Here is a 57,671-nt window from a genome sequence, read left to right on the forward strand (position 1 = left end):
GTAAATTATGAATTGCTACAGAGCCAGATTTCTTTAGCCGAAAATAAAGGTGCAATTTCTGAATTGCTCACTCAAATCTTTGCCAGAACAGACCAAGAAGAAGTAGGTTTGTTCGATGGTTTCTATGATGTTAAAAACAAATTGAGCAGAGTCGCAGACTTGTCTTTGCAGTTTTCTGAGCTCAATGCAAGATTAGAAGAAAACTATGTAGAGTTCAAAGATATTCTCTTTCAATTGCAAAATGAAGCCGAAAAGTTAGATGCAAATCCTGAAGATTTATTCGTTTTACAAGAGCAAAATGATAAAATCAATGCACTTTTTCTAAAGCACAAGGTTTCAGATATAGAAGATTTGTTGAAAATCAAAGAAGAACTTTCTTTAGAAAAAAATTCTTTTGAAGATATAGAACATAAAATTGCTCAATTAGAAAAAGAAATTGCTGAAGCTTCTCAATCTTTGCTTAAAAAAGCTGATATTTTATCTAAAAATAGAAAAAAAGTTGCTCCAATTTTTGTAGAAAAAGTAGAATCACTTTTACATCAATTGGGATTAGAAAAAGCTAAAGTAGAAGTGGAACTTTCTTCAACGAAAGAATTCGGTAAATTCGGAACGGAGAAAATCCAATTGCTATTTCAAGCGAATGCTGGATTTGCCTTGAAACCGATTGAAAATGCTATTTCTGGCGGTGAAAGAAGCAGAGTGATGCTTTCTATAAAAAAACTTATGGCAGAAAATGCAGAACTTCCTACGCTTATTTTAGACGAAATAGACACAGGTGTTTCTGGTAGAATTGCCGATGAAATGGGCAATGTAATGCAAGAAATGTCAGAAAATATGCAGTTGATAGTCATTACTCACCTTGCGCAAGTTGCGGCAAAAGGAAATGATAATTATAAAGTGCAAAAATCTGATATTGAAGGAAAAACCCAAACCAGAATTTTCCCACTTAATCAAGAAGAAAAACTTACAGAAATTGCGCAATTGCTTTCTGGAAGCAAGATTACAGATGCCGCTATTCTTCAGGCAAAAGAACTCATGCAATAAATTTTGTAACGAAAATATAGTTTTAGAAACTAATGATTGAAAAACGATTATGTTTCTAAAATTTCTACAACTTGAACTCAAAAGTTTTGTGAGAAGTCCGCAATTTGCTGCGGGAATCTTAATGAAAATAGGAATGCTGTTTATGTATGCATATTTGGCGCTTATTTTTGTAGGCGGCGCTTTTGGAGTGTATTTCGGAGCGAAAAAAGTAGGTTATGAACCGATTCAACTTTTCAGCCGAATTTTCTTAGTCTACATTGCCATCGATTTGTTGTTGAAATATTTTATGCAACAACTTCCTGCGGAAAACATCAAGCCATTTCTCACCATGAAAATTTCTAAAAATCAAGTGGCTGGTTACACTTTGGTGAAAATTTTAGTTTCATTTTTCAGTTGGGCGTTTTTACTTTTTGCGATTCCATTTGCAGCGCTTTTAATTTTTAAAGGAAATCTAAATTTAGTAACCGTTTTGCTTTATTTCGCAGCGTGTATTTCCATGGTTTTTATCAATACGTTTGTCAACACCATTATCAATAAAAGTGATAAGTTGATGTACAGCCTTTTTGGCTTGATGGCGATTATTGGCGGATTGCACTACTTTGAAATAATAGATGTTTTGGCGATTTCTCAGAGTATTTTCTACGGTTTGTACCAAAACATTTGGTTCTTTATTATTCCGATTGTTGTATTGTTGGTTTTGGCGATTTATACTTTTTCTTTCATCAAAAAGAATTTGTATTTGGACAGAGGTTTAGAAATGAAAAAAGCGGCAGGAAAAACCGAAAACATTGCTTTCCTCAATAAATATGGAACATTAGGAACTTTTATCAACAATGATATTCGATTGATTAAAAGAAGTAAAGCGGCAAGAAGTGCTTTAATTGGAGGGGTTTTATTCCTTTTTTACGGGTTACTTTTCTTTAGTAAAGGTTACAATACCAGTTTCATGCAAGTTTTTCTTGGAATTTTTGTAACAGGCGGTTTTAATTTTATGTTCGGGCAAAGAGTTCCAGCTTGGGACAGTTCTTATTATCCACTGATGATGACGCAAAATGTTCCTTACAAAGATTTTCTCAAAGCAAAATGGGCGCTTTTTGTGATTGCCATTTCGGTTTCTATGATTTTAGCAGTCGGTTATGCATTCATCAGTTGGGAGTTTTATTTTACCATTTTTGCGGCAGGTTTATATAATTTAGGAGTCAATTCTTACCTCACTTTATTGGCGGGAGCTTACAATAAAAAACCGATTGATTTAAACTCTGCTTCTAAAGGTTTCACCAGCGGACAAAACAATTTCAATATTAAAATTCTTGTTCTTTTATTGCCACAAATGGTTTTACCAATGGCTGTTTTCGGAGCGATGAAATATTTCTTCGGAATGACTCCGGCTGTAATGAGTTTAGGGATTTTAGGATTGATAGGGTTTCTACTTCGAGATAAAATTTTCAACCTCATTGTAAAAATCTACAGAACTGAAAAATATTCTACCATCGCGGCTTTTAAAAAAGGCAATTAATAATCTAAAATTTTAAAACAACTCATCATGATCAATATTCATAATATTTCTAAAATTTACGGAACCGCAAAAGTGCTTAACATACAAGAACTTACTATTCCCAAAGGCGAAACTTTCGGTTTGGTAGGAAATAACGGAGCAGGAAAAACCACGCTCTTTAGCTTGCTTTTAGATTTAATTGAGCCTAGTTCAGGAAGCATTCAAATTGATGGAATTCAAGTAAATAAGTCAGAAAATTGGAAAAATAAAGTTTCTGCATTTATAGATGACAGTTTCTTGATTGGTTATCTTACGCCAGAAGAATATTTTTATTTTTTGGGCGAACTGAGAGGTCAAAACAAAGCTTCTGTAGACGAATTTCTTAAGCAGTTCGAAGATTTATTTAATGGCGAAATTCTCAATGCCAGAAAATACGTCAGAGATTTATCAAAAGGAAATCAGAAAAAAGTAGGAATTGTAGGCGCTTTAATTGGCAATCCAGAAATCATTGTTTTAGATGAACCTTTCGCGAATTTGGATCCTTCTACACAGATTAAACTAAAGAATCTTATTAAAGTTCTTTCCCAAAATGCAGAAGTCACCTTCTTAATTTCTAGCCATGATTTGGCGCACACTACAGAAGTTTGCAACCGAATTGTAGCCATCAATAAAGGTGTAGTGGTAAAAGACATTTCTACCAATTCTGAGACCTTGAAAGAATTAGAAGAATATTTTGCCAGTCAAGTAAGTTTATAAACTAGCTTTTTTTTAAGAACCAACCCTTTCTGCGTTTTTTGTTTTTGCATAGAACGCAGAAAGGGTTTTTTGTTTTAATACTCGTAATATTATCTTTCCTCTATTTGATTTATTTCGTAAATTTACACTTCAATTTTGAAGATGAAAGAGAAGGTTTTTAACTTCAAAAATCGTAAATCAAAAATCGTAAATCAAATATAAAATGGACTTTATTTACCAAGATCCGTATCCAATTCTAAAGGATGACACTGTTTATAAAAAACTCACTTCAGATTACGTAAAAGTAGAACAATTAGGTGATAGAGAAATCTTAACCGTTGACCCAAAAGGTTTAGAACTTTTGGCGGAAAAAGCAATGGAAGATGTCTCTTTTATGCTTCGTTCTGAGCATTTGGCAAGTTTACGCAGAATTATAGATGATCCAGAAGCTACTGATAATGATAGATTTGTGGCTTATAATTTATTACAAAATGCAGCGGTTGCGGTAGAAGGTGCATTACCTTCTTGTCAAGATACAGGAACTGCAATTGTGGTAGCAAAAAAAGGAGAAAATGTTTACACAGGTGTAGATGATGGTGAATTTTTAAGCCGAGGAATTTTCAATACCTATAAAAATAGAAACTTAAGATATTCTCAGATTGTTCCTTTGAGCATGTTTGAAGAGAAAAATTCAGGTTCTAACCTTCCTGCACAAATTGATATTTATGCAAAAAAAGGAAATTATTACGAATTTTTATTCTTAACGAAAGGAGGTGGTTCTGCGAATAAAACTTTCTTATATCAAAAAACAAAATCTCTATTGAACGATAAATCTTTAGAAGAATTTATCCGTGAAAAAATTATGGATTTAGGAACTGCAGCTTGTCCGCCTTATCACTTAGCTTTAGTTATTGGTGGAACTTCTGCCGAAGCTAATTTAGCAGCGGTGAAAAAAGCATCAGCTAAATATTATGACAATCTTCCTACAGAAGGAAATATGGCTGGTCAAGCGTTCAGAGATTTAGAATGGGAAAAAAGAGTGCAAGAAATTTGTCAGGAATCTGCAATCGGGGCGCAATTTGGTGGAAAATACTTAACCCACGATGTTCGAGTTATCAGATTACCGAGACACGCAGCTTCTTGTCCTGTTGGAATGGGTGTTTCTTGTTCTGCAGACAGAAATATCAAAGGAAAAATTACCAAAGACGGAATTTTCTTAGAACAATTAGAAACCAATCCAGCGCAATATTTACCTGAAACAGCTCCACATTTAGAACCAGCTGTGGAAATAGATTTGAACAAACCAATGCCAGAAATTTTGGCGGAATTGTCTAAATATCCAATCAAAACTCGTTTAAAACTGAACGGAACACTGATTGTAGCAAGAGATATTGCTCATGCAAAAATCAAAGAATTATTAGATGCTGGAAAACCAATGCCAGAATATTTTAAAAATCACCCGATTTATTACGCAGGTCCTGCTAAAACTCCAGAAGGAATGCCAAGTGGAAGTTTCGGGCCTACAACTGCGGGAAGAATGGATGTTTATGTAGACGAATTCCAGAAAAATGGAGGAAGTATGATTATGCTTGCTAAAGGTAACAGGAGCAAAGATGTAACCAATGCTTGTGCAAAATACGGCGGTTTCTATCTAGGTTCTATTGGTGGACCTGCTGCAATTTTGGCGAAAGAAAATATTCTTTCGGTGGAAGTAGTGGATTTCCCAGAATTAGGAATGGAAGCGGTAAGAAAAATAGAAGTTAAAGATTTCCCTGCGTTTATCATTACAGATGATAAGGGCAATGATTTCTTTGCCGCTTTGGCTCATTAATGAAGAAAATGTAAATATTCGGTGTAGATTTAGCAGTATGCGACAAAATTCAATAAAAAAACTTTTGTCGATTAAAAAAATGTTATATTTTTGCCTAAAATAATAGAAATTATGTTTTTAGCAGGATTTTGGCCAGTTTATCAGTTCCTTTGGACCGTTTATTTTATCGTAATGTTCCTCATAGGATTTTGGTGTATTTTCATGTTCTTTGGAGTAGTGATTCCAATGTGGTTAACTGAAGGTTTAGCTGAATATTTCGGAAAAACTAAGAAATTTAACCCAGAAGACATCAGAAGAAAAACTCTTCTAGAGCAAGAAGGTGTAGAAGTTATCTACAACCAACCAAAAGGAGACGGGCCTTATTTACACGCTGGTCATCATTAATTGAGGTGACATTGCTTTTCTCCCTGAATTTGAGAAAAGTAATATCAAAGCAAAACAAAATATATTTAAAATCTGTTCAGTTTTCTGAGCAGATTTTTTTATTCCCTTCTTTTAGAGGGGTGTCAAATCTTTGATTTGACGGGGTGTTTCTTTAAGAGCAGGAAAATTTGAATTTTTTTGAAACTTCAGTCCAGATTTCCGCTGCAATCTTTTTTGTTCACATTTCGACTCCGCTCAATGAGACAAAAAAGGATTTTAGCTGCAAACCAAACGAAGTGGTTCGAAGAAGTCAATCGATTCTAATTTTCACTTTCAGTTATTCTTTAGAACAATAAAAATCGAAGAATTATCAGACTTTCAGCTTCCATTTTCTTAATATGTTTTTCATTTTATTACAGGTTCTTCCACTTGATTCTTTTTACTTTTGTCTTGGCTCTTTAAATTCCTTATCTTTGCACCCAAATAATTTTAGACTATGTCAAAAAGTTTAATCCCAAAACTTCAAGCAATTAAGCAACGTTATAACGAGGTTGCTGATTTAATTATACAACCAGATGTGATTACTGACCAAAAAAGATACGGTCAGCTCAATAAAGAATACAGCGATTTAGGAAAAATCGTGAAGGTTTTTGATGAGTATATGCAAGCTTTAAATACGATTGAAGAATCAGACGAAATCATCGCAGATGGTTCTGATAAAGATTTCGTAGAATTAGCTAAAATCGAAAAAAACGAAGCTTTAGAAAAAATCCCGGGCTTGGAAGAAGAATTGAAAGTGCTTCTAATTCCAAAAGATCCTGCAGATGATAAAAACATCATCCTAGAAATGCGCGCTGGAACTGGTGGTGACGAAGCTGCGATTTTTGTGGAAGATATGTACAGAATGTATTCTATGTACTTCAAAACCAAAGGTTGGAGACACGAAGTTACCGATTCTTCTGAAGCGTCTAAAGGTTACAAAGAACTTGTGATGAAAGTAGAAGGAGAAGGAGTTTATGGAATTATGAAATTTGAATCGGGTGTTCACCGTGTTCAGAGAGTTCCAGAAACGGAATCTCAAGGTAGAGTGCATACTTCGGCGATTACGATTGCGGTTTTACCAGAAGCGGAAGAAGTAGATGTAGAAATAAATCCTGCAGATATCGAGATGCAAACTTCTCGTTCTGGTGGAGCTGGTGGACAAAACGTAAACAAAGTAGAAACAAAAGTTCAGTTAACACACAAACCTTCAGGAATTGTGGTGGTTTGTCAACAAGCGCGTTCTCAGTTGGCAAACAGAGAGTTAGCTATGGAAATGCTTCGTGCGAAATTGTATGACATTAAATTACAAGAAGTGGTAGGAGATATTGCGGCACAACGTAAAACGATGGTTTCTACCGGTGACCGTTCTGCAAAAATTAAAACCTACAATTATCCTCAAGGTAGAGTTACCGACCACAGAATTAATAAATCTATCTACAATCTAGATGCTTATATGAATGGCGATATCCAAGAAATGATGGATGCCGTAATTATGGCAGAAAATGCGGAGAAAATGAAAGGACAAGAGGAAATTTAAAGAATTTCTGAAAATATATAAAAAAAGCTCCCGATTTTGGGAGCTTTTTTATTCTTTATTCAAGATGTCTTTTAAGTCTTTGCATTTCTGAATTGAAATTATCTTTAAAAATATTTACTTTAAAAAACTCTCGTTCATTGTTATTTTTAATTGCGTATTCAACAGCTGAAATAAAAATATCTTCAACTTTTTGGATTTTTGTTTTGTATAAGTTTTCGGAAATTATCCAACTTTCACAAGCAAACATGAGTAAATTAGTTATTTTGGTTTGTACTTTTGAATCAGATTCTTTGAAAAAAGTATTAATATACGGTTTCAATTTTTTTTCATCCTTTTTATTGTATCCCATTAGAAGAATTGATTTTTTTTCATATGGAAAAAAATTAATAAAAACTTCTGAAACTCTTTCCATGTCTTTTCCTTTTTCTACTCTATAGTTTATCATTTCTAATGTGGTTTCATAATTGTAGAAAGCTGATAAGCATATATCTATTTTATTCATTTCCCTAAATTGAAAAATAAAATTTTGAGTATTGTGAAAATAATCTTCCCATATATCAGCTTCATTTTGTTCCAAATCATTAATTCCTAATAATTGTTGATGCATAAATCCATATAATAATTTAAGGTTTAATTTTGAGGATTTGTCACTTTTCATCAAAAATTTTATTTGCTCAATAATAACTTGTTTACGATAAATCTCATTATACAGCGTTCTTAACGTAAATAATAGACAACTATGATAGTTGTTGAAATCAATTTTATTGTCCTCAATGATTTTGAATAGTTCTTTATCATGTGTCTTACAAAAACAATTAAAAGAAAATACTTTGTTTAATCCACTTTTTTCAAAATAGAATTTCTTATTAGAGAATTGATTTATTTTCTTTTCCCAAACGTGACCATTATGGGATATTTGATTTATTATACCATTTTTTTGTAAAATATGAGAGTTAATAGAGGTTTCATTGCAATTTGGATGATAACAGGTTTTAATCTTCTTTTTTGCTATTTTTTGACCTTCAATCCATAAATTTGAAATTTCTAATTCTGATAACATATTATGTTTTGGTTTAGACAAATAAATAAGTTTTTGTAATTTCTATTTTTGTTCTAAATTAAAAAAAAAACTAAATAAAGAAATTACGGAAAACCATAAACAAAAAAGTCGAGAAATTATCTCGACTTTTATTTTTGATTGTCTGGCAAAGGCAAATGGTATTTCCTGAAAATCTCTACTGCTTTTTGTACATCTTCCATATCAGCTGGTCGGCAATTTTCTAGAGGATAAGCTCTGCCAATTTCTTTCCATTTGTGTGCGCCCATTTGGTGAAATGGCAAAATATCTACGCGTTCTATATTTTTGAACTGAGAAACATATTTCGCCCAATTTTCTAAATCTTCGGCGTCATCTGTATAACCAGGAACTAGAACGTATCTTAGCCAAGTTGGTTTGTTGATTTCAGATAAATATTGCATAAACTGAAGCGTAGGTTCTAGCTCTACTTCTGTTAATTTTAGATATTTTTCAGGATTAATATGTTTAATGTCTAGAAGCACCAAATCTGTAATTTCTAAAACTTCTTTTATATCATCACTAAACAAATAACCATTGGTATCTACACAAGTATGAATGCCGTTTTCTTTACATTTTTTGAATAATTCCAGAACAAATTTGGCTTGCATCAAAGGTTCGCCACCCGAAACGGTAACGCCCCCAGATTTTATAAAACCTTTTACTTTTTCTATCTCGTGAAAGGCTTCTTCTACGGACATTTTGGTTTTCTCGCCTTTGTTCCAAGTATCAGCGTTATGACAATAGAGGCAACGCAAATGGCAACCTTGCAGAAAATAAACAAATCTAATTCCTGGGCCGTCTTTGGTGCCGAAAGTTTCGTATGAATGGATAAATCCGTGATTTGACATGAGTATATTTTTGTCTTTTTGTTTTTGATTTTATGAATCTAAATTATAAACCAAAGATAATGATTAATAACTCTAATTAAAAAACGCTTCGGCTCCGCTCAGCGTGACAACTTTAATAAAAACTGTAAATTTTCAGCATTGTCATGCTGAGCGGAGTCGAAGCATATTCTTAAAAAAAGAGTTAAGAAATTTCTTAACTCTTCTTCAAGATAATTGATGTTATATATAAATTAGAAACATTCTGTGATGGTTCTGTTGATGACATCTAATTGTTGTTCTTTAGTCAACTTGATGAAATTCACTGCGTAACCAGAAACTCTAATCGTTAATTGAGGATATTTTTCTGGATGCTGCATTGCGTCTTCTAACAATGAACGGTTGAAAACATTTACATTTAAGTGGTGACCTTTTTGGTTGAAATAACCGTCTAAAAGTCCAACTAAATTTCCTTGTTTTTCGTCTAAAGTTTTTCCTAAAGTTTCAGGCGTAATCGCAAAAGTGTAAGAAATACCATCTTGAGCGTGTTCGAAAGGTAATTTAGCAACAGAAGCGAGTGATGCTACTGCACCTTTTGTGTCTCTTCCGTGCATAGGATTTGCTCCAGGTCCGTAAGGTTCACCTTCTCTTCTTCCGTCTGGTGTATTTCCTGTTTTTTTACCGTAAACTACGTTTGAAGTAATGGTAAGAACAGATTGTGTAGGAATTGCATTTCTGTAAGTTTTTTGTTTTCTTACTTTATTCATGAAAATTTCTACAATTTCTGCTGCGATTTTATCAGTATTATCATCGTTATTTCCGTAAGGAACGTAAGGTTTTTCTACTACATAATCTACTGCGATTCCGTTTTCGTCTCTTATTACTCTTACTTTTCCGTATTTCATTGCTGCAAATGAGTCGGCAACGATAGAGATTCCTGCAATTCCACAAGCTTGAGTTCTGATAACATTTACATCGTGAAGTGCCATTTCATAAGCTTCGTAAGAATATTTATCGTGCATGTAGTGAATAATGTTCAATGCCTGAATGTAAGTTTCTGCTAACCAATCCATCATTTTATCAAACTTATTCCAAACATCATCGAAATCAAGATATTCGCCTTCTACTTTTGGCATTTCTGGAGTTACTTGAACTTTTGTTAATTCATCAATACCACCATTAATGGCATATAATAAAGCTTTAGGCAAATTAGCTCTCGCTCCGAAATATTGCATTTGTTTTCCTAAAGACATCGGAGAAACACAACAAGCGATTCCATAATCATCATTAAAGCAATCTCTCATTAAATCATCATTTTCATATTGAAGAGATGAAGTGTCGATAGAAACTTTAGCACAATATTTTTTCCAGTTTTCTGGTAATTTTTCGCTCCAAAGAACAGTTAAATTTGGTTCTGGAGATGCACCTAAATTGTATAAAGTGTGTAATAATCTGAAAGAGTTTTTGGTTACATAAGAACCGCCGTCTTTATTTAAACCACCAATTGATTCTGTTACCCAAACTGGATCACCAGAGAAAAGTGAATCGTATTCTGGAGTTCTTAAGAATCTGATGATTCTTAATTTCATTACGAAATGGTCAATCAATTCTTGAGCTTCAATTTCTGTAAGAACGCCTCTTTTAATATCTCTTTCAATGTAAATATCTAGGAAAGTAGAAACTCTACCAATAGACATTGCAGCACCGTTTTGGTCTTTAGTAGCTGCTAAATATGCGAAATATAACCATTGAATAGCTTCTTTAGCGTTGGTTGCAGGTTTAGAAATGTCAAAACCATAAGATTCTGCCATTTTTTTAAGTGCTTTCAATGCATTGATTTGCATAGTGATTTCTTCACGAAGTCTTACGATTTCTTCGTTCATACCATCACAATCCATATTTTCGAAATAATCTTGTCGGTCTTTAATTAAAAAGTCAACACCATATAAAGGAACTCTTCTGTAATCCCCAATAATTCTACCTCTTCCGTAAGCGTCTGGTAAACCGGTTACGATTCCAGAATTTCTAGCTTTTCTAATCGGTGAATTGTAAGCAGAGAAAACACCTTCATTATGAGTAACTCTATATTTAGTATAAATTTCTTTAGTTGCTTCGTCTAATTCATAACCGTAAGCTTTTAAGCCATCTTCCACCATTCTAATTCCGCCATTTGGGAAAATAGCTCTTTTTAGAGGCTTATCAGTTTGAATTCCTACGATTTTTTCTAAATTTTTATTGATATAACCAGCTCCATAAGCATCAATCTGAGATGGTTTTTTCGTTTCGGCATCATAAATTCCTTTTTCTCTCTCTGCTTTGAACATTTCAGATAGTTCTGCCCAAAGTTGATTGGTTGCTTCAGTAGCAGGAGTTAAGAAGCTTTCGTCTCCAGTATATTCTGTGTAATTGTTTCTAATAAAATCACTTACGTTAATTTCCTTTTGCCAAACTCCGGGTTTAAAACCAATAGTTGCTTCCATAATGTTATTTTTTTGTTTGTTTCTAATTGTAATTTTGGGCTTATTTTCCTTGAAATTTTAGTCATCAATAGGTTAAAAAAGCGAAGCAAAGTTAGGAAGATATTTTGCCTGAGAACAACGATTAATCATGATATAAATTAGGGTTTCATTTGATTTTTTGAATAGAAAAATAGCACTTTGATAGACCGAATAAGTAATGTTGGCGAATTATTTTGATTAGAAGTTAATAAATTTAATTAAAATGAAAATAATTATCAGTTTTAAATAAAATTAATAGAAATTCCGCAAAAATTTTTATATATGTTTATCAAAAATTAAATTTTACATTTTTTGCTATCAAGGAGCCCAAATCGCCTAAAATTTCACTTTTTTTTAAAATTAAAAATATCGTAAATTTACTCATCGAAATTTCATGAAATGAGAACGAAAATTCAAAACGTAAATCCCGATTTTAAAAATTTTGGATTTACTTCTAATACAGAAAACTATTCTTTTGAAAAAGATGGACTTCAACTAAAATCTTCTTACACTTCTGAAGATTCAGAAGCTTTAAAATCAAAAGGTTACAGCGCAGGAATTGCTCCTTATTTGAGGGGGCCATATTCTACGATGTACGTTCAAAAACCTTGGACGATTCGTCAGTATGCAGGTTTTTCTACCGCCGAAGAATCCAATGCTTTTTATAGAAGAAATCTTGAAGCAGGACAAAAAGGACTTTCTGTAGCGTTCGATTTGGCAACGCACAGAGGTTATGATTCTGACCATCCTAGAGTTGTAGGAGATGTAGGAAAAGCGGGAGTTGCTATAGATTCTGTAGAAGATATGAAGATTTTGTTCAATGAAATTCCATTGGATCAAATTTCGGTTTCTATGACCATGAATGGAGCGGTTTTACCGATTTTGGCATTTTATATTGTTGCCGCAGAAGAACAAGGTGTTTCTCAGGAACAACTTTCGGGCACTATCCAGAATGATATTTTGAAGGAATTTATGGTGAGAAATACTTACATCTATCCACCTGCTCCTTCTATGAAAATTATCGCAGATATTTTCGAATATACCTCTCAAAATATCCCAAAATTTAATTCGATTTCTATCTCTGGTTATCACATGCAAGAAGCAGGAGCCACTCCAGTTTTGGAAATGGCTTATACACTTGCAGATGGTTTGGAATATGTAAGGACGGGGATAAAAGCAGGGATGAATGTTGATGATTTCGCGCCGAGATTGTCATTTTTCTGGGCAATCGGAATGAATCATTTTATGGAAATTGCCAAAATGAGAGCCGCAAGATATATTTGGGCGAATCTTTTGACGCAATTTAATCCTCAAAATCAAAAATCTTTAGCGTTAAGAACACACTCGCAAACTTCCGGTTGGTCTTTGACAGAGCAAGAACCGTTCAATAATATTACCAGAACTGCGATTGAAGCACTTTCTTCCGCTTTAGGAGGAACACAGTCTCTACACACGAATGCTTTAGATGAAGCCATTGCTTTGCCAACGGATTATTCCGCAAAAATTGCGAGAAATACTCAAATTATTCTTCAGCAAGAATCAGGAATTTGTGATGTTGTCGATCCGATGGGTGGAAGTCATTTGGTAGAAGCATTGACTCAACAAATGATTGAGGAAGCGCAGAAATATATCGACGAAGTAGAACAAGAAGGCGGAATGACGAAGGCGATAGAAGCGGGAATTCCGAAGATGAGAATAGAAGAAGCGGCAGCTAGAAAACAAGCGAAAATTGATAGTGGTGAAGAATTTATCATTGGTGTAAATTCTTTTAAATCCAATCAAAAGCAGCCAGAATTTGAAATTCTAGACATTGACAATACGGAAGTTCGTAGAAAACAAATCGAAAGATTAGAAAAAATAAAAGCAGAACGAAACGCAGAAAAAGTAGAAGAAATTTTAACAGAAATTCGTGAAGCAGCTATAAATAGAGACAAGAATCTTTTGGCTTTAAGTATAGAAGCAGCGAGAAGAAGAGTAACTCTTGGTGAAATTTCAGATGCTTTAGAAAGTAATTTCGGAAGATATAAAGCCAATATCAAAACCATTTCAGGTGTATATGCTATGAATGCCAATAAAAATGAATATTTTGAAAAAGCGGTGGCGCTTACTCAAAAATTTGAGGATAAAGAAGGTCGTAGACCAAGAATTATGGTAGCGAAAATGGGACAAGACGGTCACGACAGAGGTGCAAAAGTAGTAGCAACTGCCTTTGCAGATATGGGATTTGATGTAGATGTGGCTCCGCTTTTCCAAACGCCAGAAGAAGTGGCGAAACAAGCCGTAGAAAATGACATTCATATTTTGGGCGTTTCTTCTTTAGCAGCAGGTCATAAAACCTTGGTTCCTCAAGTGGTAGAAGAACTCAAAAAATTAGGTGCAGATGATATTACGATTGTAGTAGGTGGTGTAATTCCACAACAAGATTATGATTTCTTGTATGCAAATGGCGCTGATTTTATCTTCGGACCTGGAACGAATTTACCGAAATCAGCGGTGGAAATTTTGGAGAAATATTTAGGATAAAATTTAAATAAATAATTGAATTTACAGAAGGAAACTTAATTTAAGTTTCCTTTTTTCATATAAAAACCTAACAAAAATCACTGAAATCATTCATATCACTTCATGAGGTGTGTTAAGCGGATTGGCGTACCTTTATACCACCAAAAAAAGCCTAAAAACCCAATTGAAATGGAATTAACCACATTACAAAAAATTAATAATCTGATAAAAGATTTGCCAGATTATTTAGCAGAGGAATTATTGGAGTATATAGAATACTTGGTATATAAATTTCACAAAGACGAAGATTTAAGTGACGAACAAAAAAGAGTAATACTGAGAGGTCTAGAAGATATAAAGTATGGCAGAAGTCATTTGAATGAAATTACAGAGACAGAGTAAAAGTTCTTCATATCAAATCAAATTTTTTTTCATTAAAGCTTCAGGTTTCTGAAGCCTTTTTCGTTATGGCATTTTTCTAAAATTCTACCAGAAAAAAGTGTAGAAATTCTATTTTGATTTTCTTTTAGCAATTTCAAATTTTTAGAAAATAGTTTGAAATACTTTCTTAATTTTGTTAAGATGAAATTTTCTACAGAAGAACTTTTACAAGGAATATTAGCCCAAGACAAAAGAATTCTTGGGAAAGCCATTACTTTAATCGAAAGTAAAAAGCCAGAGCATAGAGTTTTGGCTGAAGAACTGCTGAAAAAAATCCTGCCTTACACTGGTAAATCTGTAAGAATAGGAATTACTGGAGTCCCTGGTGCGGGGAAATCTACATTTATTGAAAGTTTCGGAAAATTTGCGATTTCTCAAGGCAAAAAAGTGGCGGTTTTAGCCATTGACCCAAGTTCTTCGGTGAATAAAGGTTCTATTCTAGGAGATAAAACCAGAATGGAAGAATTGGCAAAAGACGAAAACGCATTTATTCGCCCTAGTCCGAGTTCTGGATTTCTTGGCGGAGTTGCCAATACTACTTTTGAAACTATGCTTATTTGCGAAGCTGCTCGTTATGATTACATTTTGATAGAAACGGTAGGAGTTGGTCAATCAGAAGTTTTGGTTGCGGATATTTCGGATGTGATTTTGTTGCTCAAAGTTGTAGGAACTGGTGATGAATTGCAAGGCATTAAAAGAGGTTTAATGGAAATGGTAGATGTTATTTTTATCAATAAAGTACATGAAGAAAATCTAAAAGAGGCCAGAATGCACCGTTCAGAATTGATTCATGCATTGCAGTTTCAGCACCCAAAAGAAAAAGATTGGAAAGTGCCTGTTTTGTTAGGTTCCGCCCTTCATAATGAAGGTTTAGACGAAGTTTATCAAAAAATAAATGATTTCATTTTTTTAAAAATAAAAACTGGAAGGCTGGAAGAAGTAAGAAAAATTCAAGCCGAAAAACGTTTTGAATATTGGGTTCATCAATATATTTTAAGCGCAACTAAATCTACCCATGAGCTTGAAAATCAGTTCGAAAGTCATAAAAAAAATGCTTCAGAACTGAAGTCTAATCCAAGTTCTGAAGCTAAAGTTTTTGTAGAAAGTTTATTGAATAAAAAACTCTAAACTATTTCTTAGAAATTTCATTTTTCATCAAGTAGCCATTATAAGAAATGGGTTGTCTGTCGTTAGAATCTATAGAAACGTAGGCACTACCGTTTTTATAAACTTCTATGTAAATTACTCTTACACGGTCTACATCTTTAGGAGAAATGGTATACACTAAGTTTCCTTTTTTGTTTAGAATTTTACTCAGGGTAAAATCTTTAGAAGTAAAACGGTAACTGTTTTTAGAAGTGTCATAACTTGGATTAAACATTCTGCCAAAGTATGGCAAAGTCACATCTAGCTCTTTTTCTTTCAAAACCACAGTATAACCATAATCTAAATCTAACATTCTAGCCGAATTACCGTTTGGCATAGAATTCATCACATTGATAACATCAAAATTGGTAGGGTTGGCTCTCTCTGCCATAAAAGTAAACTGATTAGAAGTTGTAATTTCCTCTAAAGTTTTGGGGTCTATATTAATTTGTGAAGAACACGAATATAAAAAAGAGAGTAGTCCAAAGAAACTCAAATAAATTAATTTTTTCATAATAGGATAGGTGTTGAGTTAAACTATTAATTATCAATACAAATTTAATGCAAAACTTATCAGGATTTAATTTCTTTTTTATATAATTTCTACATAATTTTTTATGGAATAAAATTTGTTATAATTTTGTTTCAAATATTAAATCACATAAAAATGAAAATAAAAACTATTATCGCTACCGGAGCCGTTTCTTTAGCATTAGTTGCTTGTGTTACGAATCCAATTACAGGTAGAAAATCTGTACAAATTGTAGGAAATGACCAACTTTCTGCAATGGGAGTGCAAGAATATCAAACTGCGCTTTCTAAAGCTAAAGTTATCACCAATACTACTGATGCAACTCGAGTAAAAAATGTAGGAATTAGAATAAAAAATGCTGCGACTAATTATTATAAAAGCATTGGTAGAGAAGCAGATTTGCAAGGTTATAATTGGGAGTTTAATTTATTGGAAGACAAACAGTTAAACGCTTGGTGTATGCCTGGTGGAAAAGTAGCCTTCTACACAGGAATTATGCCCGTTTGTAAAGACGAAACGGGTATTGCTGTAGTAATGGGACACGAAGTTTCTCACGCTCTTGCAGGTCATGGAAATGAAAGAATTTCTCAAGCGATGATTGCACAATATGGTGGTGCGATTGCCGGTGGTGTAATTTCGAATGATAAATTACAACAAGTTTTTAAAGTCGCGTATCCAATTGGAGCGCAAGTTGCTCTTCTTAAATATGGAAGAAGTCAAGAATTGGAAGCAGATCAAATGGGATTATATATTATGGCAATGGCTGGATATGACCCAAGACAATCACTACCTTTCTGGGAAAGAATGGAAGCTCAAGCTGCCAATTCACAAAGACCACCAGAATTTTTATCAACTCACCCAAGTCCAGATACTAGAAGATCAGACTTAAATAAACATATGACCAAAGCGCTTGAATATTATAAACAAGCTGGTGGAAAAATGTAAATAATTTGAAATAATAATAAAAACCTTCTTAAATTTTTTTAAATTTGAGAAGGTTTTATTTTAAAAAACATTAAAATGAAAAATTTAACAATTATAGGAATTCTTCTTTTAGGCATTTCTGGATTGCTGTTTTATTTGACCACCAATTTAGAAGTAGAAGAATTTACACTTTCTCATTTTATGGGAATAATGGGAGGCGTAGGAATTGGTTTAATTATAGGGGGAATTGTAGGATATGTAAGTAAAGGCTCTTCTATAAAAGCTGAGCAAAAAAGAAAAGAATGGCAAAGATTACAGCAAGAAAAAATAGAGATTGAACAACAAGCTGCTGAGTTAGCTCAACAAAATGTAAGTCCAAATCCTAATAATTCTGAAAATAGTAATCTATAAAATGAAAAATCTCCGCAGCGAAGCTGCGGAGATTTTTTTATGTTTTAATGAATTTCCTTAATTTTTAGAAATTTAAACCAACTCCAAACATTAATAAACTCGGTCTGTTGTCATATCTAATTACTTCGTTAGAAGATACATTCGTATTGATAAATTCTCTTTGGTCATTGCTAAATGCACCTTCGTATCTTGCAGAAACTACCAATTTAGAAATAGTAACTTGTGCGCCGAATTGATAGCCTAAAGTAAATTCTTTCGTAGCATTTTCTTTAAAATCATTATATTGATTATCTGTAGAAAGATTGTAAGAAGCTACCGGTCCTGCATAAATACCTAATGTTTTTCCTAATACATTATATCCTACTAAAACAGGTAAATCTGCTCTGTTGTTTTTAACTTTTAAAGTAGTGTTGGTTCCATCTACTGTGAATTCTTTACTAAAAGTAGTGTAATACAATTCTGGTTGAATAAAAATTCCAAGAGGTGTATCAATTTTTAGTGAAATACCTGCGTTATAGCCTACGTTATTCTTTCCTTTGTCTTCGTATGCATCTACAGTTCCATTTTTTATATTTTCCCAAGTAGGATCACCAGTTTGGTAGATGATATTTGCTTTCGCTCCGAAAGTTACCTGTGAGAAAGACAGCAATGATGCCGTTACAAATAATGTGCTAAATATTTTCTTGATCTGTTTCATTTTCTATTGTTGTTATAATGTTATCTATACTTGTTTTATTGATTTTGATAAGATATTCTCTTAATTCTTTAAATAATTCTGAAGAATAAACGAAATCTATCAGGTAATTATTGTCTGAGGTGATTAAAATATCTTTTGTTCCTTCCCATTCTTTAATTCCTTTTCTCAAGTATACAATTTTCTCGCCAATTGTCATTACAGAATTCATATCGTGAGAATTTATAATAGTAGTGGTATTATATTCTTCGGTGATTTCTGCAATTAAATCATCTATAACATTTGCTGTAAAAGGGTCTAATCCAGAATTTGGTTCATCACAAAACAAATATCTTGGGTTATTAACAATTGCTCTCGCAATCGCTACTCTTTTTTGCATTCCTCCTGAAATTTCAGATGGAAATTTTTTTTCTGCATTTTCTAAGTGAACTCTCCCAATTACTTCTTTTACTCTTTTTTTCTTTTCGGTAAAAGTAAGATTGGTAAACATATCTAGAGGAAACATAATATTGTCTTGAACCGTCATTGAGTCAAACAATGCGCTTCCTTGAAAAACGGTTCCGATTTCTGCTCTTAATGCTTCTTTTTCTTGACGAGACATGCCTACAATATCTCTCCCGTCAAATAGAATATGTCCGCTAGTTGGTTCAAAAACATTCAGTAAACTTTTTAGAAATACCGTTTTCCCGGAACCAGACTGTCCTATCACTAAGTTTACTTTTCCGGTTTCGAAAGTGGTGGTAATTCCTTTGAGAACTTCTACACCATCAAAACTTTTTCTTAAATCTTTTACTTCTATCATTAGCTTAGGAACATTTGAGTTAATATTAAGTTGGCAATGATGATGGCAACTATCGTCCAAACTACAGCTTGTGTACTTGCTCTACCTACTTCTAGTGAGCCTCCTTTTACTCTATATCCAAAAAATGCTGGAATAGTTGCAATAAGGAATGCAAAAACAGCTGTTTTTAAAAATGCATACCAAATATAAAATTGTGGCATATACATTTGAATTCCTGCAATATAATCAGCTCTAGACCAATTTCCTGTGGCAATACCTGCAAGATGGCCTCCCCATATTCCGAAAACCATACTTATAGCAATTAATAAGGGATTGAAAATTACACTTGCTAAAATTTTAGGTAAAATCAAGAAATTTGCAGAATTTACTCCCATGATGTCTAAAGCGTCTATCTGCTCCGTGACTCTCATGGTTCCAATACTCGAAGTGATGTAAGAACCTACTTTTCCAGCTAAAATTACAGAAATAATAGTAGGCGCAAACTCTAGAATGAGTACAACCTTGGTTGCATAACCAATAAAAGGTGAGGGAATAGGAATGGTAGCATTTCTAAAGTTATTATACATCTGTATTGCAATAACCGCTCCCACAAATATAGAGGTAAATAAAGTGAGTCCAAAAGAATTTACTCCCAAGTCATTAATTTCTCTCATGAGAAGTTTAAAAAAAACTTGCCTTTTTTGAGGTTTTTGAATTACTTTTCCTAGAAGTAAAAAGTATTGTCCTATTGAGCTTAAAAGTTTTAACATAACCGTGCGAAGTTACATTTTTTAGGTTTAATAATTTTATAGAATTTCAATTTATTGTTCTAAATGGCTTTTTGGTCGCCTTTTATTACTAATAAGATGGTTTTCAGGATGATAACAATATCTAGAGTAAGGCTCCAATTTTTTACATAGAATGAATCTGCCAAAATTCTCTTTTTCATTTCTATTTCCATTTCGCCAGTGTCACCACGCAAACCGCTTACTTGGGCAAGTCCTGTAATGCCAGGTTTTACCAAGCTTCTCACCGAATATCTACCAATTTTTGCCTTGTAAAATTCATCAATTAATAACATATGAGGTCTAGGTCCTACTACAGACATATCTCCTCTTAAAACATTAATGAATTGAGGCATTTCGTCTAAACTGGTTTTTCTTAAAAATCTACCAATTTTTGTTATTCTGCTGTCATTTTGTGAGGTAGTCTTGGTTGCAGATTCTTCATTTTCAATCATGGTTCTGAATTTGAGACATTCAAAAACTTCATCATGAAATCCATATCTTTTTTGTTTAAAGAATACGCTTCCTTTACTGTCTAATTTGATTAATAAAGCAATGATAGGAAATAGCCAAGTCGCAATAAAAATTAAAACCAAAAGCGAGAATAAAATATCAAAACTTCTCTTGATAATCGCATTGCTATAATAATGCAAAGGAAATTTCGAAGGTGTTAAAATCGGTTGAGTTTCTATGTAGCCCAAATCATATTGGAAAAACTCATTTTGAATAGCACTTGGAATTAATGAAATTTTTATCTTATCATTTTCTGCCTCTCTATTGATTTCTTCAAGGAGTTTTTTGCTTAAATGATTTTGAGTAGGAATAAAAACGGTGTGAATTTCTTTTTCTCTCCAAAAATTTTGAAGCTCCGAAATGTTAATTTCTTCATTGGGAAATTCATAAACTCTATAACCATAATCTTTACGTTGGGTAACAATATTTTTTAAAATTTCAGAAGATGAATTTTCTGCGATAAACATTACATTTCTGTAGTTTCCACCTTGTGCTCTAATGTACTTTAAGGTAAAGAAAATGAATGACTTAACCAAAAATAAAATAATGAAAAGCGTAAACGTAATCCAGAATCTTTCATACTTCAAAAATTCATTATTGCTGACTCTGGCTAAAAGTACAATTCCCAATAAAAAGATAAAAATATGAGTAACAATACGCTCTACATAAAGTGTATACGTAAGGTTTCTGGGAATGGAATATAATTTTGTTCTTCCACTTAAAAGAATCCAAAAAAGACTTAATAACAGAAGTGACAAAACGTTTTCCTCTGTTCTTGCTTTTTCTAAAACATATTCGTGTCTCATCAGAAAAAAGAACACGAAAACAGCCGCCACGATTAAAATATCGAGGATGATGATAGCGCTTTTAAAATATCTAGAGTATCTTAATTTCTGCATGTTTTAGAAAGTAAAGTCCTTACAAAGTTGCTAAATTTTATGGAATATTAAGATATTTATGTGTTTGTACAGAAGCTTGCCATTTAGGATTTGCCAAAATAAAATCGGTAATCTTAGGATACATTTCGTTTCTTTTGCTCCATTCACTTTGTAGATACAGTTTACAATCTTCTGAAACTTTTGCAGCTTGTTCTTCAGCGAAGGTGAAATCATGGTTGTTAAATACAATGATTTTCAGTTCATTAGCTACTTTGTAAATTTCTTCTTTTGGTAAGCCTGTTTTCTTAGGAGAAAGCGTAATCCAATCAAGTGTTCCGCTCATATCATAAGCTCCAGAAGTTTCGATGTGAATTTGGCAACCCAATTCTTTTAATTTTTTGGTCAAAATTTCTAAATTCCACATCAGTGGTTCTCCACCTGTTAGAACAATGGTTTTACAATAACTTGCTGCAATTTCTGCAATTTCTACTGTATCCATCAAAGGATGTAATTCTGGGTCCCAACTTTCCTTCACATCACACCAATGACAACCTACATCACAACCGCCTAATCTTATAAAATAAGCGGCTTTTCCGGTGTGGTGACCTTCTCCTTGTAAAGTATAAAAATGCTCCATCACTGGGAGCATTTTTCCTTCTTTTAATAATATTTCTTTTGTTAAATCCAATTCTTAATCTTTATAAATCGTGTGTTTGTATGCTAAAATAGTATTTTTTAATAACATCGCTCTTGTCATTGGTCCAACTCCTCCTGGAACTGGAGTAATCCAACTTGCTTTTTTCTCACAACTAGCAAAATCTACATCTCCTACAATTCTATAACCTTTTGGAGCATTAGCATCTTCTACTCGGGTAATTCCTACGTCTACAATCACTACAGCATCTTTAATCATATCTTCTTTTAAGAATTCTGGATCTCCTAATGCAGTAATCACAATGTCTGCATTTTTGGTAAATTCCTCAATGTGTGGAGTGTAAGAGTGCGTTACCGTAACCGTAGCATTTCCCGGGAAATCTTTTCTTCCCATTAAGATAGACATCGGTCTTCCTACGATTTTACTTCTGCCGATAATGACACAGTTTTTACCTTTGGTTTCAATGTTATAACGTTCTAGTAATGTAAGGATTCCAAAAGGTGTAGCCGGTAAAAATGTACTCATTTCGAGTGCCATTCTTCCAAAATTTTCGGGGTGAAAACCATCTACATCTTTATGAGAATTAATCGCCATGATTACTTTTTCTTGGTCCATCTGTTTTGGTAAAGGCAACTGAACGATGAATCCGTCAACTTCTGGGTCTACATTGAGTTCTGCAATTTTTTCTAAAACTTCTGCTTCAGAAGCGGTGCTCGAAAATCTGTAAAGCGATGAGGTAAATCCTACTTCTTTACAGTCTTTTATTTTGCTGGCAACGTAAGTTTCGCTCGCGCCGTTGTTTCCTACTAAAATTGCTGCGAGATGAGGTGCTCTTTTGCCGCTTGCAATAATTTTTTCTACGTCTGCTTTAATTTCAGCCTTTATTTCTTTAGAAACTTTTAGACCGTCGAGAATTTGTGCCATGTTTTTTTCTTTTTATTTTACTTTTTAGATTTATTTCAAATTTACTTATTTTCTTTGAAATAGTTTATTAAACCATTTGTAGAAGAGTCATGTGAGTTTACTTTCTCATTATCAGTAAGTTCTGGTAAAATTTTTCCTGCTAAAACTTTTCCTAATTCTACACCAAATTGGTCAAAACTAAATACGTTCCAAATCACACCTTGCACGAAGATTTTGTGTTCATAAAGTGCGATGAGTTGTCCAAGTGAAAATGGAGTTAGTTCATTGATAAAGAATGAATTAGTAGGTGTATTTCCCATGAAGGTTTTGAATTTTACTAATTTTTCAATTTCTTCTTCAGATTTTCCTTCTTTTACCAATTCTGCTCTTGCTTCGTCTTCGTTTTTTCCGAATGCAAGTGCCTCAGTTTGAGCGAAAAAGTTCGCTAATAATTTTTCTTGATGGTCTGAAACTTCGTTACAAGATTTTACATAAGCGATAAAATCCGCAGGAATGAGTTCTGTTCCTTGGTGAATCAATTGATAGAAAGCATGTTGACCATTCGTTCCTGGTTCTCCCCAAATAATTGGACCAGTTTGATAGGTTACATATTCGCCATTTCTGTCTACTGATTTTCCGTTAGATTCCATATCTCCTTGTTGAAGATACGCTGCAAATCTATCTAAATATTGAGAGTACGGTAAAATAGCATAAGAACTTGCATCAAAGAAATTTCTGTACCAAATTCCCAAAAGCCCCATTAAAACAGGAACGTTTTCTTTGAAATCTGCCGTTTGGAAATGCACATCGGTTTCGTAAGCTCCTTTCAATAAATTTTCAAAATTTTCATAACCTACCGCTAAAACGATGCTTAAACCAATAGCGCTCCAAAGTGAATATCTTCCGCCAACCCAATCCCAGAACTCGAAAATATTTTCTTCTGCAATTCCGAATGCTTTAACCGCTTGAATATTAGTAGATAAAGCTACAAAGTGTTTCGCTACATCTTCTTCTTTTCCAGCTTTTAAGAACCAAGATTTTGCAGAATTTGCATTGGTCATGGTTTCTTGAGTGGTAAACGTTTTAGAGGCTACGATGAAAAGCGTAGTCTCTGGATTTAAGTTTTTCACTACTTCTGCCATGTGATTTCCGTCTACATTCGAAACGAAATGTACATTTAATCTTGTTTTGAAATGTTTAAGTGCCGAAACCACCATTACAGGTCCTAAATCTGAACCGCCAATTCCAATGTTTACCACATCAGTAATTTCTTTTCCGCTGAAACCTTTATGTGCTCCAGAAATTACTTTTTCTGAGAAAGCTTTCATATGGTCAAGAACTTTTTTGATTCCTGGTTTTATGTTTTCGCCGTCTACAAGGATTTCTTTGTCAGAAAAATCTCTCAAAGCAGTGTGAAGTACCGCTCTTTTTTCTGTTTCATTTATTTTTTCGCCAGAAAACATAGCATTGATGGCAGTTTTCAATTGTGTTTCTTCTGCCAATTGAAGCAATAAATCAAATGCTTTTTGGTCAATTAAATTTTTAGAAAAATCAAAAAGATAATTTTCTTTTTTTACTGAAAACTGTTGGAAACGATCAGCATTTTCTTGAAAAAGTGTTCTTAGGTCAAAATCATTTTGTGCAAAATGTTCGTTGAGTGATTTCCAAGCTTGTGTGTTTTCTGGATTTATTTTTGGTAACATAATTCTTTTGGTTTAAGGTTTAACAACTAAAATTTACAGTTTTATTCATCTTCATAAAACGGACAAAGTCCGTGCAAATTTACGCAAAAATAAAAGCCCCAAAAAATTTAAGGACTTTAAGATTTTATGAATTTTGTTATCTTTGAGGAAATTAATAACATGAAGAAAATATTACTACTTTTAGCTACTACATTCATGAGTTTAAGTTGTTTGGTAGCACCAAAAACAGAAAAATTGGTTTGGGATGTCAATAATAAAATGGATAATGTCTTTTTTATTGGCGAAAACTTCGATTATTATAAGAATGGAGAAGATTATATGAAATCCGTAGAAAATGAATTCAATAATAGAAATATCAAAAATGCAGGATATTTTTATAATGAAAGAGTTCTAAATGCTGAAAAAAAGTTGAAAACAAAAATAGAAATGGCAAATCCTAAGTATATTCTTACTATTTCGCTTACTGCTATTACGAAAGGAAACGGAAAAACTTATTTTCTATCATTATTTGATACGGAAAAGAAAAAAGAAGTGTGGGAAGATTATGTTTTAGGTTCAGCTTTTGATGGACCTAGAAAGTTTTCGAAAAATTTAATGGTGAAACTCGAAAAAGAAAAAATTATTAATAAAATTAAATAACCTGTAAAATGAGAAAACTATACTTTTTCTTTCTTCTTTTGATTATAACATCTTGCTCCACAAAAAATGTTTTAGTAGATGTATCTTCTGATCCTAATCTTAATAATGAAAATTTTAATGATGTATTTATTATTGTAAATATTTGGGGAGTGAGTGATGAAGCCAATTATTATAAAAATTTAACGAATCATCTTACTGCAGAATTTAAAAAAAGAGGAATAGACGCAACAGCTTTTATTTATAATAAAAACATGGTGAATGGGGATGAGATTTTGCGTCAAAAATTAAATATTTTTAATCCTAAATACATCATGGAGTTTAAATCTGTGAATGATATATTTATTGTGATCAAAGAAGTGGAAAGCGAAGACGAAATTTGGAAGGCTTTTCTTAGAAATCCTTTTGTTTCCTCTGAAAAATATACTCAAATAATTTTTGGAGAATTACAGAAACATAAAATTATAAAGCCACAGTAAAAAGCCCCGAGAAATTTCAGGGCTTTAAGATTTTGTAACAAAGTATGAGGTTCATCACTTTTCGACATTCTCAGATTTTGAAATCTTTTTCGGAAACATAAGAGTCGTCAGATTATACTTTACAAAATAAATTACGATTAAAATTCCCACGAATAAAGGCCAAAAATTCAGTAAGAAAACAAAAAATTTTTGCACGAAATAAAATCCGTTAAGGAGAGAAGATTTCGCTTCGTAGAAGAAATTGACTTGGTATTTATTGTCGTAAAATTGGGTGTTGGTAATGGCAATTTCGGCGATTCTTACTTTTGGTTCTTTAATGTAAATATCTACAGTACTGTACTTTATATTATCTGCAAGATTTAGATTTTCAATTTGTTGGGTATTGTTTTTCTCTTCGTTTTCTTCGGTGAGGTTTGCTTTCTTTTCATTGTTTTTCATTTGAGAAATCACTTCGCCCGTTTTATTGATTTTTTTCAATTCAAGTTCTGCAATTTTAGCATTGTTGGTTACATCTTCAGCCGAAATAATTCTGGTGTTCAAGAAAAGTTTTCGGTCATTTACAGAAGTGAGAAATGCGCCTAACTTTTCCGAAGGAACTCTTACTTGCATCTTATTGTAAGAATTGAATTTTCTGAGTAGAACCGCATTTTGGTCAGAAGTGTTATAGGTTTCTTCTTCGATAATTTGGCTTTGTAATTCACTTTTGGTAACAAATCCGCCGAGATTTTTCAGTGCATTTTCAATGTGAACAGTGGCTTCGTAAACGTCTGTTACTTCCATGCTGACTTCTGCAGTTTTTACAAATTTTTTGTCTGGAATTTGTTGAGAAGCGGCGTAAGAAACTTCATCATTTTGAACGGAAGTAGAATCTGCGGTTGCAACCGCACTTTCATATTGAGAATCTACACTTTCAGATTTTTGACAAGAAAATAATCCCGCTAAAATAAAGGTTGCGAAAACCAGTTTTTGAAATTTTGTGTTCATTGTTTAAGATTTTTGTGGTTAGACTTCCTCAAAGTTGAGCACAAGATTCTTGTAAAGTTTGTAAAAGTGGTTTTTTGTTTTTGTAAACTTGGTTTGCAATATAAGTTGCAGGATATCAGAGTTTTGTAAAAAAAAAACAACCCGCAAATTTGCGAGTTGCTTTCAATTTAATATGGATTTGTAAAATTATTTCTCAATCGCTAATTCCACTACTTCTTTCATGGTTTTCACGTAATGAACTTTCAGATTTTTAAGATAGTTTTGGTTGATTTCTAAAACATCTTTTCTGTTTTCTTCGCACAGAATCACTTCTTTAATTTCTGCTCTTACTGCGGCCAACAATTTTTCTTTAATTCCACCAACAGGAAGCACTTTTCCTCTTAAAGTAATTTCGCCAGTCATTGCTAAATGTGGTTTTACTTTTTTATTCAAATAACTAGAAACCATACTCGTTAGCATTGCAATTCCTGCACTTGGTCCATCTTTAGGAGTGGCACCTTCTGGAACGTGAACGTGAATGTTTTTATTTTCAATATCTTCTAAAGAAATGCCTAAACTTTCGTGTTTTGCTTTGATGTATTCTAGCGAAATGGTTGCAGATTCTTTCATTACATTTCCTAGATTTCCTGTCATGGTAAGATTGCCTTTTCCTTTGCTTAAAATGCTCTCTATGAATAAGATATCGCCGCCAACTGAAGTCCAAGCTAGGCCTGTAACTACACCTGGAACATCCATCATTTCTGAGAAGTTTTTAGACATCGGAACACCTAAGATTTCATCAATTTTCTGAATGGAAATTTTCGGGTCGTATTCTTTATTCATGGTAATTTGAAGCGCAACCCAACGAGAAATTTTGGCGATTTGTTTTTCTAAATTTCTTACACCGCTTTCTCTGGTGAAAGCTTCTACTACGTGTGCAATTTCTTTATTTCCTAGTTTATAAGCGTCTTTTTGTAGGCCAGTTTCTTCCATTTGTTTTTTTATCAAATGGCGTTTTGCGATTTCTACCTTTTCTTCAATCGTATATCCCGAAAGTTGGATGATTTCCATTCTGTCTAACAATGGCGTTTGAATAGTAGAAAGCGAATTGGCTGTTGCAATGAACATCACTTTTGACAAGTCGTACCCAATTTCTAAGAAGTTGTCATAGAAACTATGGTTTTGTTCTGGATCTAGAACTTCCAAAAGTGCAGAACTAGGATCGCCGTGAATTCCTTGTCCGAGTTTGTCTATTTCATCTAACACGATAACTGGATTAGATGTTCCCGCTTTTTTGATGGCTTGCAATAATCTTCCTGCCATTGCGCCGATGTAAGTTTTTCTGTGTCCACGGATTTCTGATTCATCATGGAGACCGCCCAAACTCATTCTTACATATTTTCTGCCAAGAGCATCTGCAATAGATTTTCCGAGGGAAGTTTTACCAACTCCAGGAGGCCCCACTAAACACAAAATCGGAGATTTCATATCGTTTTTCAATTTCAGAACCGCCATGTGTTCTAAAATTCTTTTTTTGATGTCTTCTAAACCGAAATGGTCTTTATTCAAGATTTTTTCCGCTTTTGGAATGTCAAAAATGTCTTTAGAATAAGAATTCCAAGGCAAATCTGTGAAGAAATCTAGATAATTTCTCTGTACGTTGTAATCTGGCGAATTAGGATTATGGCGCTGAAGTCTTTTCAGTTCTTTCTCGAAATGTTCCTGAATTTCTGGTTTCCAAGAAATTTTTTCTGCTTTTTTCTTCAGTTCATCTACATCGGTTTCGGTTCCACCGCCTAATTCTTCCTGAATGGTTTTAATTTGTTGGCTCAGGAAATATTCTCTCTGCTGTTTGTCTAAATCGCGAGAAGTTTTTTGATGAATTTGATTTTTCAGTTCTAATCTTCTGAAATCATCATGCATCAATTCGTAACATAATTCTGCACGCTTCATTAATGATTTTTCTTCCAGAAGTTTTTGTTTATTTTCCGAAGAGAAATTTGCATTTACGCAGATGAAATTCAGTAAATCTTCTTGTCCTTCAATATTTCTGATGGCAAAATTAGCTGCACCAGGAATATTAGGGTCTATTTCTATGATTTTAATTGCTAAATCCTTGATATTGTCTATCAAAGCTTCATATTCTTCTTTCTTTTTGGTAGAAGAATCTTTTAATTTTTCTATTTCTGCGGTGAAATAAGGTTCGGTTTCAATGAAGTTTTTCACTTTGAAACGCTGAACTCCTCTCGTTATTGCAGAAATATTACCATCAGGAAGTTTGATGATTTTAATGATTTTAGCAATAGTTCCTATTTGGTAAAGGTCTTTTTCAGTGGGATTTTCTTGTTGAGAGAGTTTTTGGCTCAAAATTCCTATCAGTTGACCATTTTTTTGTGCTTCTTCTAATAATTTAATAGACTTTTCTCTTCCCGCAGTGATTGGGATAACCACTTTCGGAAACATCACCATATTTCTAACGGGTAGAATCGGAAAAATCTCTTGTGCTTTTTCTTCTTTGGTTTGTTTTTCTTCGTTTGCTACGATGCTAAAATTTTCGTCTAAAAAATTTTCAAAAGCGATATCTTCTATTTCAATCATAATCTAAAAATTAGAATGACAATTTGTCATTTTTAAAGTATATAAATCAATTACCAAGACAAGATTCGAAATTTTCTTGCCTAAAATAAAGAGTACTGTAATCTTCGCAATAGCTATGCCAAGAGTTTTTATGGACAAATTTTCCTTTTTTTATTCTAGAAAACTGAACTGATTTTCAAAGTGGTGATGTATTATGAAATATTTACTAAATAGACTTCTGTAAAATCCTTTAAAAAAATAAATATAAACGAATGAAAATGAGTGATAAAATTTCTCTATTATCTTAAAATTATGTATTTTCGCACACTGATTTTAAATACTTATATATAAAATGTCAATTACAGCTTCAATAAGAAAGAGACCTTGGCTATTATTAGGAATGGTTGCGATAGGCTTACTTGCCTTTCTAGTAAATCCTGATAGTTTTGAAAAAATGTTTGGTAAAAATCCAAATATTCTCGGAAAGGTAAATGGTGTAGAAATCACTCGTGATGAATTTAATGACCAATTAAGTTTGTTACAACAACAATCTCAAGGGCAACCACAGCAAGGCTTAGAAGAACAGGCTTGGCAGATTTTGGTACAGTCTAAATTAATCGAACAACAGTTTGATAAAATGGGGTTAAAAATTACAGATGAAATTTTCTGGAATCAATTACAATTTGACCCAATGTTTTCTAAAGAACAGAATCCACAGAATTTTGACGAAAAAGGAAACTTCAAAGTTGCTGAAATTAAAAAGCAAATCGAAGAACTTAAAAATAGTGGAGACGTAAACCAATATAACGAATGGTTAAAAGCTAAAAAAGCTATACAATACAGAATGATGGCAAGACAGCTTTTTGCAAACGTTACTACAGGAATTACAGCCAACAAAAAAGAAGCTGCTGAATTAATGAAGCAAAGAGACGAAGTTGCTGATATAGACTTCGTGAAAATAGATTATGCTGCTTTTTCTGCAAAAAATCCAGTGAAAGTAACTACTGAAGATTTAGCAAACTACATCAAAAAACATCCAGTGATGTTTAAATCTGAAGCTGCTAGAAACTTAGGAATCGTTTATTTTCCTGCAAAACCAAGTGCAGCAGATGATGCTTTAGCACTTAAAGAAATCAACAAACTTTACAACGAAGGTGTAGATAATGGAAATGGCTTAGAAAGTTTCAAAAATACTCCGAACGATTCTATGTTCGTAGAATTAAACTCTGAAGCACAAATTAAATATTCATTTGTTTCTGACCAAGAAATTCCTCAAGAAGCACAAGCTTTTGTAAAAGGAGCTTCTGTAGGACAATTTTTTGGACCTTATAAATCTGGTGACAAATATTATGTGACCAAATTAGTAGGAAAGAGCAGTGCTACAATGCCTAAACACATTTTGTTTGCATACAAAGGCGCAATGAGAGCAGATGAAAAGCAAACAAGAACCAAAGAAGAAGCTAAAAAATTAGCAGATAGCATTGGTGCATTAGTAAAAGCTGATCCATTGAAATTCAACGAATATGTACAAATGTCTGATGAGCCAGGTGCTGCGCAAAGAGGAGGTATGTTAAGTTGGATTTTAGATAATGATAATAACTACGCAAAACCTTTCGGAGATTGGGTAAAAGGAAACGCAAAAGGAGCTGTAGGTGTAGTAGAAACTGATTTTGGTTATCATATTATTGTTAACGAAAATAAAATGCCAGTTTACAAAATTGCAAACTTAGCAAAAGACATCAGAGCTTCTAAAGAAACAGAAAACAAAGTATATACAGAAGCAAATACTTTCATTCAATCAGTTCAAGGGAAATCTTTCAATGATTTTGCAAACGGAGCGAAAAAGAAAAATTTCAATTTCCAAAATCCTAAATCTGTAAAAAGATTCCAAGGTCAAATCCAAGGTTTAGGTACAGATAAAGACGAAGAAATTTTAGCTTGGGCTTTCAATAAAGAAAGAGAAAAAGGAGAAACCAATATCTTTACTACTGGTAATGGTGACTACATCGTAGTGTACTTAAACGGTAAACAAGAAGCGGGAATTGCAGATCCAGAATCTGTAAGAGAACAAGTAGAACCAATTGTAAGAAACCAATTATTAGCGAAAAAAATTAGCGAAAAAATTACTGCAAGCAAAGCAACTAGTTTAGATGCAATCGCTAAATTATTTGGAACCACTAAACAATCTTCACAAGTAAGTTTATTCTCTCCATTTGTAGGAGGTGCTATGGAAGCTAAAGTTGCTGGAGCTGCATTTGGTATTAAAAAAGGTAAAATCTCTAAACCAGTAGAAGGTGCAACTGGAGTTTTTGTAGTGACTCAAAAAGCGGTTACGCTAAACAAACAACCAGGAGATGCTAAACAAATCATGCAAGCAATGCAACAGCAAGGTGCTCAAATGTTTAGCCAATCATTAATGAAGAGTTTACAAGACAATGCTAAAATAGAAGATTACAGAATTGAAGTATGGGATAAAACTTCTCAAGCTCAATAATTCTTCTCAAAAATATTTAAAAGCGACTTTTTCTAGAAAAAGTCGCTTTTTTTATAACATTATGCAGAAATATTGAAACTACCATTACTTCAAAAAGTAGTATATTTGCGCATAAAAATTCATAAAATTGTGAAATACACTAAAGAAATAAAAGCAGGTTTAATAGCACTTTTAGCTATTGTAGGATTCGTTATTCTTTTCCAGTTTATGAAGGGGAAAAGTTTCTTTACATCAGATAATATTTACTACGCAAAATTTGACAATGTAGACGGTTTAGAACAGTCTAATCCAGTTTCTATCAACGGTTTGAAAGTAGGACAGGTAGATAAAATCCTTCCTCAAACAGCTAAAGACGGAACCATTTATTTTGTGGTTAAAGTTTTAGTAGATAAAGGTTTTAATTTTTCTAAAAATTCTACTGTAGAAATCTTTGAACCGGGAATTATGTCTGGTAAACAAGCAAGAATTCATTTGGTTTATGATAAAGCACCTTTTGCTAAAGATGGAGACACTTTAAGAGGAACTTTCCAATCTTCTTTGATGGCAAGTTTATCTTCGCAAGTAGGTCCTGTAAAAGACCAAGTACAAAGCGTTCTTATGAAATTAGATTCTACAGTTGCGGCGACTAATAAAATCGTAGACGAACAAAACAGAAGAGAAATTAAAATACTTTTGGCAAACCTTAACCAAACGGTTGCTTCTTTCAAAAATACTTCTGACCAAACCAATAGATTATTGGCTTCTAGCCAAGGTAGAGTAGAGAATGTACTTGATAATGCTAATAAAACTATGATTTCTGCCAATGCTGCTGTTGAGAAATATGGAAAAGTTGCAGAAAGTATTGATACGAAACAGCTCAATCAAACAGTAGAAAGACTTTCGGAAGTTTCTAATAAACTTAATCAAGTGATTTCTGGGATTAATAATGGAGAAGGAAGCCTTGGTAAACTAGCTAAAGATGAGGAATTATACAATAACCTCAATAAAACTTCTCAGAACCTTAATAGTCTAATTTTAGACCTTAAAGAAAATCCTAAGCGATACATAAATATTTCTGTTTTTGGTAAGAAATAATTAACGTATTTTTGAAAAAGAGAAAAAAATAACTATGCAATATTTAGACAATATTTTATTCCTTGTTTTACTGATTGCTGGTTTCGGTCTGTTTTTTAAAAGTTTAAAAGAAATTTACCGAAATATAAAACTAGGAAGAGAAATCAATCGTTCTGATAACCCTTCAGAAAGATGGAAAACAATGGCGACTGTTGCTCTTGGGCAAAGCAAAATGAAAAAACGCCCAGTTGCAGCATTCTTGCACATGATTGTTTATGTAGGTTTCGTGATTATCAACATTGAATTGATTGAAATCATTGTAGATGGAATTTTCGGAACACACCGTTTCTTAGCTTCAATTTTTGGAGATACACTTTATGGAATTTTTACCGCTACATTAGAAGTTTTAGCTGCATTAGTAGTGATTGCTGTAGTAGCATTCTTCATCAGAAGAAATGGTCTTAAAATTCCTAGATTATCTTCTATCGACCTAAAAGGTTGGCCAAAAAATGATGCCAATTGGATTTTGGTGATAGAATTCTGCTTAATGATGGCGTTTTTCAAAATGAATGCAGCAGATTGGTTGCTTCAGCAAAATGGCGTTTTAGCAGCACACGGAAGTTTCCCAGTCTCATCTCATCTCATTGCACCGATTTTTCAATCTTTCGGTTTCAGTGATGAGTTTTTACATTTCATAGAAAGAGGAGCTTGGTGGTTCCACTTTGTAGGAATTTTGTTCTTCATGAACTATTTATATTATTCTAAACACCTTCACATCATTTTTGCATTCCCGAATACTTGGTATGCTAATTTGGAGAAAAAAGGTAAATTCAATAATTTAGAATCTGTAACTCAAGAAATCAAATTAATGATGGATCCTAATGCAGATCCTTATGCAGCGCAACCAGAAGGAGCAGAACCTCCAGCTAAATTTGGCGCTGAAGATATTTTTGATTTGAATCAAGTTCAGTTACTGAATGCCTATTCTTGTACAGAATGTGGTAGATGTACTGCAGTTTGTCCAGCAAATATTACAGGTAAAAAACTTTCGCCACGTAAAATTATGATGTCTACAAGAGACAGAGTAGAAGAAGTAGGCAAAAACATCAACAAAAACGGAAAATTCGTAGATGATGGTAAAAAACTCTTAAACGATTATATTACCAAAGAAGAATTATGGGCTTGTACAAGTTGTAATGCTTGTGTAGAAGCTTGTCCGGTATTGATTGACCCACTTTCAATTATTGTAGAAATGCGTAGATTCCTTGTAATGGAACAATCTGCTGCGCCACAGGAATTGAATATGATGATGACTAATATCGAAAACAATGCAGCACCTTGGCAATACAATCAAGCAGACAGATTAAATTGGGCAAACGAAAATTAATGTGACAATGAGATGATGTGTTGATGCGAAAATTAACACATCAGCAAATTAACAAATTAGCATATTTACAATATGGAATTCACTATAAAAACAATGGCAGAGTATGCTGCCGAAGGAAAATCTCCAGAAGTTCTTTTTTGGGTAGGTTGTGCAGGAAGTTTTGATGATAGAGCCAAAAAAATTACCAAAGCATTTGCTAAAATTTTAAATAAAGTAGGAGTAGAATTTGCTGTTCTTGGTCAAGAAGAATCTTGTACTGGTGATCCTGCAAAACGTGCCGGAAATGAATTTATTTTCCAGATGATGGCATTAACGAACATAGAAGTTTTAAACGCTTACGAAGTAAAGAAAATCGTAACGGCTTGTCCACACTGCTTCAATACTTTAAAAAACGAATATCCTAGTTTAGGTGGAAATTACGAAGTAATGCACCATACACAATTGCTTCAGCAATTGATGGAACAAGGAAGACTTAAAATTGAAGGAGGCGCTTTTAAAGGTAAAAAAATCACATTCCACGATCCATGTTATCTAGGAAGAGCGAATGATGAATATGAAGCTCCAAGAGTTCTTTTAGAAAAATTAGACGCAGAATTAGTAGAAATGAAACGTTGTAAAACCAACGGATTATGTTGTGGAGCTGGAGGTGCACAAATGTTTAAAGAACCAGAAAAAGGCAATAAAGACATCAATATCGAAAGAACAGAAGAAGCTCTTGCGCTTAATCCAAAAATTGTAGCAACAGGTTGCCCATTCTGTAACACGATGATGACCGATGGTGTAAAACACTTCAACAAAAATGAAGAAGTGGAGGTAAAAGACATCGTAGAGTTAATTGCTGAAGCTGAGGATTTGTAAATTAACATCAGATTTCGGATAATAGATTCCAGAATTTAAAATCTTACCTCTGAAATCTCAAATCTCATATCTAAAATTATGAAAATAGAAGAATCAACCATAGTAGAGACTAATGACTTCAAAGTCATTATTTATCCTGCTTCTAGAGCGTTAACTGCTAAAGAAGTAAAGGAAATTACGGAGAAATTGTATGATTTTCTTCCTACTTGGAATGCGCATGGGAAAGGCTTAACATCGTCTTTTAAAATAGACCACAAGCAGTTTATTATCATTACAGTAGACGAAGAAAAAGTACAGGCTTCTGGCTGTTCTATGGATTCTCTAAATGGTGTAATGAGAGAAATCGAGGCAGAATATCAATTAGGAATTTTTGACAGAATGAAAGCTTGCTACAAGGAAAATGGTGAAGTAAAAACCATGAAATTGACCGATTTTAGAACTGCGGTTAGAAATGGCGAAATTTCAGAAGAAGTAGAAGTTTTTGATTTTTCTAAAGACACTTACGTAAATTATTTATCAGACTTTTTACTTCCTTTCAAGCGAAGTTGGGCTGGTTTTATCAAATAAAATTCAATAGAGTCGGACTTTAGTCCGACTTTTTTATTTCAAACTTCAATTTGACTTTGTCAAAATCTATTTCCTAGAAAGTTTTCTTTAAATTTGTATAAAACTATCTGTTTGAGCATTCATACACGACATAAAATTCTTTTCATTTCGTCTTGGTTTCCTAATAAACTTGAACCTACGAATGGAAACTTTGTGCAGCGTCATGCAGAAGCTGTTTCATTGTTTCATGATGTGGAAGTTCTTCATGCAATTGGTGATTTTAACCAAAAAGAGAAATTCGTTTTTGATGATGAAATGATCAATGGAATCAGAACGCTGATTGTTTATTACAAAAATTCCAAAAATCCTTTGCAGAATTTTTTGAGAAGAATGAAAGCTTATCAATTGGGTTTCAAAAAAATGCAAAAACCAGATTTAGTTCACGGAAATGTTCTTCATAACAACATGCTTTTTGCAGTCTCCCTAAAAAGAAAATACGGAATTCCGTTTGTGATTTCAGAGCATTGGTCGGTTTTTCAAGAGCAAAATCATCATAAAATTTCTAAATCGGCTCGTTTTTTAGCAAAAAAAATCGCAGAAAAAGCATCTTTCATTCTTCCTGTTACCGAAAATTTAATTTCGGGTTTGCAAAAATTAGGAATTAATACTCCTATGAAAGTGGTAGGAAATGTGGTAGATACAGATTTGTTTTCGCCAAAATTTGAAAAGTCAGAAAAGTTCACTTTTCTACATATTTCGAATCTTATTTCGCTAAAAAATCCTGAAAAAATCATCAAAGCAGCGATAGATTTACATCAAATAAATCCCTATTTTGAATTACAAATTGGTGGTGATGGCGATTTGAAACCTTTACAAAAAATGATTCACCTGAATAATTCAGAAAGTTATATTAAAACTTTCGGAATGCTTAGTTTAGAACAGGTTTCAGAAAAAATGAATGCTGCGAATTGTTTTGTACTTTTCAGTGATTATGAAAATCAGCCATGTGTGATTTTAGAAAGTTTAGCTTCTGGAATTCCTGTTATTGCCACAAAAGTGGGTGGAATACCTGAATTATTAAATGAAAAAAGAGGTGTTTTAATAGAGAAAAATGATAGTCATGCTTTATTAGAAACCATGAAAAATGTACTACAGAAAAATGTAGCACTAGAATCTTCTGAAAATTTAAGAAAATACGTATTAGAAAATTTCTCTAAGTCCGTAATCGCCGAAAAATTTTCTGAAATTTATAATCAAGTTTTATCATGAGAAAGGGATTTTCGGTAAGAATTTTCAATGGAGAAATAGAATCTTTTTGTAGATTTCAAGAAGGGTTATTTGATAATGTGATTATAGAAGATGAACGTTTTCTCATCGCTATAGAAGGGGTAATTCTCAATAAAAAATCACTTTGCCAGGAATTTGCCTCATCAAATTTTAATGACTTAGTTCTTGATTTATTCAAGCAAAAAAAACAACATTTTTTTGCACTTTTAGAAGGTGAATTTTCAGGGTTCATTATAGATAAAAGTGAAAAAACAGTGTTCGCGTTTACTAATGTCACTTCTACACAAAAGGTCTTTTATTATCGTTCAAAGGATTTAATTCTCATTGACACCTCTATTAAAAATATTGTGGAGAATTTAAAATCCAATAATATTCAATTCCAAATTGATGTAGAAAGTATTTACCAAATGCTGGCTTTTACCAATATTATTGAAAATAAAACACCAATAAAGAATATTTTTAAAATTTATGATGCATCTTATATAAAAGTTGATGCAGAAAATTTATCTATAAAAGAAGAGCAATATTTTAATGTAGAAGCAGAGAGATTTTTAGGAAGCAAAAATGAAGCAATTGATACCATTGACGAAATTTTTTCAAAATCGATTGCGTTAGAATATGAAAAAGATGATGAACTAGGCAAAAATCATTTTTCTCTTTTAAGTGGAGGTTTAGACAGTAGAGTTGCCGTTTTATATGCGGAAAAATTGCAGCTAAATCCCAATAAAGTTTTTTGTTTTTCGCAGAGCAATTATTTAGACGAAACCATTTCTAGAAAAATTGCAGAGAAATTTAATTTTGATTACCATTTTGCTCCATTAGATGGAGGGATTTTCTTGAAAAATATAGATAAAATGGTTTCTATTTCTGAAGGAATGGTTTTATATACGGGTTCTATTCATGTAGACTTTGCAATGCAGCAGTTTTATCAGGAACAATTTGGGCTTATTCATTCTGGGCAAATTGGTGATGGCGTTTTAGGTGGATTTAACATGATTCCCGATGTACAAAAACCTACCAACAAGAAAATAGTAGTCAATAGTCTTTTTTTGCCAAAAGTTTCCGAAAATTTAGATAAAATAAAATCTCAATATGAGAGAGAAGAGCTTTTTTATCTCAGGAATATCGCTTTTAACAGAGCGGTTTTTGGAGGTCAAGTGTTCCAACAGTTCTCGTATCAGACTTCTCCTTTTATGACAAAAGATTTTATGAGTTTCGCTGTAAGTTTGCCAGAAAAATGGAAATTTAATCATCGATTTTACTTAGAATGGATTAAAGAACATTGCAAAGAGGCGACTCTGTTTAAATGGGAACGAACCATGATGAAACCCAATGCTCATTGGAAAACGACTCTTGGAGATCATTTTAGCAAAAGATTGGTGAATGTTTTTTATAATAAAATTTTCGGAAAGGAATATAAAATAAGCATGTATCCGTATCAATATTATTTTGATTCAAGTTCAGAAACTCAGTCTTTTTATAATGATTATTTTCAATCAAATATTGAACTTTTAGATGATTATAAAGAACTTCAAAAAGATATTTTAGAATTATTTCATCATAAAGATTTCTTCTCCAAATCTTCTGCAGTCAATATTTTAGCTATTTTTAAATATTATTTGTCGTAAATGAAGAGTCTTCAAGAATTTTTGCAGAATTTTTTTAAAAATAAAGGTCAATATGTATTTCTTTCACTATTGATTACAAAAATCTGTGGATTTATTTCGTCTATTGCGGTGATAAGAATGCTTCCGCAAAGTGATTTTGGAATGATGACGATTGTGGCTTCTGTTTTTGCCATTTTTGCAACTTTTAGTGGATTTGGTTCTGCGCAAGGATTTTTAAGATTCGGTGCCATTGCAGAACAAGCAGAAGAAAAAGAAAAACTTCATCTGCATTTTTTTCTTCAAGGATTTTTATATCATTTAATTCTTTCTGTTCTGTTTATTCTTTCGAGCATTTTTTTCGTTCAGAAATACGGTGATGTTTTGCTGATTTTTATATTTTTCACCGTTCGGCTGATTGGTTTTTATTTTTTCAATCACATACAGTCTTACTTTAGAGTGTATCATGATAACAAGAACTTTGCTCGAGTGAATAATGTGGTTAATGTTTTTGGACTGATTTTAATTATTATTTTAACTTACTTTTTCGGGTTAAAAGGTTATTTATTGGCTATTTCACTTGCTCCATTTTTATCTTTATTCTGGTTTTTTAAATATAAAATTCTAAACTTTCAGAGAATAAAACTTCAGAAAAAAGAACTTTGGAGTTATTCGTTTCATGCTGTTTTTACTGCTTTTTTATCAGATTTATTATTTTCTTTAGATATTTTACTTCTAGGATTTTTATTAAACGAAAATGCGGTAGCAGATTATAAAGTAGCAATTATTTTGCCTTCCAATTTTACCTTTTTGGCAGTATCTATGTTACAAGCAGATTTTCCTAAAATTGCAAAAAACGCTTATAATCAATTATTTGTAAAAGATTATATTTCGAATTACTATAAAATTTTCATTCCGATTTGTTTAGTCATTTTTGGAATGTCATTTTTCTTTGCCAAAGAAATTTTAACGCTATTTTTCTCATCTCAATATGGTAATGAAACCCAAGTGTTTTTAATTTTGGTCATAACATTTTTAATGAATATGTTATTTAGAAATTTATTTGGGAATTTACTTTCTGCAGTGGGAGAAATGAAGAAAAATACCATCATTTCTATATTTTCGTTGATTGTTTTGGCGATTTCTGCTTTTATTTTAGTCCCAAAATTTCAAATTTTAGGAATGGGAATCAGTGTTTTTTTAGCGATGAGTTTTTCGGGATTTCTTGGGATGTTTTTTTTCTGGAAGTATTTTAAAAAATTAGGTTAGAAAAATTATCTTTGCAATATGAAGTTCAGCAGATTAATCATTTTAGGGATTTTAATTTTTCTTAGCTCTTGTAGAGGAGAAGATGAAAGTGACTTGCAGAAAATAGACCAAGTTCTTAATATTTACATCAAAAACGCTGCTGGGAAAGATTTGCTCAACACCAATATTCCTGGAGGTTTTACCGCTGTGAGAGCCCAGGATTTAAATGCAGATAGAGCTTTGCAAGAGATTGCAGGAATTTCTGTCAAAAAAGACCAAGACACGATTGCTTATGTAGATTACGCAACTGGTGCAGTTAGAATTTTAAAAGATTCTATTTCGGCAAGTCAAAAAACGTATCAGTCTGATTTTTACATCAATCTTTCTAAAATTGTAAATAAAGAAACGGTAACAGATGTAGACACCGTAAAAGTAGAGTACAATTGGTCTCCTAACTTGTTTCAAGTCTCCAAAGTTTGGTATAACAATAAACTTTCGTTTTCTAAAGTGGAAGGACAGCCAAACATCATTCATATCGTAAAATAATTCCGTAAATTTGCATAAATCATTAAAATTTGAGTTTTATTTCAGACTCAAATCTTAACTCTCAAACCAAATAAGATGTTACAAGTAAGTTTTTTGCGCGACGAAAAAGAACGCGTTTTAGAGGGTCTTAAAAAAAGAAATTTTAAGCATTTAGAATTGGTAGATGAAGCTATCCAATTAGATGACGAACGTAAAAAAACACAACAAGAATTAGACTCGCAATTGGCTGAAATCAATAAAATTTCTAAAGAAATAGGAATTTTAATGAAAGAAGGTAAAAAAGAAGAAGCCGAAGCTGCTAAATCTAAAACGGCTCAATACAAAGAGTCTTCCAAAGAACTTACTACAAAACTTTCGGAAATAGAAACTTCTTTGCTTAATATTTTATACCAAATTCCTAATATTCCTTACCATTTGGTAAAACCTGGTGTTTCTGCAGATGATAATGAAATCGTTTATCAATCTCACGAAGTTCATGGATTGGGAGAAGGAGCAATTCCGCATTGGGAATTGGCAAAGAAATATAATTTGATTGATTTTGAATTAGGAGTTAAAATCGCGGGTGCAGGTTTCCCAGTTTATTTAGGAAAAGGAGCGAGATTACAAAGAGCTTTGGTTCAATATTTCTTAGATAAAAATACAGATGCTGGTTATTTAGAAGTTAATCCACCTCATGTAGTAAACGAAGCTTCTGGTTATGGAACTGGACAATTGCCTGACAAAGAAGGTCAAATGTATCATGTAGGAATTGATGATTTATATTTAATTCCAACTGCAGAAGTTCCTGTAACGAATATTTACAGAGATGTGATTTTAGAAGAAAAAGATTTGCCAATTAAGAATACTGCTTTCTCACAATGTTATAGAAGAGAAGCGGGAAGTTATGGTGCTCATGTTCGTGGTTTGAATAGATTGCACCAATTCGAAAAAGTAGAAATTGTAAGAATAGAAAAGCCAGAAAATTCTTATGCAGCTTTAGAAGAAATGGTAGCTCACGTAAAATCTATTTTAGAGGATTTGGAATTGCCTTTCAGAATTTTAAGATTGTGTGGAGGAGATCAAGGTTTCACTTCTGCGATGACTTATGATTTCGAAGTATGGAGTGCGGCTCAAGAAAAATGGTTAGAAGTTTCTTCTGTTTCTAATTTTGAAACTTTCCAAGCGAATCGTTTAAAATGTAGATTCAAAGGTGACGAGAAAACGCAATTAGCTCATACATTAAACGGTTCTGCAATGGCTTTACCAAGAATTATGGCAGCTTTATTAGAAAACAATCAAGTAGAAGGCGGAATTAAGTTACCGAAAAAAGTAGCGGAATACGCTAGATTTGAGATGATTGATTAAAGGCTTTCTGCATTCAGCAAACAGCTTTCAGTATAAAAAACCACCGAAATTTCGGTGGTTTTTGTTTTATTCTGTAATGATGATTACTTTTTTGTCCTTTTCGTTGAGTTTTAAACTTTCGTCAAGAAGTTGTTCAAAAGAGAAAGACATATCAATGGTATAATCGTCTATTTTCTTTACCCAATCGTGTTTTCCTTGAATGGATTTGATTTTGGTTTCAAACTTAATTTTGTTGTTGAATTTAGTATTAAACATCTTCATCATAGCAAGTGCAGATTCTGCTTCTGCTTTAGCTGAATCCGTTTTAGCTTCAAAAGTCATTTCTTTTTTTAAGGTTTCAGAAAAAGTTTGAGGATTAAAATATTCTGTATCTAATGTTAATGTTTTCCCGTCCCAAATGGTGTTGTCAGAACTTGTGGCGCTTATAAAATTGCTTTTTTTAGATGTTCTAGAGAAATTTTTGATTTCCTCTGGAGTTAATCTATCCATTTTAAAAGCAATTCCCGTCATTTCATTATTTTCAAAATTAGATTTTACAAACATTTTTTTCATTATTTGAATGCTGTCTTTGTCTTTAGTCATTGGGATTCCCTTTTTTTCTGAATCTTCTTGCATGATTTCGTACATGTTTTTCCAATTTTTTGGGAAAAGTTCAAAATTCTTAAATTTATTATCAGAATTTGCAGAATCGCCACCCATGTTTTTTGCCATTCCTAACAATTCTTTCATGTCAATATTCATTAAAATGCTGGTGGTTTTATCTTGATGATAAGTGGTAACAGAATCTACAGCACAAGCTTGGAGAATAATAGCCAATAGTGGAATTAGCCAAAAAGTAAATTTTTTAAGCATAGATTTGATTTTAAAATTCTGAGCTAAAAGTAAGAAAAATTAGTGACAGTTTTCGTCTGAAGTTTTCTCTGAGTTCATTTTCTTTTCTACCTTCAAAGCTTCTTTTTTAGGAGAGATGTAAGGAATACCTAATTCTAGACCTCTTAGAATGAATAAACCTCCTAAAATGAGCATGATAATTGGTACAATCTTAAGAATTTTGTTTCGAAGAGCCGTGTTAATTAGATTTCCGAAAAGAACAGTGGCAAACATGAACGGAAATGTTCCCAAACCAAAAATAGCCATAAAACTTGCACTTTGCCAAATTCCGCCTGCTGCTAAACTTGCTGTAAGAGCCATATAAACCATTCCACAAGGAAGAAGTCCGTTTAATAATCCTGTTAAAAATCGAGATGAATAATCAGATTTTTGTAAAAATTTTCCGAGATTGATTTTAACTTTGAGTAAAGCATTATTAATGGCTGGAATTTTAGAAGCAAAATCCCCTCCGAAAGAGAAAAGTGCCATAATCATCAATAAAACTCCAGCAAAAATGCTGATGTATTGCTGAATTCCTGCGAGCTGAAAACCTTCGCCTACAATTCCTACAAAGGCTCCTAAAATAGAATAAGTGAGAATTCTGCCGAATTGATAAGTAAGATTTTGAAGATGGAAATTAACTTGTTGTTTTTTAGACAATCCTAGCGAAAGCGCAATGGGACCGCACATTCCTATACAGTGGAATCCGCTTGCAAAACCTAAACCTAGTGCCGCTAAAATAAGGGTTATTTCCATTCTACGTCATAATCTACTTGGTAATCTTTTTGGTCTTTAGTCCATAAAACTTTTAGCGTATAAGAACCAGGAATCATAAAATTCTTTGGAATTAAAAAGCTATTATCAGCATCTAGTTGTACAGAACCTGTTTTGTCTTGGGTTTTGTCATTGGTTCTGTATAAATAGTACTCTATTTTAGCATTTTCATTGTTGATATCTTTAGGGAAAGCAATTCTAATTCCGTAAGGCAACTGTGCATATTGAGGTTTTGCAGTTAAAGTTGCAGCATTATTTTTAGCATCTATCACTTTTTGATAAGATAATTCGTCTTCATAATAATTTTCGGTAACCAACTCAGAATTCTGTTTACCAATTGGAAAAATGAAAATTAAATACAAAATAAAGGATATAAAAAGTCCTAAAGCGACTACTATACCATGTCCCCAAGTGAATTTCATTAAAAATATTTTTTAAAAAATTAGAATTGTAACTTAAATGGACCTTCAAAATTAGTTTCGAAAGTGTCTAAAAGTTTTCCTTTAGAATCATAAACGCCAAAAGTAACAATTAATTTTGGTTGGTTGACTTCTTTTTCAGGGAAACTTACATTTACAGTTCCTTTGGTGATTTTGTCACGTTTTAGAGCGATAGTACTGTTTCCACTGAAAATAACTTCACCATGTGTTGGTTTAATTACTTTAATGGTAACCATTTTATCGTCATTGGTTTTGTTTAGAAGAGTGTAATTGTAGGTATTATTAATTTTTCCGTCTTTCACATAGAAAGAACTTCCCGCTGGTTTTATGAATTTAGCTTCTAAACCACCTCTGTTGTTTAATAAATAACCTAAAACACCTACTAATGCTAATAGAACAAGCGAGTACGCTTTCATTCTATTCGTAAATTTGAATTTTTCTTCTTTTTCGATTTCGTCTTCTGTAGCGTAACGAATAAGACCTGTAGGTAAACCTGTTTTAATCATTACTTCATCACAAGCATCAATACACATAGTACAGTTGATGCATTCTAACTGTTGACCATTTCTGATGTCAATACCAGTAGGACAAACAACTACACACTGATTACAATCGATACAATCTCCTTTTCCCTCGGCTTTTCTGTCTTCGCCTTTTCTCCATTTTGCTCTGTTTTCTCCTCTTTTATAATCGTAGAAAACGTTTACGGTTTCTTTGTCAATCAATACACCTTGTAATCTACCATAAGGACAAACGAGTGTACAAACTTGCTCTCTAAACCAAGCAAAAACAAAGTAAAATAATCCAGTGAAAATTACCATTACAATGAAATTCGTAGGGTATTCTACCGGGCCTCCTTTCATAATTTTCAGCGTGTCTTCTACGCCTACGATGTACATGAACATCCAGTGAGTAATGATAAGTGAGATTACAACATAAACAAACCATTTCAAACTTTTTTTCCAGATTTTTTCTGCATTCCAAGGTTGACTGGCTAATCTAATTTGTTTGTTTCTATCTCCTTCAATCCAAAATTCTATTTTACGGAAAACCCCTTCCATAAAAATAGTTTGTGGACAAATCCATCCACAGAATATTCTACCGAAAATTACGGTAAAAAGAATAATAAAAACAAGAGAGGTAATTGCTCCTAATGCAAGAATAAAGAAGTCTTGCGGATAGAATGGTTGCCCGAAAATAAAAAATTCTCTATCGATAATATTTATTTTGAGCATTGCATTTCCATTTATTTTAAGAAATGGAGTAATAAAGAAAATGGCTAATAAAATGAACGTGACAATATCTCTGTAATTGGTAAATTTCCCTTTTGGTTTTTTAGGATATACCCATTTTCTAGAACCCGTTTGTTCTATAGTTGCAACAGAATCTCTGAAGGTTTCTGCATGAATTACTTGACCAGCGCCAAATTGTTCTTCTTTATTAGCCATTTTTGTATGTTATTTATTATAAAAACTAACTTTTCATATTTTCTTTTATAACAAATATAATTTTTTTAATTTATTTTTCCCAATTTGCCTTGGTTCCTTGTGGAGCAGCTCCACCAGCAGCATCTGGCATTTCTTGGTTAATGTGGTAGATGTATGCAGCTACTTTTTCGATGTCGTTACCGTTAAGAACTCCATTTTTACCGAAAGCTTGCATTGCAGGATTATTTGGACTACCATTTTCAACCATGTGGAATACATTTTTGAATAATGTTTTTTCTGGTTGATTGATCCAGAAATCATCTGTTAAGTTTGGTCCAATTCCTCCTTTTCCACCTTCTTGGTGACAAGACACGCAGTTTGTTTTGAAGATTTGTTCTCCTTCTGCAATATTATCTGCATTGTATTTTGCAGTTTCGATAGTCGCTTTAGGAGTAACCGCGTCATAAGCTGCGATATCTGCTAATTGCTGTTTGTGCTCTGCTTCATATTCTTTGTCTGGGTGAGCAAAATCTGAAACTGAGTATGCAATTAAATAAACTACTGCATAAATTACGCCAAAATAAAATAGACCTAACCACCATTTTGGTAATTGATTATCTAATTCTTTGATGCCATCAAAACCGTGGTCAATAAGGATGTCTTTTTCTTCAACATCTGATTGTTTTTTGAAAGCACTATCATATAATCTTTTGAAATATGGTATTTCTTTTTCTTTTAAGAAAGTTGCTTTTTCTGCATCTGTCATTTGCTTGAATCTTTCGTTTTCAGCTAATGCACCGATTGCATTAAAAATGTATGCTAAAACAATACCTATTACAATAGTTCCCCAGAAATAAGGAGAAGATAGGAAAGAGGTATTTTGTATAAACATGTAGAATAAAAATACTAAGATAAATAATATTGCTACTATGTTTACAAGTACGGGTGTTCTATGTTTCATGACTCTTGTTTTTTAGAACTTTTAATTGTTATGATCATCTTCTAAAGGAGCTCTTTCAACTTCGCTGTAGTGTTTTTTCGGTCTAGAAAGAACGTATAACACAGTGCTGATGAAAAATATGATAAAGATAATCATAGACAATGTTTGGTAGATTCCTGCATTATCTATATTTGCTAAGATATCTTTTATATTACTTGGTATCATATTGAAAAAACTCCTTTATTAGATTATTAATTATTGCTTGCTGTTTTTACTTCGGTAGTTTTAATATCTGTACCTAATCTTTGTAAATAAGCAATTAAAGCAACGATTTCTCTCTTTTCTACAGGAACAAATGCTGCACCTTGCTGAGCTTTTTGAGCATCAAATGCTTTTTTGATTTCAGCATCACCAGAATAGATTCCTTCTACAATTTTAGCAGCTTGTTCGTCTACTAATTTGTCTACATTATTGATTTCTTCATCTGTATATGGGTGACCAAATACATTTTTCAATAATACTAATTTATCCTTAGTTTTAGTTCTGTCTAGTTCGTTATAGATTAACCATGGGTATCTTGGCATGATAGAACCTGGAGAAGTTACTCTTGGGTTTAACATGTGTTTGAAATGCCAAGTATCTGGGTTTTTACCACCTTCTCTGTGTAAATCTGGTCCTGTTCTTTTAGAACCCCATAAGAATGGTCTGTCATAAATAAATTCACCAGCTTTAGAGTATTGTCCGTTTTTACCATTGTAACGTACAACTTCATCTCTAAAAGGTCTAATCATTTGTGAGTGACAAGCGTTACATCCTTCTCTGATGTATAAATCTCTACCTTCTAATTCTAGTGGAGTATAAGGTTTTACAGATGCGATGGTAGGAACATTATCTTTTACAGTTAATGTAGGGATAATTTCTATCATACCTCCAATTGCTAATGCTACGAAAGCTAATAATGATAAGTATAATGGCATTCTTTCTAACCAAAGGTGTTTTCCTTCCCCTTCTTTTCTAGCATCAGAAATTTTTGCTAATGCAGGAGCTTCTACTGGAACATCTTTTTCGAATGAACCTTGTCTTACTGTTGCAATAAGGTTAACGACCATTAAAATAGAACCTGCAATGTACAATAATCCACCTACAAATCTCATTTGATAGTAAGGAATAACCGCAGTAACTGTATCTAGGAAGTTTTTGTAAACTAAAGTCCCGTCTGGGTTAAATTGTTTCCACATTAAACCTTGTGTAAATCCAGAAACATATAATGGAATTGCATAGAAAATAATACCTAATGTACCTAACCAGAAATGCCAGTTAGCCAATTTTACCGACCAAAGTTTTGTTCTCCAAAGGATTGGTAGTAAGTAGTAAAGCATACCAAATGCAATGAAGCCATTCCATCCTAATGCTCCTACGTGAACGTGACCAATTACCCAGTCTGTATAGTGACCGATTTTATTTAAAGTTTTTGTTGCTAAAAGTGGTCCTTCGAAAGTTGCCATACCATAACAAGTAACTGCTACTACGAAGAATTTTAGAACAGGATTTTCTCTTACTTTATCCCAAGCTCCTCTTAAAGTTAATAAACCATTAAGCATACCTCCCCAAGATGGAGCGATAAGAGCAATAGAGAATGTAGTACCTAAAGCTTGAGCCCAACCTGGTAATGCTGTGTAAAGCAAGTGGTGAGGTCCAGCCCAAATGTAAATGAAAATTAATGACCAGAAGTGGATGATAGATAATTTGTATGAGAATACAGGTCTATCAGCAGCTTTTGGCATGAAATAATACATTAAACCTAATACTGGAGTTGTAAGGAAGAATGCTACTGCATTGTGACCATACCACCATTGTACTAAAGCATCTTTTACACCAGCATAAGCTGAATAAGATTTCCATCCTGCGAATGATAATGGAACTTCTAAGTTGTTGAAAATGTGTAACATTGTGATTCCTATCCATCCTGCGATGTAGAACCAAATCGCTACGTAAAGGTGTCTTACTCTTCTCTTGGCAATTGTACCAAACATATTGATACCGAATACTACCCATACTAGAGCAATCATAATATCGATTGGCCATTCGTGTTCTGCGTACTCTTTAGAAGTGTTAATTCCCATAAGGAAAGTAACTACCACAGTAACGATAATTAATTGCCAACCCCAGAAATTAATCCAAGAAAGAACATCACTGAACATTCTTGCTTTTAATAATCTCTGAATAGAATAATAAACTCCTGCGAAAATACAGTTTCCTACGAATGCGAAAATTACTGCACTGGTGTGAAGCATTCTCAATCTACCGAAACCAAATGCGCCTTGAGTTTTTACTAATCCCATAATATTACTATTTGCACTAATAGTAACATCATCTGTACCGAAAATATACTCCGGAAGTGAAGGGAAGAAGAGCAATGTTGCAACGATTAACCCTACCAAGAAGCCTACTACACCGAAGACTACCATTGCGTAAAGAAATGCGCGCACAATGCTGTTGTCATAACTAAACTTTTGTGTTTCCATATTAACTAATCACTTTAATTTTTTTCTGTTTCTTCTTTGTTTTCTGTTTCTTGCTTCTTGTCTTCAAGAAGGATTCTTACAGCGGGAGATTCGTCATCGTCAAACTGACCATTCTTGGCACTAATAATAAATACTATTAGAAAAATTACAGCTATAGAGACGCTGCAGATGATCATTAAATAGAGAATTTCCACGATTTTACAAATATAAAATGAATTTGCGCTTCAAAATTAATGTTTTTTAATGACTTTCATCATGGTCTGTTAAAAAAACGTTAATTTAAAAATATTCTAAATAAGATTTTTTTATCTTATTATTAAAATTTGAAGTATTTTCTTGATCTTAACCATGTTGATAATGAGGTAAATGCAACTACACTTATCGAGCTTAAAGGCATCAAAATTGCAGCGAATAAAGGTGACATTTCACCGAGAACTGCTGCAGTTAAACCTATCACATTATATAGAAAACTAATCCCAAATGTTAATTTTACAATGATCATAGCATCTTTTGTGAGTGCAAAATAGTCATGCAACTTTGTCAAAACACCTCCATTCATGATCACATCTGAACTCGGCGTGAAAGAATTGGTGTCATCTGCAATCGCAATTCCTATGTTACTTTGTTTCAGCGCACCCGCATCATTTAGTCCATCTCCAAGCATGGCAACTTTTTTTCCTTGATCTTGTAAATGTTTGATATACTCTAATTTATCTTCCGGAGATTGGCTAAATCTCATTTCAGTGATATTTGGAATAAGATTTTTAAGTGTTTGCTCTTCTGAAGAATTGTCTCCACTTAATACATGGATTTTATAATCTTTCAGTTCTTTTGCCATTTCAGCTAAACCATCTCTGTATTCATTTTTAAAGATATATTTCCCTAAAAACTCACCATCTCTTTCTATGTAAACGGCAGTTTCTAGTGATTTAGCTTCTTGATGAGTGAATTTTGCAGAACCAATTTTGTAAACTTTTCCTCTTACTGTGGCTTCGTAACCTTTTCCAGCGGTTTCTTTGAAGTTTTCAATTGGTAAATATTCGTCTTGTACTTCTAAAAATTCGTAAAGCGATTTAGAAAGCGGGTGATTAGAATTTTTGAGTAAAGATTTTATGTTTTTTAAATCAAATTCAGCGATCTCTTTACCTTCAAAACTGATGTTGGCTTTTTTGTTATAAGTAATTGTTCCCGTTTTGTCAAAAACCAAAGCATCAATTTTTGCCATTTTTTCAATGGTGTGAGCATCTTTCACATACATTTTGTTTCTGCCCAAAATTCTCATGATGTGTCCCATCGTAAATGGAGTAGAAAGCGCCAATGCACATGGACAAGCCACAATCAAAATCGCAGAAACCACTTGGAACATTTTTTCAAAATCTATTTGATACCAATAAATTCCAGCGAGAAGCGTAATTCCTAAAATGATAAAAGTGAAATATTTTGAAATTTGATTCACCAAAGTATCGAGTCCTAATTCTTCTTTTCTGAAGGCCTCTTTGTTCCAAAGTTGAGTTAAATAACTTTGGTTCACAGTTTTAATGACTTCCAATTCTAAGATAGAACCAATTTGTTTCCCTCCTGCAAAGATTTTATCGCCAGGATTTTTGGTAATGGTAGCACTTTCACCGGTGATGAAACTATTGTCTATGTTTCCTTCGCCATTAATTAAAACCGCATCTACAGGAATAATTTCTTGATTTCTAACTAAAATTCTATCGCCAACTTTAATATCCGAAAGTAAAATATTTTGTTGTTGTCCTCCAAAATCTACTTTGGTTACCGCAATTGGATAAAAAGATTTGTAATCTCTATCATACGAAAGTGCAGAATAAGTTCTCTTTTGGAAAATTTTACCCAACAACATGAAGAATAACAATCCACAAAGCGTATCAAAATATCCAGGACCGTAATTGGTTGCGATTTCGTAGACACTTCTAAAGAATAAAACCAGAATTCCTAAAACAATAGGAACATCTATGTTTACAATTTTATTTTTCAAACCAAACCAAGCAGATTTGTAATAATCTGATGCAGAATACACAACCACCGGAATGGAAAGTAAAAAGGTTAAAAATCTGAAAAACGGTGCAAACTCTTCTAACCAGAAATCTACGGAAGAACCCGTGTTTAAATATTCTGGGAATGCAAACATCATCGCATTTCCGAATGCAAATCCTGCAACCGCTACTTTTATCGTGAGACTTCTGTCTACTGCGGCTTCTTTTTTGTCTGCCGTTTCTAATGAAATTACAGGTTTATAACCAAGATTCGTCAGGAATTTTGCCAGTTCACTCAGAGGTAATTCATTTTGGTTAAAAGAAACTTGTAGTGTTTTCTTGGTGAAATTTACCTGAGAATATCTAATATTTGTATTTAAATCTTGTAAACTCTCTAATAGCCAAATACAAGAGCTACAGTGAATCACTGGGATTTTAAAGGTAACTACACTGGTATTCCCTTCAGAAAAATCTACTACTTTTTCGAAAATTTCTGGAGTATCTAAATAATCAAATTGAGAGAGATTTTCGTCTGGTCTAATTCCAGAATTTTTATTTAATTCATAAAAATTTCCGAGATTATTTGCATTGAGAATTTCATAAACAGATTTGCATCCGTTACAACAAAATGCCTTCTCATCGAAGAAAATTCTATCTTTTTCTATTTCTTGTCCACAATGGAAACAATTTTCTGCCATCTGTTTTTATTAAATGTGCAAAAATAATACAAAAATTCTTTATGATTAATAAGAAAAAAATGATAATTTTGCTGACGAAAATCATAAAAATTCATCTATGTCTTTAGAAAAACAAATTTTTATTGAAAACAAGTTTCTAAGTGTTTTTAATGACAAGGCTTTTAAGGAAATTCTATCTAAAGAAGATTACACTAAATATATCAATGCTAAGCAAACTCTTTTCTTTAATAAAGGAGAATCTCTTTTCGAGGAAGGAAGAAATGTAGAAGGTGTTTTTTTTATAGAAAGTGGTACAGCAAAACTTTATAAACTAGGTTTTAATAGAAAAGAACAAATCTTAAGATTCATCAAAGAAGGTGATATTATTGGTTATAGAGCGCTATTAATTGGTGAAGCTTATCAAGCTACTGCTGAAGCAATGAGCGATTTACAAGCGACTTATATTCCTGCAGATGTATTTCTTCATTTGTTAGAAGTAGACCCTCAATTGTCTTTTGCAATGCTTCAAAAAATCTCTTTTGAATTGGGCGAAAGTTCTAATACAGTAACTTTCTTGGCTCAAAAAACAGTAAGAGAAAGATTAGCAGAAGTGCTTCTTCTTCTAGAACAGAAATTAGGAACAGACCCAGAAGGTTTTATCAAAATTTCTTTAACAAGAGAAGAAATCGCTAACTTAATAGGTACTGCTACAGAAAGTGCCATCAGATTAATCTCAGAATTTAAACAAGACAACTACATAGAAGTGGAAGGAAGAAACTTAAAAATCTTAAACCACGAAAAACTAAGAAAATTAGGACACGTAGTTTTATAAAAATTAAAAATGTCGACCGCGAGTCGGCATTTTTTTATACATTTACTCTTTAAAATTTATTCCCATGTCAGTACATTCCGAAATTAAAAAAGTAACGACCGAAACCTTACGAAAAATGAAATTCGATAAGGAAAAAATCACAATGCTTACTGCTTATGATTATACCACTGCCAAAATGGTAGATGCAGGTGGAGTAGATGCTATTTTAATAGGAGATTCGGCAGCGAATGTAATGGCAGGTCACGAAACTACTTTGCCTATTACTTTAGATCAAATGATTTATCATGCTCAGTGCGTAGTAAGAGGAGTAGATAGAGCATTAGTAGTTGCAGATTTACCATTCGGAACTTATCAGTCAGACCCGCAAAAAGCGTTGGAATCTGGGGTAAGAATGATGAAAGAATCTGGAGCTCATGCTGTGAAAATAGAAGGTGGCGAAGAAATCGCAGATTCTGTTTCTAGATTAATTAATGCAGGAATTCCAGTAATGGGACATTTAGGTTTAACACCCCAATCTATTTATCAGTTTGGAACTTATAAAGTTCGTGCTAAAGAAGATGCAGAAGCCGAAAAACTAATAAAAGATGCTAAAATTTTAGAAGAACTGGGCTGTTTTGCTTTAGTTTTAGAAAAAATTCCTGCTGACTTAGCGAAGAAAGTTTCAGAAAGTATTTCTATACCAACGATAGGAATTGGAGCCGGACCAGATTGTGATGGTCAAGTTCTGGTTTATCATGATATGGTAGGAATGAATAAAGGATTTTCGCCGAAATTTTTAAGAAGATATTTAGACCTCTATACAGAAATTACGGGCGCCGTTTCGCAGTATGTGAAAGATGTAAAAGACGTTTCCTTCCCGAATAAGAACGAAAGCTACTAGATAAATAAAAAGTTGAGTTTTTTGCTCAACTTTTTTTATTTTTATGGAAAATTATAACCATGAAAAAACTTTCTTTATTGTTCACGTTAATTTCTTTTTGTGTTTTTTCTCAGGAAAAGAAATTTATCACTCCAGATTTACCCAAAAATCAAGTTTACCAGTATCACATTTCTTCGGCATCTTCTCTTAAAACTCCAAAAGGAAAATCGTATCACGCTCCATTTACGGTGAATCAAGATGTAGAACTAACTTATCTTTTTAATGATGGAAATGATAAAATTTTCAGTTGGAAAATCATGAATTATGAACATCTACATGAAGGCAAGAAAGAGGAGAAAAACGATTGCAATTGTAATAAAGTAGCCTACCGAAATCAGTTGACCATTTACTTTAGAACAGATTCTTTAGGTGCTTATAAAAAAATCAATAATCTGTCTCAAGTAAGAGAAAATCTCTTGAAAAATATTGCAGAACAAGAAAAACAGCTGAGCAAAAAAGATGAAAATATTTTTGAAAGGGTTAAAAGAAATCCAGAGGGTGTGATTTCTAGCATAGAAGAAGATATAATTATTTTCTCAAGATATTTTGGCATAGAAAATAAAAATTCGGTGAATACTTTTTTTACCAGAAGAAATAATTTTCCATTTGGGTTAAAAAGCCAGCCTTTTAAAGTGGTTTTGTCTGTTTTGAGTGAAGAAAAAGACTTGAAAATCAATGTCAAAAGTGAGTTTGATAAACATAAAGCCGAAGATGAAGACTATAATATCTTTAGATTTAAACAAGATGTGGAAAAGGAAAAGAAACACTATCAGTTAATTGCTGATGAAGAATATGTTTTTTCTAAAGAAAATTTCCGACTTTTGTCAACAAAACTAACAGCGAAAGAAATTAGTAATTTTCATAATGATGGAATATATGATTATCAATATTCTATCACTCAAAAAGAATAATGCAAAACATAAACTCAAATATCGCTTCTCAAATCATCTATGAAGACAATCACCTTTTAGTCATCAATAAAAAAGTGGGACAATTGGTTCAAGGTGATAAAACTGGCGACGAATCTCTGCTAGATTCCATTAAAAATTTCATCAAAATAAGAGATAATAAACCTGGAAATGTTTTCCTAGGTTTGGTTCATAGAATAGATAGACCTACTTCTGGTTTGGTGATTTATGCCAAAACTTCTAAAGCACTTTCTCGTCTCACACAAATGGTAAAAAACCGTGAGATTAAGAAAACATATTGGGCAGTGGTAGCCAAGGAAATGATTCCGCCTTCTCAAAGATTGGTTCATTATCTCAAAAAAAATGAGAAAAATAACAAAGCAATTGTTTTCCCAAAACTAACTGAAGGTGCAAAAGAAGCGATTCTTACTTATAATATTGTTAAATCTTTAGACAATTATCTTCTCCTTGAGATTGATTTAGAAACAGGAAGACATCACCAAATCAGAGCACAATTATCTAAAAACGGTACACCTATAAAAGGCGATTTAAAATATGGTTCACCACGCTCAAATCCTGATGGTGGAATTCATTTACATGCTAGAAAATTAGAATTTATACATCCTGTTACTAAAGAAAATGTAGAAATTACAGCGCCAGTTCCTCAGAATGATGCAGTTTGGAGAGCATGTGAAGAAAATGTTTAATATTATATAAATCAAGAATATTACAAAATAAAAACCACTCGAATTTTCGAGTGGTTTTTTAGTATTTATGAAAAAAAGCTTATGCTTTTTTAGCTTCTTCAGCAATTAGATTAAGCGCAGAACCGGCTCTAAACCAACCAATTTGCTGTTCATTATACGTGTGATTAGCAAGAATAGTATCCGTAGTTCCGTCTGAGTGTGTAATCTGAATTTGAAGTGGAGTATTCGGTGCGAAACTATCAAGGTTTAAGAAATCAAAAGTATCATCTTCTTGGATTTTATCATAATCCTCAGGATTTACAAAAGTTAATGCAAGCATACCTTGTTTTTTAAGGTTAGTTTCGTGAATTCTTGCAAAAGATTTTACTAAAACTGCTTTTACACCAAGATGTCTTGGCTCCATTGCAGCGTGTTCTCTAGAAGAACCTTCTCCGTAGTTTTGGTCTCCTACTACAATTGAAGAAACGCCTGCTGCTTTGTAAGCTCTTTGTACTGCAGGAACTTCACCGTATTCTCCAGTTAATTGGTTTTTAACTCTGTTGGTTTCTTTGTTAAAAAAGTTTACAGCACCAATCAACATGTTGTTAGAAATATTATCTAAGTGACCTCTGTATTTTAACCAAGGACCAGCCATAGAAATGTGGTCAGTAGTGCATTTTCCTTCAGCTTTAATGAGAAGTTTAGCACCTGTAATATTTTTACCATCCCAAGGTGAGAAAGGTTCTAATAATTGTAATCTGTCTGAAGTAGGAGAGACAATAACTTCTACAGAAGAACCGTCTTCAGCAGGAGCTTGATAGCCGTTATCATCTACAGCAAAACCTTTTGCAGGCAATTCTGAACCTATTGGTTCTTTTAATTTTACTTGTTCGCCAGATTCGTTGGTTAAAGTATCTGTAATTGGATTGAAATCTAATCTTCCCGAAATTGCTACAGCTGCTACCATTTCTGGAGATGCTACAAAAGCGTGGGTATTTGGATTTCCATCTGCTCTTTTTGCAAAATTTCTATTGAATGAGTGAATGATAGAGTTTTTCTCTTGTTTTTCAGCACCTTCTCTGTCCCATTGTCCGATACAAGGACCGCAAGCATTGGTAAAGATTCTCGCATTTTCAAATTTTTTGAAAGTATCAATTAATCCATCTCTTTCTGCTGTAAATCTTACTTGTTCAGAACCAGGGTTAATTCCTAAGATAGCTTTTGGTTTTACTCCTTTTGCTACCGCATCTTCTACAATTGAAGCTGCTCTGGATAAATCTTCGTATGATGAGTTGGTACAAGAACCAATTAAAGCCCATTCTATATCTAGAGGCCAATCATTGGCAATTGCTTTATCTCTCATTTCAGCAACTGGAGTTGCTAAATCTGGAGTGAAAGGACCATTAAGGTGTGGAGTTAATTCAGAAAGGTTAATTTCAATTACTTGGTCGAAATATTTTTCTGGTTCTGCGTACACTTCAGCATCACCAGTTAAGTGCTCAGCAATTTTATCAGCTGCATCTACTACTTCTTGTCTTCCTGTTGCAGCAAGATATCTTCTCATAGAATCATCATAACCGAAAGTAGAGGTTGTAGCTCCAATTTCTGCACCCATGTTACAGATAGTTCCTTTTCCTGTTGCAGAAAGAAATACCGCTCCTTCTCCAAAATATTCTACAATAGCACCAGTTCCACCTTTTACAGTAAGAATTCCTGCTACTTTTAGGATTACGTCTTTAGCTGAAGTCCAACCGTTTAGCTTACCAGTAAGTTTTACACCAATTAGTTTAGGCATTTTAAGTTCCCAAGCCATTCCTGCCATTACGTCAACAGCATCAGCTCCTCCAACTCCAACTGCCACCATTCCTAATCCACCTGCATTTACAGTGTGAGAGTCGGTACCAATCATCATTCCACCAGGGAAAGCATAATTTTCTAAAACAACTTGGTGAATAATACCTGCTCCTGGTTTCCAGAAACCAATTCCGTATTTATCACAAACTGAACTTAGGAAGTTGAAAACTTCGTTATTTTTATTCAGTGCTTCTTGTAAATCTTTATCGGCACCAATTTTAGCTTGAATTAAGTGATCAGCGTGAACTGTAGAAGGAACGGCAACTTTAGCTTTTCCTGCTTGCATAAACTGTAAAAGTGCCATTTGTGCAGTTGCATCTTGCATTGCAACTCTATCCGGAGCGAAATCTACATAAGAATTTCCTCTTTCGTAAGCTTCTGTAGCATTACCTTGCCAAAGGTGAGCGTAAAGAATTTTTTCAGCGAGTGTAAGAGGTTTTTGTACTACTTGTCTTGCCGCAGCAATTCTTTCAGGGTAGCGCTCGTACACTTTTTTGATCATGTTGATGTCGAATGTCATATCTATTTATTTTTTGTTTAAAGTTTGCATTTGAGAATCAAATGAAAGGATAATGATGTTATTATTCTCCATCAAATTCTATTCCTACAGGATTGATAAAATATTAAAATGGTCTATGGTTTGAATTTTTAATACCTATTAATTCACATTTGAAATTGAATTTTATTTAAAGCTAAAATTAATATTATTTTGTGAAATGTAATATTTTTATGATAAAAAAAATTGGAAGACTTCTCAAGAAATCTTCCAATTTATATTTAAAAAGTCTTTCGACTTTAGTTTACAATGTATTAAAAATGACCAACAGTTACCAGTTCTTTAATAGATGGAACGAAAGTAGTTAAGTTGATTCCTTCAACAGCTGTTTTGTACTCGTCAATACTTGGAATACGACCTAAGATTGCAGACAATACTACAACTGGAGTAGAAGCCAGTAGAGATTCTCCTTTTTTACGGTCAGAATCCTCAACTACTCTTCCTTGGAAAAGACGGGTAGAAGTTGCCAAAACGGTGTCTCCTTTTTCCGCTTTTTCCTGATTACCCATACAAAGGTTACAACCTGGGCGCTCTAAGTACATCATATTTTCATACTGTGTACGAGCTTCGCCTTTTGGAGCGGCATCATTAAATTCAAAACCAGAATATTTTTCTAATAATTCCCAGTCACCTTCAGCTTTTAATTCATCAATGATGTTATAAGTAGGAGCAGCTACAACAAGTGGTGCTTGGAATTCTACTTTACCATTTTGTTTTTCAAGATTTCTCAACATTTGAGAAACGATTTTAAGGTCACCTTTGTGAACCATACAAGAACCTACGAAACCAAGGTCAACTTTTTTCTCACCTCCATAATAAGTAAGGTCTCTTATGGTATCGTGCGTATATCTTTTAGAAACGTCTTCGTTGTTTACATCTGGGTCAGCAATCATTGGTTCAATGATTTGATCTAAATCTACAACAACTTC

General features: G+C 33.0%; 51 protein-coding genes (2 of these 51 only partly in view). 27 read left to right on the forward strand and 24 right to left on the reverse strand.

The genetic code is table 11. From position 1 onward, the window contains the following. The 6 genes from recN to prfA all read left to right on the forward strand — a co-directional run. Window positions 1–1,044, forward strand: the 3' portion of a protein-coding gene (gene recN, locus ACT53I_RS11885) for a DNA repair protein RecN (protein ID WP_476079813.1). Its footprint begins 606 nt before the window's first position; only the last 1,044 of its 1,650 coding nucleotides appear in the window; the start codon falls outside the window, past its left edge; it ends in the stop codon at window positions 1,042–1,044. A 49-nt stretch (window positions 1,045–1,093) separates the two neighbouring features. Continuing rightward, window positions 1,094–2,560 (forward strand): DUF5687 family protein, encoded by a 1,467-nt coding sequence (locus ACT53I_RS11890; RefSeq protein ID WP_476079814.1) that lies wholly within the window; start codon window positions 1,094–1,096, stop codon window positions 2,558–2,560. A 27-nt stretch (window positions 2,561–2,587) separates the two neighbouring features. After that, a complete protein-coding gene (locus ACT53I_RS11895; RefSeq protein ID WP_476079815.1) occupies window positions 2,588–3,295 on the forward strand; it encodes an ABC transporter ATP-binding protein in 708 nt (235 codons plus the stop codon). A gap of 202 nt (window positions 3,296–3,497) precedes the next feature. Further along, on the forward strand, window positions 3,498–5,105 hold the full coding sequence (locus ACT53I_RS11900) for a fumarate hydratase (RefSeq protein ID WP_104792880.1): 1,608 nt from the start codon (window positions 3,498–3,500) through the stop codon (window positions 5,103–5,105). A 111-nt stretch (window positions 5,106–5,216) separates the two neighbouring features. Beyond that, entirely contained in the window at window positions 5,217–5,489 is a 273-nt protein-coding gene (locus ACT53I_RS11905) for a hypothetical protein (protein ID WP_165785720.1), read from the forward strand. Between the two features lie 475 nt (window positions 5,490–5,964). After that, window positions 5,965–7,047, forward strand: a complete 1,083-nt coding sequence (gene prfA / locus ACT53I_RS11910) for a peptide chain release factor 1 (protein WP_476079816.1) — start codon at window positions 5,965–5,967, stop codon at window positions 7,045–7,047. Between the two features lie 55 nt (window positions 7,048–7,102). On the opposite strand, the gene ACT53I_RS11915 is transcribed toward prfA, so the two are convergent. The 3 genes from ACT53I_RS11915 to pflB all read right to left on the reverse strand — a co-directional run bounded on the left by ACT53I_RS11915 (window position 7,103) and on the right by pflB (window position 11,429). Further along, on the reverse strand, window positions 7,103–8,107 hold the full coding sequence (locus tag ACT53I_RS11915; RefSeq protein ID WP_476079817.1) for a hypothetical protein: 1,005 nt from the start codon (window positions 8,105–8,107) through the stop codon (window positions 7,103–7,105). Between the two features lie 128 nt (window positions 8,108–8,235). Next, on the reverse strand, window positions 8,236–8,973 hold the full coding sequence (pflA, locus tag ACT53I_RS11920) for a pyruvate formate-lyase-activating protein (RefSeq protein WP_476079818.1): 738 nt from the start codon (window positions 8,971–8,973) through the stop codon (window positions 8,236–8,238). Between the two features lie 230 nt (window positions 8,974–9,203). Continuing rightward, complete coding sequence (gene pflB, locus ACT53I_RS11925) at window positions 9,204–11,429, reverse strand: formate C-acetyltransferase (protein WP_476079819.1); 2,226 nt, start codon at window positions 11,427–11,429, stop codon at window positions 9,204–9,206. 417 nt (window positions 11,430–11,846) lie between these two features. On the opposite strand from pflB, the gene scpA reads away from it, so the two are divergent. From scpA to meaB, 3 genes are all read left to right on the forward strand, one after another. Continuing rightward, the gene (gene scpA / locus ACT53I_RS11930) at window positions 11,847–13,970 is read left to right on the forward strand and encodes a methylmalonyl-CoA mutase (protein ID WP_476079820.1); all 2,124 of its coding nucleotides are present in this window, start codon (window positions 11,847–11,849) and stop codon (window positions 13,968–13,970) included. Window positions 13,971–14,138: 168 nt separating this feature from the next. Next, a complete protein-coding gene (locus tag ACT53I_RS11935) occupies window positions 14,139–14,351 on the forward strand; it encodes a DUF2281 domain-containing protein (RefSeq protein WP_461377285.1) in 213 nt (70 codons plus the stop codon). A gap of 180 nt (window positions 14,352–14,531) precedes the next feature. Further along, window positions 14,532–15,518: a methylmalonyl Co-A mutase-associated GTPase MeaB gene (gene meaB / locus ACT53I_RS11940; protein ID WP_476079821.1), complete on the forward strand. Its 987-nt coding sequence runs from the start codon at window positions 14,532–14,534 to the stop codon at window positions 15,516–15,518. A 1-nt stretch (window position 15,519) separates the two neighbouring features. Here meaB and ACT53I_RS11945 read toward each other — a convergent pair whose 3' ends face one another. Then, window positions 15,520–16,050 (reverse strand): DUF4251 domain-containing protein, encoded by a 531-nt coding sequence (locus tag ACT53I_RS11945; RefSeq protein ID WP_476079822.1) that lies wholly within the window; start codon window positions 16,048–16,050, stop codon window positions 15,520–15,522. A 153-nt stretch (window positions 16,051–16,203) separates the two neighbouring features. On the opposite strand from ACT53I_RS11945, the gene ACT53I_RS11950 reads away from it, so the two are divergent. Continuing rightward, window positions 16,204–17,013 carry a M48 family metallopeptidase gene (locus ACT53I_RS11950; protein ID WP_476079823.1) on the forward strand — a complete coding sequence of 270 codons (810 nt, stop codon included), beginning with the start codon at window positions 16,204–16,206 and terminating at the stop codon, window positions 17,011–17,013. Window positions 17,014–17,088: 75 nt separating this feature from the next. Beyond that, window positions 17,089–17,403, forward strand: coding sequence for a hypothetical protein (locus ACT53I_RS11955; protein WP_476079824.1), 315 nt, complete (start codon window positions 17,089–17,091; stop codon window positions 17,401–17,403). Window positions 17,404–17,467: 64 nt separating this feature from the next. Here ACT53I_RS11955 and ACT53I_RS11960 read toward each other — a convergent pair whose 3' ends face one another. From ACT53I_RS11960 to pgi, 7 genes are read right to left on the reverse strand one after another with little or no spacing between them, the layout of a single operon-like run. Beyond that, window positions 17,468–18,100, reverse strand: coding sequence for a porin family protein (locus ACT53I_RS11960; RefSeq protein WP_476079825.1), 633 nt, complete (start codon window positions 18,098–18,100; stop codon window positions 17,468–17,470). Then, window positions 18,075–18,899 carry an ABC transporter ATP-binding protein gene (locus ACT53I_RS11965; protein ID WP_476079826.1) on the reverse strand — a complete coding sequence of 275 codons (825 nt, stop codon included), beginning with the start codon at window positions 18,897–18,899 and terminating at the stop codon, window positions 18,075–18,077. The genes ACT53I_RS11960 and ACT53I_RS11965 overlap by 26 nt, the downstream gene beginning before the upstream one ends. Continuing rightward, complete coding sequence (locus tag ACT53I_RS11970) at window positions 18,899–19,648, reverse strand: MlaE family ABC transporter permease (RefSeq protein WP_476079827.1); 750 nt, start codon at window positions 19,646–19,648, stop codon at window positions 18,899–18,901. Before ACT53I_RS11970 ends, ACT53I_RS11965 begins: the two co-directional genes overlap by 1 nt. Before the next feature lie 59 nt (window positions 19,649–19,707). Continuing rightward, window positions 19,708–21,075 (reverse strand): exopolysaccharide biosynthesis polyprenyl glycosylphosphotransferase, encoded by a 1,368-nt coding sequence (locus ACT53I_RS11975; RefSeq protein WP_476079828.1) that lies wholly within the window; start codon window positions 21,073–21,075, stop codon window positions 19,708–19,710. A gap of 37 nt (window positions 21,076–21,112) precedes the next feature. Continuing rightward, window positions 21,113–21,703 carry a 7-carboxy-7-deazaguanine synthase QueE gene (locus tag ACT53I_RS11980; protein ID WP_476079896.1) on the reverse strand — a complete coding sequence of 197 codons (591 nt, stop codon included), beginning with the start codon at window positions 21,701–21,703 and terminating at the stop codon, window positions 21,113–21,115. Between the two features lie 42 nt (window positions 21,704–21,745). After that, window positions 21,746–22,633, reverse strand: coding sequence for a bifunctional 5,10-methylenetetrahydrofolate dehydrogenase/5,10-methenyltetrahydrofolate cyclohydrolase (locus tag ACT53I_RS11985; protein WP_476079829.1), 888 nt, complete (start codon window positions 22,631–22,633; stop codon window positions 21,746–21,748). A 41-nt stretch (window positions 22,634–22,674) separates the two neighbouring features. Next, window positions 22,675–24,315, reverse strand: a complete 1,641-nt coding sequence (gene pgi, locus ACT53I_RS11990; protein WP_476079830.1) for a glucose-6-phosphate isomerase — start codon at window positions 24,313–24,315, stop codon at window positions 22,675–22,677. Window positions 24,316–24,474: 159 nt separating this feature from the next. Between pgi and ACT53I_RS11995 the strand changes: the two genes are divergently transcribed. Both ACT53I_RS11995 and ACT53I_RS12000 read left to right on the forward strand, forming a co-directional pair. Further along, a complete protein-coding gene (locus tag ACT53I_RS11995) occupies window positions 24,475–24,954 on the forward strand; it encodes a hypothetical protein (protein WP_476079831.1) in 480 nt (159 codons plus the stop codon). Between the two features lie 8 nt (window positions 24,955–24,962). Beyond that, on the forward strand, window positions 24,963–25,430 hold the full coding sequence (locus ACT53I_RS12000; protein ID WP_476079832.1) for a hypothetical protein: 468 nt from the start codon (window positions 24,963–24,965) through the stop codon (window positions 25,428–25,430). Between the two features lie 54 nt (window positions 25,431–25,484). Here ACT53I_RS12000 and ACT53I_RS12005 read toward each other — a convergent pair whose 3' ends face one another. Together ACT53I_RS12005 and lon are read right to left on the reverse strand one after the other, a co-directional pair. Continuing rightward, on the reverse strand, window positions 25,485–26,414 hold the full coding sequence (locus ACT53I_RS12005) for a DUF4349 domain-containing protein (RefSeq protein ID WP_476079833.1): 930 nt from the start codon (window positions 26,412–26,414) through the stop codon (window positions 25,485–25,487). Window positions 26,415–26,600: 186 nt separating this feature from the next. Continuing rightward, the gene (gene lon / locus ACT53I_RS12010; RefSeq protein WP_476079834.1) at window positions 26,601–28,991 is read right to left on the reverse strand and encodes an endopeptidase La; all 2,391 of its coding nucleotides are present in this window, start codon (window positions 28,989–28,991) and stop codon (window positions 26,601–26,603) included. Window positions 28,992–29,322: 331 nt separating this feature from the next. On the opposite strand from lon, the gene ACT53I_RS12015 reads away from it, so the two are divergent. The 10 genes from ACT53I_RS12015 to serS all read left to right on the forward strand — a co-directional run bounded on the left by ACT53I_RS12015 (window position 29,323) and on the right by serS (window position 41,337). Then, complete coding sequence (locus tag ACT53I_RS12015) at window positions 29,323–31,464, forward strand: SurA N-terminal domain-containing protein (protein WP_476079835.1); 2,142 nt, start codon at window positions 29,323–29,325, stop codon at window positions 31,462–31,464. Between the two features lie 129 nt (window positions 31,465–31,593). Continuing rightward, window positions 31,594–32,538, forward strand: coding sequence for an MlaD family protein (locus ACT53I_RS12020; protein WP_476079897.1), 945 nt, complete (start codon window positions 31,594–31,596; stop codon window positions 32,536–32,538). A 34-nt stretch (window positions 32,539–32,572) separates the two neighbouring features. Next, window positions 32,573–33,904 (forward strand): 4Fe-4S dicluster domain-containing protein, encoded by a 1,332-nt coding sequence (locus tag ACT53I_RS12025; protein ID WP_476079836.1) that lies wholly within the window; start codon window positions 32,573–32,575, stop codon window positions 33,902–33,904. Between the two features lie 72 nt (window positions 33,905–33,976). Continuing rightward, window positions 33,977–34,762 carry a (Fe-S)-binding protein gene (locus ACT53I_RS12030; protein ID WP_476079837.1) on the forward strand — a complete coding sequence of 262 codons (786 nt, stop codon included), beginning with the start codon at window positions 33,977–33,979 and terminating at the stop codon, window positions 34,760–34,762. A 78-nt stretch (window positions 34,763–34,840) separates the two neighbouring features. Further along, entirely contained in the window at window positions 34,841–35,329 is a 489-nt protein-coding gene (locus ACT53I_RS12035) for a hypothetical protein (RefSeq protein WP_213190390.1), read from the forward strand. A gap of 111 nt (window positions 35,330–35,440) precedes the next feature. Further along, window positions 35,441–36,577 (forward strand): glycosyltransferase, encoded by a 1,137-nt coding sequence (locus ACT53I_RS12040; protein ID WP_476079838.1) that lies wholly within the window; start codon window positions 35,441–35,443, stop codon window positions 36,575–36,577. Then, a complete protein-coding gene (locus ACT53I_RS12045) occupies window positions 36,574–38,223 on the forward strand; it encodes an asparagine synthase-related protein (RefSeq protein WP_476079839.1) in 1,650 nt (549 codons plus the stop codon). The genes ACT53I_RS12040 and ACT53I_RS12045 overlap by 4 nt, the downstream gene beginning before the upstream one ends. Further along, window positions 38,224–39,468 carry an oligosaccharide flippase family protein gene (locus tag ACT53I_RS12050; RefSeq protein ID WP_476079840.1) on the forward strand — a complete coding sequence of 415 codons (1,245 nt, stop codon included), beginning with the start codon at window positions 38,224–38,226 and terminating at the stop codon, window positions 39,466–39,468. It begins immediately after the preceding gene. Between the two features lie 18 nt (window positions 39,469–39,486). Continuing rightward, window positions 39,487–39,993, forward strand: coding sequence for a hypothetical protein (locus ACT53I_RS12055; protein WP_476079841.1), 507 nt, complete (start codon window positions 39,487–39,489; stop codon window positions 39,991–39,993). Window positions 39,994–40,068: 75 nt separating this feature from the next. Next, on the forward strand, window positions 40,069–41,337 hold the full coding sequence (gene serS, locus ACT53I_RS12060; RefSeq protein ID WP_476079842.1) for a serine--tRNA ligase: 1,269 nt from the start codon (window positions 40,069–40,071) through the stop codon (window positions 41,335–41,337). A gap of 66 nt (window positions 41,338–41,403) precedes the next feature. Here the strand turns inward: serS and ACT53I_RS12065 are convergent, their stop codons facing one another. The 9 genes from ACT53I_RS12065 to ACT53I_RS12105 all read right to left on the reverse strand — a co-directional run bounded on the left by ACT53I_RS12065 (window position 41,404) and on the right by ACT53I_RS12105 (window position 51,008). After that, window positions 41,404–42,189: a hypothetical protein gene (locus ACT53I_RS12065; protein WP_476079843.1), complete on the reverse strand. Its 786-nt coding sequence runs from the start codon at window positions 42,187–42,189 to the stop codon at window positions 41,404–41,406. Between the two features lie 39 nt (window positions 42,190–42,228). After that, on the reverse strand, window positions 42,229–42,963 hold the full coding sequence (locus ACT53I_RS12070; protein WP_476079844.1) for a sulfite exporter TauE/SafE family protein: 735 nt from the start codon (window positions 42,961–42,963) through the stop codon (window positions 42,229–42,231). Then, complete coding sequence (locus ACT53I_RS12075; RefSeq protein WP_476079845.1) at window positions 42,954–43,403, reverse strand: FixH family protein; 450 nt, start codon at window positions 43,401–43,403, stop codon at window positions 42,954–42,956. Before ACT53I_RS12075 ends, ACT53I_RS12070 begins: the two co-directional genes overlap by 10 nt. A gap of 20 nt (window positions 43,404–43,423) precedes the next feature. Further along, window positions 43,424–44,869, reverse strand: coding sequence for a cytochrome c oxidase accessory protein CcoG (gene ccoG, locus ACT53I_RS12080; protein ID WP_476079846.1), 1,446 nt, complete (start codon window positions 44,867–44,869; stop codon window positions 43,424–43,426). 70 nt (window positions 44,870–44,939) lie between these two features. Then, on the reverse strand, window positions 44,940–45,809 hold the full coding sequence (locus ACT53I_RS12085) for a cbb3-type cytochrome c oxidase N-terminal domain-containing protein (protein ID WP_424305174.1): 870 nt from the start codon (window positions 45,807–45,809) through the stop codon (window positions 44,940–44,942). A 21-nt stretch (window positions 45,810–45,830) separates the two neighbouring features. Beyond that, a complete protein-coding gene (locus tag ACT53I_RS12090; protein ID WP_074650864.1) occupies window positions 45,831–46,013 on the reverse strand; it encodes a cytochrome C oxidase Cbb3 in 183 nt (60 codons plus the stop codon). 26 nt (window positions 46,014–46,039) lie between these two features. Then, window positions 46,040–48,313, reverse strand: a complete 2,274-nt coding sequence (ccoN, locus tag ACT53I_RS12095; RefSeq protein WP_424305178.1) for a cytochrome-c oxidase, cbb3-type subunit I — start codon at window positions 48,311–48,313, stop codon at window positions 46,040–46,042. Window positions 48,314–48,327: 14 nt separating this feature from the next. After that, entirely contained in the window at window positions 48,328–48,507 is a 180-nt protein-coding gene (gene ccoS / locus ACT53I_RS12100; RefSeq protein ID WP_069800303.1) for a cbb3-type cytochrome oxidase assembly protein CcoS, read from the reverse strand. 122 nt (window positions 48,508–48,629) lie between these two features. Further along, on the reverse strand, window positions 48,630–51,008 hold the full coding sequence (locus tag ACT53I_RS12105) for a heavy metal translocating P-type ATPase (RefSeq protein ID WP_476079847.1): 2,379 nt from the start codon (window positions 51,006–51,008) through the stop codon (window positions 48,630–48,632). A gap of 97 nt (window positions 51,009–51,105) precedes the next feature. On the opposite strand from ACT53I_RS12105, the gene ACT53I_RS12110 reads away from it, so the two are divergent. The 4 genes from ACT53I_RS12110 to ACT53I_RS12125 all read left to right on the forward strand — a co-directional run bounded on the left by ACT53I_RS12110 (window position 51,106) and on the right by ACT53I_RS12125 (window position 54,353). Then, window positions 51,106–51,819 (forward strand): Crp/Fnr family transcriptional regulator, encoded by a 714-nt coding sequence (locus ACT53I_RS12110; RefSeq protein WP_074650861.1) that lies wholly within the window; start codon window positions 51,106–51,108, stop codon window positions 51,817–51,819. A gap of 64 nt (window positions 51,820–51,883) precedes the next feature. Continuing rightward, a complete protein-coding gene (panB, locus tag ACT53I_RS12115; protein ID WP_069800297.1) occupies window positions 51,884–52,699 on the forward strand; it encodes a 3-methyl-2-oxobutanoate hydroxymethyltransferase in 816 nt (271 codons plus the stop codon). Between the two features lie 59 nt (window positions 52,700–52,758). Further along, the gene (locus ACT53I_RS12120) at window positions 52,759–53,649 is read left to right on the forward strand and encodes a hypothetical protein (protein ID WP_476079848.1); all 891 of its coding nucleotides are present in this window, start codon (window positions 52,759–52,761) and stop codon (window positions 53,647–53,649) included. After that, on the forward strand, window positions 53,649–54,353 hold the full coding sequence (locus ACT53I_RS12125; protein WP_476079849.1) for an RluA family pseudouridine synthase: 705 nt from the start codon (window positions 53,649–53,651) through the stop codon (window positions 54,351–54,353). The genes ACT53I_RS12120 and ACT53I_RS12125 overlap by 1 nt, the downstream gene beginning before the upstream one ends. A 79-nt stretch (window positions 54,354–54,432) precedes the next feature. Here ACT53I_RS12125 and ACT53I_RS12130 read toward each other — a convergent pair whose 3' ends face one another. Then, window positions 54,433–56,706 (reverse strand): aconitate hydratase, encoded by a 2,274-nt coding sequence (locus ACT53I_RS12130; protein ID WP_476079850.1) that lies wholly within the window; start codon window positions 56,704–56,706, stop codon window positions 54,433–54,435. A 290-nt stretch (window positions 56,707–56,996) separates the two neighbouring features. After that, window positions 56,997–57,671 carry the end of a bifunctional aconitate hydratase 2/2-methylisocitrate dehydratase gene (locus tag ACT53I_RS12135; RefSeq protein WP_476079851.1) on the reverse strand. 2,109 nt of this gene lie beyond the right edge of the window, so the window shows 675 of its 2,784 coding nt (coding positions 2,110–2,784); its start codon lies beyond the right edge, outside the window; the stop codon is at window positions 56,997–56,999.

This window comes from Cloacibacterium sp. DMC96 (assembly GCF_056313765.1).

Bases quoted from the DNA above. Each gene is read 5' to 3' on its own strand.
- ACT53I_RS11890 (WP_476079814.1), top strand. From the start codon at position 1,094: ATGTTTCTAAAATTTCTACAACTTGAACTCAAAAGTTTTGTGAGAAGT.
- ACT53I_RS11895 (WP_476079815.1), top strand. From the start codon at position 2,588: ATGATCAATATTCATAATATTTCTAAAATTTACGGAACCGCAAAAGTG.
- ACT53I_RS11900 (WP_104792880.1), top strand. From the start codon at position 3,498: ATGGACTTTATTTACCAAGATCCGTATCCAATTCTAAAGGATGACACT.
- ACT53I_RS11905 (WP_165785720.1), top strand. From the start codon at position 5,217: ATGTTTTTAGCAGGATTTTGGCCAGTTTATCAGTTCCTTTGGACCGTT.
- prfA (WP_476079816.1), top strand. From the start codon at position 5,965: ATGTCAAAAAGTTTAATCCCAAAACTTCAAGCAATTAAGCAACGTTAT.
- ACT53I_RS11915 (WP_476079817.1), bottom strand. From the start codon at position 8,107: ATGTTATCAGAATTAGAAATTTCAAATTTATGGATTGAAGGTCAAAAA.
- pflA (WP_476079818.1), bottom strand. From the start codon at position 8,973: ATGTCAAATCACGGATTTATCCATTCATACGAAACTTTCGGCACCAAA.
- pflB (WP_476079819.1), bottom strand. From the start codon at position 11,429: ATGGAAGCAACTATTGGTTTTAAACCCGGAGTTTGGCAAAAGGAAATT.
- scpA (WP_476079820.1), top strand. From the start codon at position 11,847: ATGAGAACGAAAATTCAAAACGTAAATCCCGATTTTAAAAATTTTGGA.
- ACT53I_RS11935 (WP_461377285.1), top strand. From the start codon at position 14,139: ATGGAATTAACCACATTACAAAAAATTAATAATCTGATAAAAGATTTG.
- meaB (WP_476079821.1), top strand. From the start codon at position 14,532: ATGAAATTTTCTACAGAAGAACTTTTACAAGGAATATTAGCCCAAGAC.
- ACT53I_RS11945 (WP_476079822.1), bottom strand. From the start codon at position 16,050: ATGAAAAAATTAATTTATTTGAGTTTCTTTGGACTACTCTCTTTTTTA.
- ACT53I_RS11950 (WP_476079823.1), top strand. From the start codon at position 16,204: ATGAAAATAAAAACTATTATCGCTACCGGAGCCGTTTCTTTAGCATTA.
- ACT53I_RS11955 (WP_476079824.1), top strand. From the start codon at position 17,089: ATGAAAAATTTAACAATTATAGGAATTCTTCTTTTAGGCATTTCTGGA.
- ACT53I_RS11960 (WP_476079825.1), bottom strand. From the start codon at position 18,100: ATGAAACAGATCAAGAAAATATTTAGCACATTATTTGTAACGGCATCA.
- ACT53I_RS11965 (WP_476079826.1), bottom strand. From the start codon at position 18,899: ATGATAGAAGTAAAAGATTTAAGAAAAAGTTTTGATGGTGTAGAAGTT.
- ACT53I_RS11970 (WP_476079827.1), bottom strand. From the start codon at position 19,648: ATGTTAAAACTTTTAAGCTCAATAGGACAATACTTTTTACTTCTAGGA.
- ACT53I_RS11975 (WP_476079828.1), bottom strand. From the start codon at position 21,075: ATGCAGAAATTAAGATACTCTAGATATTTTAAAAGCGCTATCATCATC.
- ACT53I_RS11980 (WP_476079896.1), bottom strand. From the start codon at position 21,703: ATGCTCCCAGTGATGGAGCATTTTTATACTTTACAAGGAGAAGGTCAC.
- ACT53I_RS11985 (WP_476079829.1), bottom strand. From the start codon at position 22,633: ATGGCACAAATTCTCGACGGTCTAAAAGTTTCTAAAGAAATAAAGGCT.
- pgi (WP_476079830.1), bottom strand. From the start codon at position 24,315: ATGTTACCAAAAATAAATCCAGAAAACACACAAGCTTGGAAATCACTC.
- ACT53I_RS11995 (WP_476079831.1), top strand. From the start codon at position 24,475: ATGAAGAAAATATTACTACTTTTAGCTACTACATTCATGAGTTTAAGT.
- ACT53I_RS12000 (WP_476079832.1), top strand. From the start codon at position 24,963: ATGAGAAAACTATACTTTTTCTTTCTTCTTTTGATTATAACATCTTGC.
- ACT53I_RS12005 (WP_476079833.1), bottom strand. From the start codon at position 26,414: ATGAACACAAAATTTCAAAAACTGGTTTTCGCAACCTTTATTTTAGCG.
- lon (WP_476079834.1), bottom strand. From the start codon at position 28,991: ATGATTGAAATAGAAGATATCGCTTTTGAAAATTTTTTAGACGAAAAT.
- ACT53I_RS12015 (WP_476079835.1), top strand. From the start codon at position 29,323: ATGTCAATTACAGCTTCAATAAGAAAGAGACCTTGGCTATTATTAGGA.
- ACT53I_RS12025 (WP_476079836.1), top strand. From the start codon at position 32,573: ATGCAATATTTAGACAATATTTTATTCCTTGTTTTACTGATTGCTGGT.
- ACT53I_RS12030 (WP_476079837.1), top strand. From the start codon at position 33,977: ATGGAATTCACTATAAAAACAATGGCAGAGTATGCTGCCGAAGGAAAA.
- ACT53I_RS12035 (WP_213190390.1), top strand. From the start codon at position 34,841: ATGAAAATAGAAGAATCAACCATAGTAGAGACTAATGACTTCAAAGTC.
- ACT53I_RS12045 (WP_476079839.1), top strand. From the start codon at position 36,574: ATGAGAAAGGGATTTTCGGTAAGAATTTTCAATGGAGAAATAGAATCT.
- ACT53I_RS12050 (WP_476079840.1), top strand. From the start codon at position 38,224: ATGAAGAGTCTTCAAGAATTTTTGCAGAATTTTTTTAAAAATAAAGGT.
- ACT53I_RS12055 (WP_476079841.1), top strand. From the start codon at position 39,487: ATGAAGTTCAGCAGATTAATCATTTTAGGGATTTTAATTTTTCTTAGC.
- serS (WP_476079842.1), top strand. From the start codon at position 40,069: ATGTTACAAGTAAGTTTTTTGCGCGACGAAAAAGAACGCGTTTTAGAG.
- ACT53I_RS12065 (WP_476079843.1), bottom strand. From the start codon at position 42,189: ATGCTTAAAAAATTTACTTTTTGGCTAATTCCACTATTGGCTATTATT.
- ACT53I_RS12070 (WP_476079844.1), bottom strand. From the start codon at position 42,963: ATGGAAATAACCCTTATTTTAGCGGCACTAGGTTTAGGTTTTGCAAGC.
- ACT53I_RS12075 (WP_476079845.1), bottom strand. From the start codon at position 43,403: ATGAAATTCACTTGGGGACATGGTATAGTAGTCGCTTTAGGACTTTTT.
- ccoG (WP_476079846.1), bottom strand. From the start codon at position 44,869: ATGGCTAATAAAGAAGAACAATTTGGCGCTGGTCAAGTAATTCATGCA.
- ACT53I_RS12085 (WP_424305174.1), bottom strand. From the start codon at position 45,809: ATGAAACATAGAACACCCGTACTTGTAAACATAGTAGCAATATTATTT.
- ACT53I_RS12090 (WP_074650864.1), bottom strand. From the start codon at position 46,013: ATGATACCAAGTAATATAAAAGATATCTTAGCAAATATAGATAATGCA.
- ccoN (WP_424305178.1), bottom strand. From the start codon at position 48,313: ATGGAAACACAAAAGTTTAGTTATGACAACAGCATTGTGCGCGCATTT.
- ACT53I_RS12105 (WP_476079847.1), bottom strand. From the start codon at position 51,008: ATGGCAGAAAATTGTTTCCATTGTGGACAAGAAATAGAAAAAGATAGA.
- ACT53I_RS12110 (WP_074650861.1), top strand. From the start codon at position 51,106: ATGTCTTTAGAAAAACAAATTTTTATTGAAAACAAGTTTCTAAGTGTT.
- panB (WP_069800297.1), top strand. From the start codon at position 51,884: ATGTCAGTACATTCCGAAATTAAAAAAGTAACGACCGAAACCTTACGA.
- ACT53I_RS12120 (WP_476079848.1), top strand. From the start codon at position 52,759: ATGAAAAAACTTTCTTTATTGTTCACGTTAATTTCTTTTTGTGTTTTT.
- ACT53I_RS12125 (WP_476079849.1), top strand. From the start codon at position 53,649: ATGCAAAACATAAACTCAAATATCGCTTCTCAAATCATCTATGAAGAC.
- ACT53I_RS12130 (WP_476079850.1), bottom strand. From the start codon at position 56,706: ATGACATTCGACATCAACATGATCAAAAAAGTGTACGAGCGCTACCCT.